General features: G+C 68.0%; 50 protein-coding genes (1 of these 50 cut by a window edge). 28 read left to right on the top strand and 22 right to left on the bottom strand.

What is annotated here, in order from left to right:
* The 3 genes in view from ACZ9YD_RS15095 to ACZ9YD_RS15085 are tightly spaced (at most 28 nt apart) and all read left to right on the top strand, a layout consistent with a single transcriptional unit that may run on beyond the window.
* A protein-coding gene (locus ACZ9YD_RS15095) for a cory-CC-star protein (protein ID WP_465076100.1) crosses the window boundary here: on the top strand, positions 1 to 96 show its end. It extends 186 nt beyond the left edge of the window; the window shows 96 of its 282 coding nt (coding positions 187–282); the start codon falls outside the window, past its left edge; its stop codon occupies positions 94 to 96.
* Entirely contained in the window at positions 87 to 1094 is a 1008-nt protein-coding gene (locus ACZ9YD_RS15090) for an ArsA family ATPase (RefSeq protein ID WP_465076099.1), read from the top strand. Before ACZ9YD_RS15095 ends, ACZ9YD_RS15090 begins: the two co-directional genes overlap by 10 nt.
* A 28-nt stretch (positions 1095 to 1122) precedes the next feature.
* Positions 1123 to 1758 (top strand): exopolysaccharide biosynthesis protein, encoded by a 636-nt coding sequence (locus ACZ9YD_RS15085; RefSeq protein WP_465076098.1) that lies wholly within the window; start codon positions 1123 to 1125, stop codon positions 1756 to 1758.
* Positions 1759 to 1774: 16 nt separating this feature from the next.
* Here the strand turns inward: ACZ9YD_RS15085 and ACZ9YD_RS15080 are convergent, their stop codons facing one another.
* The 7 genes from ACZ9YD_RS15080 to miaB form a co-directional block, all read right to left on the bottom strand.
* Positions 1775 to 2797 (bottom strand): magnesium and cobalt transport protein CorA, encoded by a 1023-nt coding sequence (locus ACZ9YD_RS15080; protein ID WP_465076097.1) that lies wholly within the window; start codon positions 2795 to 2797, stop codon positions 1775 to 1777.
* A 64-nt stretch (positions 2798 to 2861) separates the two neighbouring features.
* Complete coding sequence (locus ACZ9YD_RS15075) at positions 2862 to 4901, bottom strand: glycoside hydrolase family 97 protein (protein ID WP_465076096.1); 2040 nt, start codon at positions 4899 to 4901, stop codon at positions 2862 to 2864.
* A 306-nt stretch (positions 4902 to 5207) separates the two neighbouring features.
* On the bottom strand, positions 5208 to 6443 hold the full coding sequence (locus tag ACZ9YD_RS15070; protein ID WP_465076095.1) for a lipoprotein N-acyltransferase Lnb domain-containing protein: 1236 nt from the start codon (positions 6441 to 6443) through the stop codon (positions 5208 to 5210).
* Positions 6430 to 7299, bottom strand: a complete 870-nt coding sequence (locus ACZ9YD_RS15065) for an HlyC/CorC family transporter (protein WP_465076094.1) — start codon at positions 7297 to 7299, stop codon at positions 6430 to 6432. Before ACZ9YD_RS15065 ends, ACZ9YD_RS15070 begins: the two co-directional genes overlap by 14 nt.
* A 73-nt stretch (positions 7300 to 7372) precedes the next feature.
* Positions 7373 to 7861 (bottom strand): rRNA maturation RNase YbeY, encoded by a 489-nt coding sequence (gene ybeY / locus ACZ9YD_RS15060; protein ID WP_465076093.1) that lies wholly within the window; start codon positions 7859 to 7861, stop codon positions 7373 to 7375.
* The gene (locus ACZ9YD_RS15055; protein ID WP_465076092.1) at positions 7858 to 8844 is read right to left on the bottom strand and encodes a PhoH family protein; all 987 of its coding nucleotides are present in this window, start codon (positions 8842 to 8844) and stop codon (positions 7858 to 7860) included. Before ACZ9YD_RS15055 ends, ybeY begins: the two co-directional genes overlap by 4 nt.
* Before the next feature lie 168 nt (positions 8845 to 9012).
* On the bottom strand, positions 9013 to 10407 hold the full coding sequence (gene miaB / locus ACZ9YD_RS15050; protein ID WP_465076091.1) for a tRNA (N6-isopentenyl adenosine(37)-C2)-methylthiotransferase MiaB: 1395 nt from the start codon (positions 10405 to 10407) through the stop codon (positions 9013 to 9015).
* Positions 10408 to 10574: 167 nt separating this feature from the next.
* On the opposite strand from miaB, the gene ACZ9YD_RS15045 reads away from it, so the two are divergent.
* From ACZ9YD_RS15045 to ACZ9YD_RS15020, 6 genes are all read left to right on the top strand, one after another.
* Positions 10575 to 11543, top strand: a complete 969-nt coding sequence (locus ACZ9YD_RS15045) for a lytic transglycosylase domain-containing protein (RefSeq protein WP_465076090.1) — start codon at positions 10575 to 10577, stop codon at positions 11541 to 11543.
* Between the two features lie 158 nt (positions 11544 to 11701).
* On the top strand, positions 11702 to 12337 hold the full coding sequence (gene petA, locus ACZ9YD_RS15040; protein WP_465076246.1) for a ubiquinol-cytochrome c reductase iron-sulfur subunit: 636 nt from the start codon (positions 11702 to 11704) through the stop codon (positions 12335 to 12337).
* Positions 12337 to 13596: a cytochrome b gene (locus tag ACZ9YD_RS15035; protein WP_465076089.1), complete on the top strand. Its 1260-nt coding sequence runs from the start codon at positions 12337 to 12339 to the stop codon at positions 13594 to 13596. Before petA ends, ACZ9YD_RS15035 begins: the two co-directional genes overlap by 1 nt.
* Entirely contained in the window at positions 13589 to 14347 is a 759-nt protein-coding gene (locus ACZ9YD_RS15030; protein WP_465076088.1) for a cytochrome c1, read from the top strand. Before ACZ9YD_RS15035 ends, ACZ9YD_RS15030 begins: the two co-directional genes overlap by 8 nt.
* A gap of 182 nt (positions 14348 to 14529) precedes the next feature.
* Positions 14530 to 15150: a glutathione S-transferase N-terminal domain-containing protein gene (locus ACZ9YD_RS15025; protein ID WP_232137840.1), complete on the top strand. Its 621-nt coding sequence runs from the start codon at positions 14530 to 14532 to the stop codon at positions 15148 to 15150.
* A 67-nt stretch (positions 15151 to 15217) separates the two neighbouring features.
* Complete coding sequence (locus tag ACZ9YD_RS15020) at positions 15218 to 15706, top strand: ClpXP protease specificity-enhancing factor (protein WP_465076087.1); 489 nt, start codon at positions 15218 to 15220, stop codon at positions 15704 to 15706.
* Between the two features lie 89 nt (positions 15707 to 15795).
* Here the strand turns inward: ACZ9YD_RS15020 and ACZ9YD_RS15015 are convergent, their stop codons facing one another.
* The 3 genes from ACZ9YD_RS15015 to ACZ9YD_RS15005 form a co-directional block, all read right to left on the bottom strand.
* Positions 15796 to 16137 carry a DUF3301 domain-containing protein gene (locus tag ACZ9YD_RS15015; RefSeq protein WP_465076086.1) on the bottom strand — a complete coding sequence of 114 codons (342 nt, stop codon included), beginning with the start codon at positions 16135 to 16137 and terminating at the stop codon, positions 15796 to 15798.
* Between the two features lie 177 nt (positions 16138 to 16314).
* Entirely contained in the window at positions 16315 to 17187 is an 873-nt protein-coding gene (nadC, locus tag ACZ9YD_RS15010) for a carboxylating nicotinate-nucleotide diphosphorylase (protein ID WP_465076085.1), read from the bottom strand.
* The gene (locus ACZ9YD_RS15005; protein ID WP_232137836.1) at positions 17184 to 17453 is read right to left on the bottom strand and encodes a Trm112 family protein; all 270 of its coding nucleotides are present in this window, start codon (positions 17451 to 17453) and stop codon (positions 17184 to 17186) included. Before ACZ9YD_RS15005 ends, nadC begins: the two co-directional genes overlap by 4 nt.
* A 124-nt stretch (positions 17454 to 17577) precedes the next feature.
* On the opposite strand from ACZ9YD_RS15005, the gene purE reads away from it, so the two are divergent.
* Together purE and ACZ9YD_RS14995 are read left to right on the top strand one after the other, a co-directional pair.
* Positions 17578 to 18081: a 5-(carboxyamino)imidazole ribonucleotide mutase gene (purE, locus tag ACZ9YD_RS15000; RefSeq protein ID WP_465076084.1), complete on the top strand. Its 504-nt coding sequence runs from the start codon at positions 17578 to 17580 to the stop codon at positions 18079 to 18081.
* Positions 18078 to 19229 carry a 5-(carboxyamino)imidazole ribonucleotide synthase gene (locus ACZ9YD_RS14995; protein ID WP_465076083.1) on the top strand — a complete coding sequence of 384 codons (1152 nt, stop codon included), beginning with the start codon at positions 18078 to 18080 and terminating at the stop codon, positions 19227 to 19229. Before purE ends, ACZ9YD_RS14995 begins: the two co-directional genes overlap by 4 nt.
* A gap of 45 nt (positions 19230 to 19274) precedes the next feature.
* Here ACZ9YD_RS14995 and ACZ9YD_RS14990 read toward each other — a convergent pair whose 3' ends face one another.
* From ACZ9YD_RS14990 to ACZ9YD_RS14955, 8 genes are all read right to left on the bottom strand, one after another.
* Positions 19275 to 19694, bottom strand: coding sequence for a VOC family protein (locus tag ACZ9YD_RS14990; protein WP_465076082.1), 420 nt, complete (start codon positions 19692 to 19694; stop codon positions 19275 to 19277).
* Positions 19695 to 19929: 235 nt separating this feature from the next.
* Positions 19930 to 20721, bottom strand: coding sequence for a heme ABC transporter ATP-binding protein (locus ACZ9YD_RS14985; RefSeq protein WP_465076081.1), 792 nt, complete (start codon positions 20719 to 20721; stop codon positions 19930 to 19932).
* Entirely contained in the window at positions 20718 to 21770 is a 1053-nt protein-coding gene (locus ACZ9YD_RS14980; protein ID WP_465076080.1) for a FecCD family ABC transporter permease, read from the bottom strand. The genes ACZ9YD_RS14985 and ACZ9YD_RS14980 overlap by 4 nt, the downstream gene beginning before the upstream one ends.
* The gene (locus tag ACZ9YD_RS14975) at positions 21767 to 22816 is read right to left on the bottom strand and encodes an ABC transporter substrate-binding protein (RefSeq protein ID WP_465076079.1); all 1050 of its coding nucleotides are present in this window, start codon (positions 22814 to 22816) and stop codon (positions 21767 to 21769) included. Before ACZ9YD_RS14975 ends, ACZ9YD_RS14980 begins: the two co-directional genes overlap by 4 nt.
* Positions 22817 to 22890: 74 nt before the next feature.
* Positions 22891 to 24273, bottom strand: a complete 1383-nt coding sequence (locus tag ACZ9YD_RS14970) for a Vgb family protein (RefSeq protein ID WP_465076078.1) — start codon at positions 24271 to 24273, stop codon at positions 22891 to 22893.
* A 98-nt stretch (positions 24274 to 24371) separates the two neighbouring features.
* A complete protein-coding gene (locus ACZ9YD_RS14965; protein ID WP_465076077.1) occupies positions 24372 to 25691 on the bottom strand; it encodes a class I SAM-dependent methyltransferase in 1320 nt (439 codons plus the stop codon).
* Complete coding sequence (locus ACZ9YD_RS14960; protein WP_465076076.1) at positions 25688 to 26719, bottom strand: alpha/beta hydrolase; 1032 nt, start codon at positions 26717 to 26719, stop codon at positions 25688 to 25690. Before ACZ9YD_RS14960 ends, ACZ9YD_RS14965 begins: the two co-directional genes overlap by 4 nt.
* Before the next feature lie 124 nt (positions 26720 to 26843).
* On the bottom strand, positions 26844 to 29111 hold the full coding sequence (locus tag ACZ9YD_RS14955) for a TonB-dependent siderophore receptor (RefSeq protein ID WP_465076075.1): 2268 nt from the start codon (positions 29109 to 29111) through the stop codon (positions 26844 to 26846).
* A gap of 277 nt (positions 29112 to 29388) precedes the next feature.
* On the opposite strand from ACZ9YD_RS14955, the gene ACZ9YD_RS14950 reads away from it, so the two are divergent.
* From ACZ9YD_RS14950 to xylA, 12 genes are all read left to right on the top strand, one after another.
* Positions 29389 to 30597 (top strand): MFS transporter, encoded by a 1209-nt coding sequence (locus tag ACZ9YD_RS14950; protein WP_465076074.1) that lies wholly within the window; start codon positions 29389 to 29391, stop codon positions 30595 to 30597.
* Positions 30594 to 31760, top strand: a complete 1167-nt coding sequence (locus tag ACZ9YD_RS14945; protein ID WP_465076073.1) for an isochorismate synthase — start codon at positions 30594 to 30596, stop codon at positions 31758 to 31760. Before ACZ9YD_RS14950 ends, ACZ9YD_RS14945 begins: the two co-directional genes overlap by 4 nt.
* Before the next feature lie 25 nt (positions 31761 to 31785).
* Positions 31786 to 33435, top strand: coding sequence for a (2,3-dihydroxybenzoyl)adenylate synthase (locus ACZ9YD_RS14940; protein ID WP_465076072.1), 1650 nt, complete (start codon positions 31786 to 31788; stop codon positions 33433 to 33435).
* Entirely contained in the window at positions 33435 to 34070 is a 636-nt protein-coding gene (locus ACZ9YD_RS14935; RefSeq protein ID WP_465076071.1) for an isochorismatase family protein, read from the top strand. Before ACZ9YD_RS14940 ends, ACZ9YD_RS14935 begins: the two co-directional genes overlap by 1 nt.
* Positions 34071 to 34105: 35 nt before the next feature.
* Complete coding sequence (locus ACZ9YD_RS14930; protein WP_465076245.1) at positions 34106 to 34333, top strand: phosphopantetheine-binding protein; 228 nt, start codon at positions 34106 to 34108, stop codon at positions 34331 to 34333.
* Positions 34330 to 38250, top strand: coding sequence for an amino acid adenylation domain-containing protein (locus ACZ9YD_RS14925; protein ID WP_465076070.1), 3921 nt, complete (start codon positions 34330 to 34332; stop codon positions 38248 to 38250). Before ACZ9YD_RS14930 ends, ACZ9YD_RS14925 begins: the two co-directional genes overlap by 4 nt.
* A 46-nt stretch (positions 38251 to 38296) precedes the next feature.
* Entirely contained in the window at positions 38297 to 39193 is an 897-nt protein-coding gene (locus ACZ9YD_RS14920) for a 2,3-dihydro-2,3-dihydroxybenzoate dehydrogenase (RefSeq protein WP_465076069.1), read from the top strand.
* A 58-nt stretch (positions 39194 to 39251) separates the two neighbouring features.
* Complete coding sequence (locus tag ACZ9YD_RS14915) at positions 39252 to 39677, top strand: nucleotide triphosphate diphosphatase NUDT15 (protein WP_465076068.1); 426 nt, start codon at positions 39252 to 39254, stop codon at positions 39675 to 39677.
* A 36-nt stretch (positions 39678 to 39713) separates the two neighbouring features.
* Complete coding sequence (locus tag ACZ9YD_RS14910) at positions 39714 to 40112, top strand: hypothetical protein (protein WP_465076067.1); 399 nt, start codon at positions 39714 to 39716, stop codon at positions 40110 to 40112.
* 107 nt (positions 40113 to 40219) lie between these two features.
* Positions 40220 to 40579, top strand: coding sequence for a VOC family protein (locus ACZ9YD_RS14905; protein WP_465076066.1), 360 nt, complete (start codon positions 40220 to 40222; stop codon positions 40577 to 40579).
* 197 nt (positions 40580 to 40776) lie between these two features.
* Entirely contained in the window at positions 40777 to 42285 is a 1509-nt protein-coding gene (gene xylB, locus ACZ9YD_RS14900) for a xylulokinase (protein ID WP_465076065.1), read from the top strand.
* A gap of 96 nt (positions 42286 to 42381) precedes the next feature.
* Positions 42382 to 43716 carry a xylose isomerase gene (xylA, locus tag ACZ9YD_RS14895; protein WP_465076064.1) on the top strand — a complete coding sequence of 445 codons (1335 nt, stop codon included), beginning with the start codon at positions 42382 to 42384 and terminating at the stop codon, positions 43714 to 43716.
* 90 nt (positions 43717 to 43806) lie between these two features.
* Here the strand turns inward: xylA and ACZ9YD_RS14890 are convergent, their stop codons facing one another.
* Complete coding sequence (locus ACZ9YD_RS14890) at positions 43807 to 44868, bottom strand: LacI family DNA-binding transcriptional regulator (protein ID WP_465076063.1); 1062 nt, start codon at positions 44866 to 44868, stop codon at positions 43807 to 43809.
* A 98-nt stretch (positions 44869 to 44966) separates the two neighbouring features.
* Here ACZ9YD_RS14890 and ACZ9YD_RS14885 point away from each other — a divergent pair, with 98 nt between their 5' ends.
* The 5 genes from ACZ9YD_RS14885 to ACZ9YD_RS14865 all read left to right on the top strand — a co-directional run bounded on the left by ACZ9YD_RS14885 (position 44967) and on the right by ACZ9YD_RS14865 (position 53829).
* Positions 44967 to 47144 (top strand): alpha-glucuronidase family glycosyl hydrolase, encoded by a 2178-nt coding sequence (locus ACZ9YD_RS14885; RefSeq protein WP_465076244.1) that lies wholly within the window; start codon positions 44967 to 44969, stop codon positions 47142 to 47144.
* A 71-nt stretch (positions 47145 to 47215) separates the two neighbouring features.
* A complete protein-coding gene (locus ACZ9YD_RS14880) occupies positions 47216 to 49141 on the top strand; it encodes a sialate O-acetylesterase (RefSeq protein WP_465076243.1) in 1926 nt (641 codons plus the stop codon).
* A gap of 89 nt (positions 49142 to 49230) precedes the next feature.
* Positions 49231 to 50490 (top strand): D-mannonate dehydratase ManD, encoded by a 1260-nt coding sequence (gene manD, locus ACZ9YD_RS14875; RefSeq protein ID WP_465076062.1) that lies wholly within the window; start codon positions 49231 to 49233, stop codon positions 50488 to 50490.
* Positions 50491 to 50695: 205 nt separating this feature from the next.
* Positions 50696 to 52369 carry a glycoside hydrolase family 43 protein gene (locus ACZ9YD_RS14870; RefSeq protein WP_465076242.1) on the top strand — a complete coding sequence of 558 codons (1674 nt, stop codon included), beginning with the start codon at positions 50696 to 50698 and terminating at the stop codon, positions 52367 to 52369.
* Positions 52366 to 53829, top strand: coding sequence for a mannitol dehydrogenase family protein (locus ACZ9YD_RS14865; protein ID WP_465076061.1), 1464 nt, complete (start codon positions 52366 to 52368; stop codon positions 53827 to 53829). Before ACZ9YD_RS14870 ends, ACZ9YD_RS14865 begins: the two co-directional genes overlap by 4 nt.
* A 259-nt stretch (positions 53830 to 54088) precedes the next feature.
* Here ACZ9YD_RS14865 and ACZ9YD_RS14860 read toward each other — a convergent pair whose 3' ends face one another.
* The 3 genes from ACZ9YD_RS14860 to ACZ9YD_RS14850 form a co-directional block, all read right to left on the bottom strand.
* Entirely contained in the window at positions 54089 to 55285 is a 1197-nt protein-coding gene (locus tag ACZ9YD_RS14860) for an endo-1,4-beta-xylanase (RefSeq protein ID WP_465076060.1), read from the bottom strand.
* 70 nt (positions 55286 to 55355) lie between these two features.
* Positions 55356 to 56780 (bottom strand): glucuronate isomerase, encoded by a 1425-nt coding sequence (uxaC, locus tag ACZ9YD_RS14855; protein WP_465076059.1) that lies wholly within the window; start codon positions 56778 to 56780, stop codon positions 55356 to 55358.
* Positions 56781 to 56835: 55 nt separating this feature from the next.
* On the bottom strand, positions 56836 to 57256 hold a 421-nt coding region (locus ACZ9YD_RS14850; protein WP_465076058.1), incomplete at its 5' end, for a hypothetical protein.

Below are 57256 nucleotides of genomic sequence, written 5' to 3'. Positions count from 1 at the left end.
CTGGAACTGATGCCGGCGATGTACGAGAAGTTCCATGACTGGCATCGCCGCATGGGATTGGAGCGCTCGCCGCTGGACCATGTTTCATGCTGCTGAGCGTCGCAGCTGAGCGCCGGGTCGTATTTGTCGGCGGCAAGGGTGGGGTGGGCAAGACCTCGGTGGCCTCCGCGCTTGCCCTGTCGCAGGCGCGGGCAGGGCGTCGGGTGCTGCTGGTGTCCACCGATCCCGCGCACAACCTGGGACATCTGTGGCAATGCCGGGTCGGCGCGCAGCCGCAGGCGTTGCTGCAGGGTCTGGACGCGGTCGAGATCGATCCCGATGCGACCGTCGCCGCGCACCTCGAGCAGGTCGGCGGTGCCCTGCGGCGGCTGATGCCGCCGCACCTGGCGGGCGAGGTGGACAAGCATCTGTCGCTGTCGCAGGACGCGCCCGGCATGCACGAAGCCGCGTTGCTGGAACGCATCGCCGAACTGGTCCATGACGGTCTGTCGGACTACGACCTGCTGGTGTTCGACACCGCGCCATCGGGACACACCGCACGCCTGATGGCGCTGCCGGAAATGCTCGGTGCGTGGACCGAAGGCCTGCTGCAGCGCCAGTCCCGCAGCGAGCGTTTCGGCGCGGCCATCCGCAATCTTGGGCGTGACGAAGGCATCGGTGCGCGCGCACTCGGCGGACAGGCGCCGGTGGATGCGCCCGGGGAGCGGGACCAGGCAATCCGGAGCATGTTGCAGCGGCGCCGGCACCGGTTCGAACACCTGCGCAGCGTGCTTGCCGATCGCGCGCGGACCGCGTTCTTCATCGTGCTGGCGGCCGAGCGGTTGCCGGTACTGGAAACCATCGAGCTGCACGCGCAGCTCGCGCGCGCGGGCATCGATGTGGCCGGACTGGTCGTCAACAAGCGCTCGCCGGTCGAAGCGGGCGCGTTCCTGGCCGGTCGTCACGCGCAGGAAGCCGTGCATCTGCAGACGCTGCAGGACGCGCTGCCGGGATTGCCCAAAGAGGAGTTGCCGTTGTTGGGCAGTGACGTCGTGGGTATCGAAGCGCTGGATGCGTTCGGGAGTCGGCTTCAACCCGCACAAGCGGTGGCATGATCACCGGCCCGACCGCTGGTGATTTGATGTGACTCCACCCGACAACGCTTCACTGCGCGAGCAGATCCAGACTCTCATCGCGCGGTTGCCCGACGGTGACGTCCAGCTCGGCCCGCTGGTCGACGAGCTCGGTACCCAGGGCATGTTGCTGCTGGTGATCCTGCTGACCTTGGTGTTCCTGATTCCGGTGTCGATCCCGGGCGTCAGCACCGTGTTCGGCGCAGTGATCGTGTTGATCGGTTTCGCCCGCATGGCGGGGCGCGCACTTTGGCTGCCTGGCGCGGTGCGGCGTCGCAGGGTGCCTGCGGGTCGTCTGCGCAGCGCACTCGATACCGGTCTCAAATGGGTGCGTCGGCTGGAACGCATCACCCGACCGGGTCGCCTGTCGCGGCTGACCGATGGTCGTGCGATGGGGCTGATCAACGACAGCGCGCTGGTGCTCGGCGCAGTGCTGCTGATGGCGCCGTTCGGCTTCATTCCCTTCAGCAACACGATTCCCGGCGTCGCGCTGATGTGCCTGGCGATCGGCTTGTTGCAGCGCGACGGTCTGATGGTCCTACTGGGCCATGTCGCCAACCTGCTGGCGATGGTCTATTTCGCGATCCTGATCGGTGGCGGCGGTCTGGCGATCCGCGAACTGATCGTGCGGTTCTGGCCGGCCTGAGTGCACAGGCGCGCGGTTACAGCCAGCGCGCCTTCTTGAACATCCGGTAGAGCACGACCATCACCACGCCCACGCCGCCGACCAGCAGCGGATACGCGTAGCGCTCGTCGAGTTCGGGCATGTCGTGGAAGTTCATGCCGTACCAGCTGGTGATCAGCGTCGGCGCGGCGAGCAGGGCGGCCCAGGCACCGAGCTTTTTGACGATCTCGCCCTGGGTCAGCGTCACCAGCGCCTGGTTGACGCCCAGCGCGGTGCCGAGGATGTCGCGGATCGCGTCGATGGTCTCGTTGATGCGTACCGAGTGGTCGAGCACGTCGCGGATGTAGAGCTTGGCTTCGCTCGGAATCAGCGGGCTGCTGCTGCGCACCAGCTGCGAGAGCACGTCCTGCAGCGGCGTCACCGCGACGCGCATGTAGGTCAGCTCGCGCTTGAGCTGGTAGAGCCGGATCACGATGCCGCGATGGAACTGCTCGCTGATGATGTCCTGCTCGAGCGCATTGAGCGTCGACTTGAAGTCGTCGACGATCGGCAGGTAGTTGTCGACGATCGCATCCAGCACCGCGTACAGCGCCGCCGGCGCGCCCATCGCCATCAGTTCGGGTTCGCGTTCGATGCGCTGCCGCGCCGGTGCATACGACAGCGACGCGCCGTGGCGCACGGTCACCAGATAGCGCGCGCCGAGGAAGATGTGCGTCTCGCCATAGGCGATGCGCTCGTCGATGGCCTGCGCGGTGTTGGCCACGATGAACAGCGAATCGCCGTAGGCCTCGATCTTCGGCCGCTGGTGCGCCTTGCCGGCGTCCTCGATCGCGAGATCGTGCAGGCAGAACTCGGCCTGCAGCTGCGCCAGCACATCGGCTTCCGGCTCGAACAGTCCGATCCAGACGAAGCAGCCGTCGTCGACGGCGAGCACGTCGCTGATGTCGTCGAGCAGGATGTCACGCTTGCCCTCGGGGCTGTAGACAGCGCAGTTGACGACGCAGGCTGGATTGACGGCACTAGGCGCTGAGGCGGGCGCCGGATCGGTTGGGGTCTGCATCGCGCCATCGTCCGTCAGTGGGCGCGCGCGGACAAGCACCTATGCGTGCAAGCGCGCTGACAGGTCAATGCGCGACGAAGCGCACTGCCTGGCCACCGCCCGATGCCATCGCGATGGACAGCGTGTCACCAGCGCCCACTTCGCGCGATTCGATCGCGATCGCATGCCGGTCGGTGCGCCAGCCCGCGCCGTCGCCATCGCGGTAGATCTGCGCGGTGTAGCGGCGAGCCGGGTCGAGGAAATCCAGCGGCAACGCGACCGTGCGCGCGGTGTCGTCGGTCACTGCGCCCAGATACCAGTCGTCGCCACCACGTTCGCGGCGCGCGATGACCGCGAACTCGCCGACCGCGCCATCGAGCGCGCGCGTTTCCTCCCAGTCCACCGGGACATCGCGGACGAACTGGAAGGCTTCGGGCCGCGATTCGTAGTGTTCGAGCAGATCCGCCGCCATCTGCAACGGGCTGTAGATCACCACGTACAGCGCCAGCTGCTTGGCCAGCGTCGTCGCCATCGGCGTGCCGGTTTTGGTGTCCATGCCGAAGATGCCCGGGGTGAAGTCCATCGGCCCGGCGAGCAGGCGCGTGTACACCAGCGTCGCCTCGTGTTCCGGTGGATTGCCCGGCTGGCCCCAGGCGTTGTATTCCATGCCACGCGCGCCTTCGCGCGTGACCAGATTCGGATACGTGCGGCGCAGGCCGGTGTCCTTGACCGGTTCGTGCGGATTGACGCTGATGTGCTGCGCCGCCGCGGCCTCGACCACCTTCTGGTGGTGGCGCACCATCGCTTGGCCTTCGTGCCAGGCGTAATGCAGCGCGCCGTCCTCACCGAGCACCTTCGCCTGGCCCGCGTCGGCGACGTACCCGGTCTTGACCGCCTGCACGCCGAGGCGTCCGTAGAGCGCCATTGCATCGTCGAGCTGTGATTCGTAATGCGCGGCGTGACCGGAGGTTTCGTGGTGGCCGATCAGGGTCACGCCCTTGTCTCGCGCATGGCGGGTTACCGCTTCGATGTCGAAATCGGGGTAGGGCCGGGTGAAGCTGAAGGTCTCACCATTGCCGAACCAGTCGCCGTCCCAGCCGACGTTCCAGCCCTCGACCAGCACGCCACCGAAGCCGTTCTCCGCCGCGAAATCGATGTGCCGGATCGCGTGCGCGGTGGTTGCGCCGTGCTTGGGCCCGGATGCCCAGGTCTTGCGGTCGAGATGCATCTCCCACCAGATGCCGACGTACTTCATCGGCCGCACCCACGACACGTCGCCGAGTGCATTGGGCGCGTTGAGGTTGAGGATCAGGCCCGATTCGACCAGACCGCCCGCGCGATCACTGATCTGGATCGTGCGCCACGGCGTGGCGAACGGGGTCGTGACCTCCACCTTCGCCGCGCCGATGCCCGGCGTCAGCGCCGCGCGGAAGCGGCGACCGTCGATGCGCGCCAGATTCATGCCCGAGTAGTCGACCAGCGCGGCTTCGTGGATCGACAGGTGCAGGCCGTCATCCATGCGCAGCGTGATCGGCGTCTGCGCCTGGCCGACCTGCTCGACCGGCGTGCGGTGGTAGATGTATTCCTCGCGATTCCATTCGAACGCGGGTATCCACCACGCGGTCGCGGCATTGGCGATGTCGAACTCGGTCAGCTCCTCGGCGATCGACAGGCGGTCGAGCCCGGGCTGCTTCGGAATGTCGTAGCGGAAGCCGATACCGTCGTCGAACACGCGGAACACGACGTCGAAACGACGCTTCGGCCCCGCGGTTTCAGCCAGCGTGACCCGCAGCGCGTTGTGGTGGTCGCGCATCTGCCGGCGCTCGCCCCAGGGCTGCTCCCAGCGTTCGTCGTGCGTTTGCGTGTGCTGATCGACGATCGCCAGATTGCGCTCGAACTTGCGCGTGTCGGTGAACATCAGGCCCAGACGCGACGGTGCGATGACCGGGCGGCCGTTGCGACTGACGGCGTAGCTGGCGCGGCCCTCGTTGTCGGTCGTGACCTCGACGGTGATGCGCGCATCCGGCGACGCGACACGCGCGCTTGTGCGCGATTCCGCAGCGCCTGCGGCGAGGGTGGCGAGCGGCAACAGCGCGGCCAGTAATCCGGCAAGACGGTTCGACATCGTGCGGCGCCCTCCCAGACGCGGTCAGTCATGCGTGCGTCCGGATTCTTGCACGCGGATTCCGCGTGGTTCGGGTGCATACGTATGCAAAGCGTTTGTGCCTACGACACCATTGCGAATGGCGCAGTGATCGAACTCACGTCACCGACGCGCAGCCCCGTCGTTCCGGCGAACGCCGGAATCCAGCGACTTCGTTCGAGCCGTCGCTATCGGGTCTGAAGTCACTGGATCACCAGCGCTACGCGCTGACGAGAGGCGTTTCGGGCCGACCGGACATCCGTCTGTTGAGAGACGCCGGGACGACGATCAAGAACGCAGGGTCTTCAGCTGCTTCGTCGGCCGCCGCAAGACCCAGAACAAGCCCACATGCACCGGCATCAACACCGACAGCCACGCCGCATTGCGCTGCGGCAGCACCGGCAGCCAGTGCAGGAAGAGCGCAACGATGCCGCACACCACCACAATGGATAGCATCCAGCCGAACAGTGCGCCAGGTGCGCGCCCGCGCGCGATGCGCCAGCCGCCGGCAAGCAACAGCAGGCACAGCGGGTTGAACAGCAGCAGGTTGTGGTTGCGCCAGGCGAAGACGTGCTCGCTCCCCAGCCACAGGAACAGCATCACGCCGCCGAGCAGGGCACTCAGCGTCCAGAACGGCAGGGCAATCGCCGCCACCGCACGCGGTGCGAATCGGCCGGCCACCAGGATCGCAGCGCCCAGCGCGAGACCGGCCGCCAGCCAAGGCCACAGCAGGCGTGCGCGCTCGGCGGGTTCCGGCGCCTGGGTATGCGGCACGATGATCTGTTCGCCCGACACCAGCGGGCGACCATCGACGTTGCGCGCGCTGCGCAGCGCATCGGCCAGTCGCATCGGCACGAAGGCGTCTTCCCACAAGGCATTCGGTCGATCGGCGGACGGCCCCAGGCCGATGTCGAAGCCGAGCCACATCCACAGCGCTGGCGACGCCAGTCGCACCGCGTCGCCGCGATAGGTATTGCCGCGCGAGCGGCCCTGCAGCTGACCACGCAAGGCACCATCGAGTGCAGTATCGATCGCATCCCGCACGCGCGTGGAGCAGTTGTCGGTGAAGTAGTCGTAGCGGTAGTGCGCGTTTTCGGGCTTCGCGTTTTCGGCCAGTGCGCCGGCAAGTTCCCGCGCCTGTGCCGGATCGAGATCCAGCCACTGGATCGACACGCCGCGACCGACATCGCGGTAGTAGGCGAGATCGTCGGCGAGCGGCAAGGCGGCCAGCATGTAACGCATGTCGCCGCGGATGAAGCGCGGCACAAAATCCGGCTCGTTCGGATCGAAGAACCCGAAGTTGTACGACAGCGGTTCCGGCAGGGCCGGATCGTCGACGACGAGGGCGTTGTGGCCGAAGCGTTCGAAGAACACGTCGCCCGGTTGCATCGTCGCCACACCGATGCGCGGCACCCCACCGTCCTGCGCGACTGCCAGCAGCGGCCAGAGGGCCAGGCACAGCAGCAGGACCCACGCGCGTGCAAACACGCGCGTCGGCCCGCGCAGCGGATCAGACGTCGGCATGCACGCTGACGTGCAGCGCGTGCAGGCGCCGCGAGTCGGCATCGGTCACCCGGAACACGAAGCGGCCGAGCGTCAGTTCCTCGCCAACCTCGGGCAGGTGCCCGATCGCGCCGGTGATCAGGCCGCCGATGGTGTCGTATTCGGCATCGTCGAAATCGGCACCGAACCGTTCGTTGAAGTCGGAGATCGGCGTCAGCGCGCTGACGGCGAACTGACCATCGGCCTGGGCCGAGATCAACGCATTGGGGTCTTCGGCATCATCGTGTTCGTCGTCGATCTCGCCGACGATTTCCTCGAGCACGTCTTCAATCGTCACCAGGCCGCCCACGCCGCCGTACTCGTCGATAACGATGGCCATATGGTTGCGCGACAGACGGAACTCGCGCAGCAGCACGTTGAGCTTCTTGGATTCGGGAATCAGCACCGCCGGACGCAGCAACTCGTGGATCGAGCCGGGTCCGTTGTCGGCGACCACGCCGCGCAGCAGATCCTTGGCCAGCAGGATGCCGAGGATCTCGTCCTTGTCGTCGCCATGCACCGGGAATCGCGAGTGACCGGAGTCGACCACCTGCTTCATCAGTTCGAGGAACGGTGCATCCGCCGGCAACGCGACCATCTGCGCGCGCGGCACCATCACGTCGCCGACCGTCTTGCTGGAGATGCCCAACGCACCTTCGAACATGCGCAGCGTGTCGGCATCGATCAGGCCGTCTGCGTGGGTATCGCGGAGCAGTTCCACGAGGTCCTCGCGGTTGCTCGGCTCGCCGGAGATCGCCGAGCTCAGGCGCTCAAGCCAGCCGCGGCGGCGCTCCTGGGGTTCGGAAGCGGGGGAAGGTCGACTGTCGTCCTCGGACATGGCGTGGTGCTTGTTCGCAAATCGCCCGGAAGGGCATTGGCGGCAGTCTATCAGGCCACCGTGGAGGCGCCTGTCAGCGCGTCTCGCCTGCGTAGGGATCATCGATCCCCAGGCCCGCGAGGATCTCGCGCTCCAGCTGCTCCATCGCTACGGCGTCCTTGTCGTCCTCGTGGTCCCAGCCAAGCAGGTGCAGCACGCCGTGGACGGTGAGGTGCGCGTAGTGCGCGTTCAAGGATTTGGCCTGTTCGGTGGCCTCGCGCGCGACCACCGGTGCGCACAGCACCAGATCGCCAAGCAGCGGCAGGTGCACGCCCTCGGGCAGGCCTTCCGGCAGGTCCGCCGGGAAGCTCAGCACGTTGGTCGCGTAGTCCTTGCCGCGGTAATGACGGTTGAGCGCGCGGCCCTCGTCCTCGTCGACAATCCGGATCGCCAGATCCGCCTCGCGGATGCGACCGGCCAACGCGGCTGCCGACCACTTGCGGAAGCTCGTCGCGGCCGGCAGACCTTTGCGCGGCAAGGCGTAGCCGATCGCGACGTCGAGGCGGGTGGGGCCTTTGGTCATGCGCGCGCTGCCGGAGCAGGGACCGTATCGGACGCATCGCGGCGCTCGTAGGCGGTGACGATGCGGGCGACCAGGGGATGGCGCACCACGTCGCGCGCTTCGAAGAACGTGAAGCTCACGCCTTCGACCTCGTGCAGCACTTCGATCGCATCGCGCAGTCCGGACTTCACGTGCTTGGGGAGATCGATCTGGGTGAGATCGCCGGTTACGACCGCGGTCGAGCCGAAGCCGAGACGGGTCAGGAACATCTTCATCTGTTCGATCGTGGTGTTCTGCGCCTCGTCGAGGATCACGAACGCATCATTGAGCGTGCGGCCGCGCATATAGGCCAGCGGCGCGATCTCGATGACGTTGCGTTCCAGCAGCTTGGCCACTTTTTCCACGCCGAGCATTTCGTACAGCGCGTCGTAGAGCGGGCGCAGGTAGGGATCGACCTTCTGGGTCAGATCACCGGGCAAAAAGCCGAGCTTCTCGCCGGCCTCGACCGCGGGCCGCACCAGGATCAGGCGCTGGACCTTGGCCTCGTTGAGCGCTTCGACCGCCATCGCGACCGCGAGGAAGGTCTTGCCGGTACCGGCTGGGCCGACACCGAAATTGATGTCGTGGCCAGTGATCTTGTGCAGGTACTTGGCCTGGTTCGCACCGCGGCCGCGGATCGTGCCGCGCTTGACCCGCACCGACACTTCCTGCGGCGTGTAGTCCTCTTCCACGTTCGCCGGACTCAGCCGCAGGTTGATCGCGTGGCTGTCGAGCACCTCGCCCTCGCTTTCGGCATACAGCGCCTTGAGCAGCTTCTCGGTCCGGTCGAGCATCGCCTCGTCGCGTCCGGTGATGCGGAAGATATTGCCGCGGTTGGCGATTTCCACGCCCAGCCGCAATTCGATCTGGCGCAGGTGGCCATCGAAGGGACCGGCAAGATTGGACAGGCGCTCGGAGTCCGCAGGCTCGAGCAGGAAGGTGCGTTCGGGGAGGGCGTTGGTCATGGCGCGGATTCTAGCGACGGTGTTGGAAAGCCGATGTGGAATTCGTCAGCGGAACGCTTCAGAGCCCGCCGCCGGACTCCGGAGCGGGTTGGGGCGGGTCCGCGGATTTCAGCCGACCCCAGTCCTGACGGCGGCACGCGACTGATCACAGCCGGTATCGCGGGCTGATCAAACGGCGTCGCGCACCACAATCCGCCCACGCAGCGAATTGCTCAGCGCCGCGGTGATCTCGACATCGACGAACTGGCCGATCAACCGCGCCGGGGCCGGGAAGTTCACCGAGCGCATGTTCTCGGTCTTGCCGGTGAGTTCGGCCGGATCCTTGCGCGACGGGCCTTCGACCAGCACGGTCTGCACGCTGCCGACCATGCGTTCGGAGATGCCGGCCGCGTACGCATTGATGTGCGCCTGCAGGCGCGACAGGCGCGCGTGCTTTTCCTCCTGCGTCACCGAATCCTCGAGATCCGAGGCCGGCGTGCCGGGACGGCGAGAGTAGATGAAGGAGAACGACTGGTCGAAGCCGACGTCCTCGATCAGCTTCATGGTCTTTTCGAAATCGGCGTCGGTCTCGCCAGGGAAACCGACGATGAAATCCGAGCTGATCGAGATGTCGGGACGCACCGCGCGGAGCTTGCGGATCTTCTGTTTGAACTCGAGCGCGGTGTAGCCGCGTTTCATTGCCGACAGGATCCGGTCGCTGCCGGCCTGCACCGGCAGATGCAGGTAGTTCGCCAGCTGCGGCACGTCGCGGTAGGCCTCGACCAGCGAGTCGGAGAACTCCAGCGGATGCGAGGTGGTGAAGCGGATGCGGTCGACGCCATCGATCTCGGCAATGGTGCGGATCAGCAGACCGAGGTCTGCGACCTCGCCGTCGCCCATCGGTCCGCGATAGGCGTTGACGTTCTGGCCCAGCAGATTGATCTCGCGGACGCCCTGGCCGGCGAGTTGTACGACCTCGACCAGCACGTCCTCGAACGGCCGGCTGACTTCCTCGCCGCGCGTGTAGGGCACTACGCAGAACGAGCAGTACTTCGAGCAGCCCTCCATGATCGACACGAACGCGCTCGGCCCTTCGGCGCGCGGCTCGGGCAGGCGGTCGAACTTCTCGATCTCGGGAAAGCTGATGTCGACCTGCGGCAGGCCGGTCTCGCGCTTGGCGCGGATCAGCTCGGGCAGGCGATGCAGGGTCTGCGGGCCGAACACCAGATCCACGTAGGGCGCGCGCTTGACGATCGCCTCGCCTTCCTGCGATGCGACGCAGCCGCCGACGCCGATCAGCACCGGCTTGCCGTCCTTCTTGAGCGCCTTCCAGCGGCCGAGCTGGCTGAACACCTTCTCCTGCGCCTTCTCGCGGATCGAGCAGGTGTTGACGAGGACGACATCGGCCTCCTCGACATTGTCTGTCAGCTCCAGGCCGTCGCTGGCGGCGAGCACGTCGGCCATCTTGGCCGAGTCGTACTCGTTCATCTGGCACCCGTGGGTCTGGATGAAAAGTTTTCCACGCGGCGGAATGGCAGGCGCGGCGGCGAGCGTGTCGCCGGCGTAGGAAGCGGTGTCGGTCATGGCGTTTCCGGGGCGCGGCGTTGAGTCCGGGCCGGATGGCTGTAAAGGGGCGGGCAGTGTACCGGGAAGCGCCCGGCAGGCGTCCGGACGGGCGCGCCGCATCAACAGCGCGGACTTTCACAATCAAGCACTTGGCAACCGTCGCCGAACATCGGACACTCCGCCTCGTGAAACGGGGATGGGGACTCATCGCGACACTCGGTCTGCTGGCGGCCTTTCCGGTTGCCGGCAGTACCTTGTATCGCTGCGATTCCGGCGACGGCATCCCGCAGTACGTCAGCAAGCGTGTCAGCGGCGCCAGCTGCCGGGCCGTCAGCAGCGCGCCCAGTGCGCCGCGGTCCAGCGGCGCACGGGCATCGCGCCCGGCCCCCGCACCGGCCACGCCATCCACTGCACCTTCGAACGTCGACAGCGGTGCGCCTGCCACTTTCATGGGCGGTTCGCCTGCATCTGCACCGGTGTCCGCCACCGCGTCGATGAGGCCGGTCGCGGCCACCACCGCAACGCCGACGCCGATGACGGCACCCAGGGCGCAGCAGGGCAGCCAACAGCGTCGATTGCAGCAGGGGCAGGTCTATTCGTATGTGAAGGACGGCGTGCGCCACTACAGCAGCAGCCGGCCGGCCGGTGGCGCGCAGGTCGCCGCGGTCCGCACGATCCGGTACAGCTTTTTCGAGACCTGCTATGCCTGCGGCGCCGCGCCAGGGGTGAATTTCGGCAGCGTGCGTCTCAACGAGAACGCCTACCGCGACGAGGTCGCGCGCGCGGCGCGCGAGTTCGGCGTCGACGAGGCAATCGTGCGCGCCATCATGCATGCCGAGTCCGCGTTCAATCCCAACGCGCTGTCGCGCGCCGGCGCGCAGGGTCTGATGCAGCTGATGCCCGCTACAGCGGCCCGCTTCGGCGTCGTCAATGCCTTCGACCCCGAACAGAACATCCGCGGCGGCGTCGAGTACCTCGCCTGGCTGCTGAAGCGCTTCAACGGCGATCTGACCCTCGCCGCCGCGGGTTACAACGCCGGCGAAGGCGCCGTGCAGCGCCACGGCGGGGTGCCGCCGTACGCCGAGACCCAGCGTTATGTGGTCCGCGTCGGCACGCTGGCCGACCGCTATCGCGGCCAACTTGCCAGCCGCTGAGCCGGTGAATGCCCACGGCATTCGCAAATCGATTGTCGGTCGATTCAGGGTTCCGCTACACTCGGGCCTCTCTATATATGCGGCCATCCGTCCGACTTGGGCGAAACGGTCCGTGGCAGCCAGTACGCAACAGCTACCGAAAGAGGGCGGGGTACCGGATGGTCGATGAAGCGGTGAGAGGACCTGTTGGGGATGGTCCAGTCAATGAGGGGCGGCGCCGGTTTCTGACCGCGAGCACGCTCGTCGTGGGAGCGGTGGGCGCGGGTGTGACCGCGATTCCGTTCATCAAGTCATGGAATCCCAGCGCACGGGCCAAGCTCGCCGGTGCACCGGTGACCGTGGACATCAGTGCGCTGCAGGAAGGCCAGCGCCTGGTCGCCGAGTGGCGCGGGCAGCCGATCTGGATCGTCAAGCGTTCCAAGGCGATCCTCGAGGCGCTGCCGACGCTCGACGGCATGCTCAAGGATCCCGAATCCGGGAATCCGGACCAGCAGCCGGCGTATGTGCTGGAGGCCAATCCCGAGCTGCGGTCGATCAAGGCGGACATCTCCGTGCTGGTCGGCCTGTGCACGCATCTGGGGTGCTCGCCGGAGATGGTCGCCGAAATCCGGCCCGAGCCGTTCGACGCCAACTGGAAGGGCGGTTATTTCTGCCCCTGCCACAAGTCGAAGTTCGACATGGCCGGCCGCGTGTATGACGGCGTGCCCGCGCCGACGAACCTGCTCGTGCCGCCGCACTATTACGCCGACGACAACACGCTCGTCATCGGCGTCGATCCGCAGGGAGCCGCCTGATGGCCAACGTCCTCGTCCGCGGCGCCAACGGCGTCTTCAACTGGGTCACCGAGCGGGCACCGGCTCTGATGCCGATGTACCGCAAGCACATGACCGAGTACTACGCGCCGAAGAACTTCAACATCTGGTACATCTTCGGCGTGCTGTCACTGGTGGTGCTGGTCAACCAGATCCTGACCGGCATCTTCCTGACGATGCACTACAAGCCGAGCGCGACGGAAGCCTTCGCCTCGGTCGAATACATCATGCGCGACGTGGAGTGGGGCTGGCTGATCCGCTACATGCACTCCACCGGTGCGTCGCTGTTCTTCATCGTGGTCTACATCCACATGTTCCGCGGCCTGATGTACGGCAGTTACAAGAAGCCGCGCGAGCTGGTGTGGATCCTGGGCATGCTGATCTATCTGGTGCTGATGGCCGAAGCCTTCCTCGGCTACGTGCTGCCATGGGGCCAGATGTCGTTCTGGGGCGCGAAGGTCATCATTTCGCTGTTCGGCGCGATTCCGGTGATCGGCAGTGGCCTGACCGAGTGGATCATGGGCGACTACCTGCCCAGCGACGCCACGCTCAACCGCTTCTTCGCCCTGCACGTCATCGCGCTGCCGCTGGTGCTGCTGCTACTGGTGGTACTGCATCTGGGCGCGCTGCATGAAGTGGGCTCGAACAACCCGGATGGCGTCGAGATCAAGTACGGCCCGAAGGGCAACCGCTGGTCGCCGACCGCACCGTCCGACGGCATTCCGTTCCACCCGTACTACTCGGTGAAGGACGGTTTCTACGTCTGTTTCTTCCTGATCATCGCGGCCTTCATCATCTTCTTCGCGCCCGCGTTCGGCGGCTGGTTCCTCGAGCACGACAACTTCACCGAGGCCAACCGCCTGGTGACGCCCGAGCACATCAAGCCGGTCTGGTACTACACGCCTTACTACGCGATGTTGCGCGTGGTGCCGCACAAGCTCAGCGGCGTGCTGGTGATGTTCGGCGCGATCGCGATCCTGTTCCTGGTGCCGTGGCTGGACCGCTGCAAGGTGCGTTCGCACCGCTACCGTGGCCCGATCACCAAGATCATGCTCGCCATGCTGGTCGTGTGCTTCATCTGGCTGGGCAAGATCGGCGCCGGTCCCGGTACCGATCCGGTCGAGACGATCATCGGTCGCGTGCTGACCTTCCTCTACTTCGCGTTCTTCATCACGATGCCGGTCTGGACCAAGCTCGACCGGACCAAGGCAGTTCCGGACCGGGTGACGATGCATGACTGACCACGCCTTCGCCCGCAAGTTCTTCGCGCGCATCGCCACCGCCGCTGCGGGCCTGTTGCTGTCGTTCGGCGCGCTCGCTGCCGCTGGCGGACCGGTCGAGCAGGCCGGTACCGACATCGGCGACCGGGCCTCGCTGCAGCGCGGCGCACAGCTGTACATGAACTACTGCGCCGGCTGCCACTCGCTGAAGTTCATGCGCTACTCGCGTATGGCCGAGGATCTGGGGCTGACCGAGGACGAGGTGATGAACAACCTCAACCTTACCGGCGCCGCCTACGGCGAACACATCGAGTCGTCGATGCCCGCCGAGCACGCGGCGCAGTGGTTCGGCCAGGCGCCTCCGGATCTCAGCCTGATCACCCGCGTGCGCGGCAGCGACTGGGTCTACACCTATCTCAAGTCGTTCTACCTCGACGAATCGCGTCCGCTGGGCTGGAACAACATGCTGTTCCCGAACGCCTCGATGCCCAATCCGCTGTGGGAAATGCAGGGCCTGCAGCGTCCGGTGCACGGCGAGGTGGACGACACCGGCGAACCGGTGGTCGCGCATCTGGAGCTGGGCACGCCCGGCAGCCAGGACGCGCGCCAGTTCGACCAGACCGTCCGCGACATCACCACGTTCCTCGAATACGTCGGCGAGCCGGCTGCGCTCAAGCGCCAGCAGCTCGGCGTCTGGGTGCTGCTGTTCCTGACCCTGCTGACGTTCCTGGCGTGGTTGCTGAAGCAGGAATACTGGCGCGACGTCCACTGATCGATCCCGTCCCCGGCGCGTGCCGGGGACAGTTTCCGCGTGCCGACCGGCCCATTGCCGTCCGGCTCACGTAAATGCGAGACTCGGGAAACCGCGACAACCGTCTGCGAGCAGCAGTCGGCGTCACCGGGCTGGCGGACTCCAGCCTCCGGACAGGCCGGGCGACGGCCGTGAGTGCATCCATGCGAAACGTGCTGACGCTGTTTTCTTCTGTCGACGATGTGCTCTGTCATCGAGCGCGCCTGGTGCTGGCCGCCAAGGGCGTGAACTACGACATGGTCCCGGTGGATGCGCAGAATCCGCCCGAGGATCTGATCGACCTCAACCCCTACCACTCGGTGCCGACGCTGGTCGAACGCGAGCTGGTGCTCTACGCCGCGAGCGTGGTCAGCGAGTATCTCGACGAGCGCTACCCGCATCCGCCGCTGATGCCGGTCGATCCGCTGTCGCGCGCGCGCCTGCGCCTGGCGATGCTGCGCATCGAGCACGATTGGGTGCCGCAGGTGCAGGCCATCCAGATGGGCAACAAGGCGCAGGCCGAAAGCGGCCGCAAGCGCTTGAAGGAGCTGGTGACCTCGGCCGTGCCCCTGTTCAAGGCCAGCAAGTTCTTTCTCAATGCGGAAATGAGCCTTGCGGATTGCGCGGTCGCGCCGATCGTCTGGCGCCTGCAGGCGCTCGACATCCCGCTGCCCAAGGATGGCGCCAAGGCGATCGAAGACTACGGCAACCGGATCTTCCGCAGCCCCGGCTTCGTCCGCAGCCTCACGCCGCAAGAGCGGCAGTTGCGCGCGCTGCCTGATTGAACGCCGGCTGCCCGGCTGTTCAGCCGTGCACATCTGAACGACGGCGCGAGCCGCTAAACTGTCGCGCATGACGGACAGCACGCCCCCGATGACCAGCCATCGCCCGTACCTGCTGCGGGCGCTCTACGAATGGATCGCCGACAACGGCATGACGCCGCACATCCTTGTCGATGCGCGGCAGCCCGGCGTGCGCGTGCCGGCGCATGCGGTCAAGGATGGGCGCATCGTCCTCAACGTCGCCGACCGCGCCGTCGGCCGGCTGGAAATGGACAACGACAGCGTGCGGTTCTCCGCGCGGTTCGGCGGTGTCAGCCAATCGGTGATGGTGCCGGTGGGCGCGGTGCTTGCGATCTATGCGCGAGAGACCGGGCAGGGCATGGCGCTGCCGGAAGAGATCGTCGGCTCGGGCGAGCCGCGCGACGATGCCGAGGACAGCGCACCTTCGCTGCATTCGCTCGAAGACGATGGCAACGGCGGCGGCGAACGTCCCGATGATCCGCCCGATGGCGATACGCCGCCGGAGCCGCGTCGCGGCCATCTGCGGGTCGTCAAGTAGGCGGCGAGGGCCGTCAAGACGTCAGGATGTGATTGCGTCAGAACGTAAGAGCGTCAAACGCTTCATGGCGATGACCGTGCGCTTCGATCTCAGTTGGTCCAGTGGATCGGCACGGGCTGCGGGCGGGTCGGGCCACTGAAGGCGACGAGCTGCTCGCCCCGCAATACCAGGTGTCCGATGTGGCGCTGCACGCCATCCTCCGAATACTCGAAACGGAAACTGCGCTCGACACGCAGACGTCCGTCGTCGCCGCGGCGCAGGCGCATCGAGTGCGCGTGTACGGCCTGGTCGAGCCATTGCACCCCGGCACGCTCGCAGGCATCACGCCCGAGCTGACCGGCGCGCTCGGCAGCCGCACGCGCACCGCTCCACCACAGGAATGCGGCGAACGCGGCCAGCATCGCGAAGATCATTGTCGGAAAGTCGGGCATGCGCGAACTGTGGCGGCGGCGGATGCCGGATACAAGTGTGGATGTGGCAATGCCGTGTTGCGGCCTGCGATCCGTGCGTCTGGAGGGTCGCCGTTCGGCATGCGCGTAAGAAGGTCAGTGACGTGAGGGCGTCAGTCAAGCGGCATCACGCGAGCGGATTGCGACGCGCGAGCGCGATTAGCCCGGTGGCGGGCCGAGTTTCAACGACAGATCGATCGCGCGGACATGCTTGGTGAGTCCGCCGATCGACACGAAGTCCACGCCGTCTTCGGCGATCGCGCGCAGGCCATCCAGGTCGACGCTGCCCGAGACTTCCAGCGGAATGCGTGCGTCGTACGGCGCGGCGTGTGCGATCCGCACGGCTTCTCGGCGCGTGGGCGCATCGAAGTCGTCGATCAGCACGCGGGTGCAGCCGGCATCGAGCGCGGCGCGCAGTTCGTCCAGCGTTTCCACTTCGATCACCAGTGGCAGTCCGGGCGATTGCGCCCGCGCCGCCTCGACCGCTGCAGCGATGCCGCCGGCCGCGCGCACGTGATTTTCCTTGAGCATCACCGTGTCGTAGAGACCGATGCGATGGTTGTGGCCACCGCCGACACGCACCGCGTACTTCTGCGCCAGCCGCAGGCCGGGCAGGGTTTTGCGGGTATCGAGGATGCGCGTGCCGGTGCCGGCCACCGCGGCGACGTGGTGCGCGGTGACGGTCGCCGTCGCGCTCAGCGTCTGCATGAAATTGAGCGAGGTGCGTTCCGCGCTGACCAGCGTGCGGGCGCGTCCTGTCAGCGTCGCGAGCACAGTGCCGGCGGTGACGCGATCACCCTCGGCCACGCGCCAGTCGATGCGGACGTGTGGATCGAGGGCGCGATGGCAGGCGTCGAACCAGGGACGTCCGCAGACCACGGCGTCTTCCTTGCACAGCAGGTAGGCGACGTCGTCGTGATCGGGCAGCAGCGCCGCGGTGACGTCGCCGCTGCCGATGTCTTCGGCGAGCGCAGCTGTGACGTTGGCCGCGACCGCCGCGTGCGGAATCGCGAAGCGGTCGGTTCCGCTCATGCTTTCGGGAAATCGGGGATCTGTGCGGTGCCGATGGCTTCCTCGACCAGCAGCACCGGAATGCCGTCGTCGACGCGGTAGACGCGCTTGCGATCGTGGGTGATCAGCGCCTCGCGCACCGGACCGGCCTGCGCGGCGCCGTCTTCGCGTCGCGCCGAGCCCGCGGCAATGGCCGCATTGAGCGCGTCGAGGCCTGCAGCGTCGAGCAGCGCGAGCGGCTGGCGGCTGGCGGGACAGACGAGAATATCGAGCAGCTTGCGGTCCATGGGCGGTCTTTTACGGGCGACGGGAGCGGACCGGAAGGGTAGCATTCGGTAATGCGCGGCCGTGGCATGCAAGCACGATGACGCCGGGCCGGATAAAATGCGTCTTTGTGGCCGGGGACCCCCAATGACCGCCAGTTCCGTACCGCCGAAGGTCGGCATCGTGATGGGATCGCGATCCGACTGGGACACGATGCAGCACGCCGCGCAGAAGCTCGAGCAGCTCGGCGTCCCGCATGAAGTCCGCGTGGTGTCCGCGCACCGCACGCCCGACGTGCTGTTCGAATACGCCGCCAGCGCGCAGTCGCGCGGCCTGCGTGCGATCATCGCCGGCGCCGGTGGCGCGGCGCATTTGCCGGGCATGCTGGCCTCGAAGACCGCGGTGCCCGTGCTCGGCGTGCCGGTGCAGTCGAAGGCGCTCAACGGCATGGACTCGCTGCTGTCGATCGTGCAGATGCCGGCCGGCATTCCGGTGGCGACGTTCGCGATCGGCAATGCCGGCGCCGCCAATGCGGCGCTGTTCGCCGCGGCGATGCTGGCGTTCGACGACGCCGCGGTCGCGGCTGCACTCGCAGAGTTCCGACAGCGTCAGACCGACGACGTCGCCGGCAACGACGACCCGCGTCGATGAGCGCGACGACGGTCGGCATCCTCGGCGGTGGCCAGCTCGCCCGCATGCTCGCGCTGTCGGGCGCGCCGCTGGGTCTGCGCTTCCTGGTGATGGACACCGCCGACGACGCCTGCGCGGGGCAGTTCGCCCCGCTGCTGGTCGGCGACTATCGCGATGAAGCAGCGCTGGCCGAGTTCGCCGCCAAGGTGGACGTCGCGACCTTCGATTTCGAGAACGTGCCGGCCGAGAGCGCGCACTGGCTCGCCGAACGCGTGCCGGTGTTTCCCAATCCCGGCGCGCTGGCGCTGACCCAGGACCGGCTCGCCGAGAAGACGCTGTTCCGCGAACTCGACATTCCGGTGCCGGATTTCGCCGACGTGGCGACGCGCGCGCAGCTCGACGAGGCGGTCGCGCGTATCGGTACGCCGTGCATCCTCAAGACGCGGCGGCTGGGCTACGACGGCAAGGGCCAGTTCCGGATCAAATCGCCGGCCGATGTCGATGCCGCGTGGGACGCGCTCGGTGCGCAGGCCGACACGGTCGGATTGATTCTCGAAGGCTTCGTTGCGTTCCAGCGCGAACTCAGCGTGGTCGCCGTGCGCGGTCGCGATGGCGAGTTCCGCGCCTGGCCGCTGACCGAGAACTGGCATGTCGACGGCGTGCTGTCGGCGAGCCTGGCACCCGCGCGTGTCGATGCGTCGCTGCACACGACGGCCCTGTCGCATGCGCGCGCGATCGCCGAGCGCCTCGGCTATGTCGGCGTGTTCGCGCTCGAGCTGTTCTGCCGCGATGGCGAACTGCTCGCCAACGAACTCGCGCCACGCGTGCACAACTCGGGGCACTGGACGATCGAAGGCAGTGAGACCTCGCAGTTCCAGAACCATCTGCGTGCGGTACTCGGTCTGCCGCTCGGCGATACCGCCGTGCGCGGCGTGGTCAGCATGCTCAACTGGATCGGCGAGATGCCCGATGCCGCGCCGGTGCTGTCGGCGGCCGGTGGACACTGGCACGACTACGGCAAGCAGGCACGTGACGGTCGCAAGGTCGGCCACGCGACGTTGCGCGCCGACGAGGCCGAGGCACTCGCACAGCGGCTGGCGGATGTCGGCGAAGCACTGGGCCGGCAGGCACAGGTCGCGCCGGTCGTGGCGCGTCTGCGCGAAGGCTGATCGCTGCATCGGAGCGCGCAAGCGCGCTCCCGAGAGATCAGACGCTCACTCGGCCCACGGGTCGTAGCTGCCGAACCACCACAGGTGTCCTTCCGGATCGCGGCAGGAATAGCCGCGGCCGCCGTAGGGCTGGTCGGCGATGTCCTGCACGATCTCCGCGCCCGCGGCTTTGGCGCGTGCGTAGTGCGCGTCGGGATCGGTGACGACGACGCAGGGACTCTGGGTGGTACGGCCACCGATGTCGCGCGGCTGGGTGATCAGATCGCCCCATTCGCTGCTCCGCTGCGTCGAGCCGAGCATCAGCATGCCGCTGCCGTACACCAGCTGCGCGTGTTGGACGGTGTCACCGTCTGCGTAGACCGACTGGGCCTCGAAGCCGAAGGCGTCGCGCAGCCAGTCGATCATGCGCGGGGCGTCGTCGTAGCGCAGGCAGGGGATGATGGTGGAACCGGCGGGAGGGGGCATCGCGGGTCTCCGGCTTTTGCGCGATTGGCGGCGGTGGCTCGATGATGCGCTGGTGGCTTCGTGGCGCCAAGTGGAGCGGGTTCTGGTGCGGCGCGAAGAAGTACACCCTCACCCCAACCCCTCTCCCAGAGGGAGAGGGGCCTTGAACTTCGCGGGCGCCGGGTGTCGCTGATGACTGATGCGTTATCGAGTCGGCGTGTGTCGAACAGCGTGCGAGCAGGCGGGTTCGCTTGAATCAGCTCGGCGAGCGCGGATCGTCGCTGACCACCAGCGGCACGCCGCGGGTGGGGTGTTCGAGCACGACGACCGGCTGCGCGTAGACGCGTTCGATCGTCGCCTGGGTCAGCACTTCGCGCGGGCTGCCGTCGGCGGCGATGCGGCCCTGGTGCAGCATCGCGATGCGGTCGGCGTAGCCGGCAGCGAGGTTGAGATCGTGCAGGACGACGATCACGCAGGCGCCGTCGTCGGCCAGGCCGCGGGCGATGCGCAGCACGGCTTCCTGGTGCTGCAGGTCGAGCGCGGCGGTGGGTTCGTCGAGGAACACGACGGGAGTCGTCTGCGCGAGCACGCGGGCGAACGCGGTGCGCGAGGCCTCGCCGCCGGACAGCGTCTGTACGTCGCGGCCTTCGAAATGCCTAACGTCGGCCGATACCAGAGCAGCATCGACAATGCGCGCGTCGGCTTCGGGATCCGCCGCATGCGGCAGGCGTCCCATTGCGACGACTTCGCGCACGCTGAAGCCGAAGCGCACTGCGTGGTCCTGCGGCAGCACGCTGCGCTCGCGGGCGAGCGGTCGGGCTTTCCAGTCGCGCAGCTCGGCGCCCGACAGACGGACGCGCCCCGTGGCAGGCACGAGATCGCCGCTTGCGACCGCGAGCAGGGTCGACTTGCCGGCACCGTTCGGCCCGACCAGTGCGGTGAGCGTGCCGCGTGCGAAGCGCAGGTCGACCGCGTCGAGAATCGCGCGGCCATCGATGCGCACGGTCACACCGTCGAGCGCGAGCACGTCGTGCGCGTCGTGACTCATGCGGCGCCCTTGCGGCGCAGCACCAGCCACAGGAAGAACGGCGCACCGAGTGCGGCCGAGAACAGACCGAGCGGAATCTCCGACGGCGGATCGAGGCTGCGCGCGGCCGTGTCGGCAACGACGATCAGCAGGCCGCCGGCAACGGCCGACAGCGGCACCAGCCAGCGATGGCCGGGGCCTGCGAGCAGACGCACGAAATGCGGTACGACGAGGCCGACGAAACCGACCACGCCGGCGAACGCGACCGCCGAGCCGACCAGCAGCGCGCAGACCGCGATCAGCATCAGCCGCGCGCGTTTGACGTCCAGACCGATGTGCTGGGCCTGGCGTTCGCCGAGCGCGAGCATGTCGAGCGGCGTGGCGAGCGCGCGCAGTGCGACCGCGCCGAGTGCGAAGGCGGGCAGGGCCGCCAGCATCGAGTTCCAGTTCGCCATCGCCAGCGAGCCCATCTGCCAGAACACCAGCGACTGCAGTTCGTCAGCATCGGCGATGTAGGTGAAGAAGCCGATGGCTGCGGAACACGCGGCCGCGATCGCGATGCCGACCAGCAGCAGCGTCGCGGTGCCGGTGCCACGATCGGGACGTGCCAATACGTAGATCAGAGTCGTCGTCGCGGCGCCGCCGAGAAAGGCCGCCACCGGAATCGTCCATGCACCGAATGCGGTCAGCCCCAGCACGATCGCCGACACCGCGCCTAGCGCGGCGCCATGGGTCACGCCGACGATGCCGGGATCGGCCAGCGGATTGCCGAACAGGCCCTGCAGCCCTGCGCCGGCCATCGCCAGCGACGCGCCGACGATCACCGCCAGCAGCGCACGCGGCACGCGCAGGTTCCAGACCACCGAAATGTCGCGTTGCGTGAGCGCACCGGCATCGACGAGGCCCAGCTTGTGCGCAATCACGTGGACCACGTCGCCCGGCGGGATGCGCAGCGGGCCGATGCCGAACGACAGCACGATCACGATCACCAGCAGGGCCAGCATGCCGAAGAACAGCAGCCCGCCAGGCGGTCGCCGGACCAGGCCGGTGCGTCGTGCCGCTCCGGTCATGCGCCGGGCGCGGCGTCGAGCTCGGCGGCCAGCGTGGTCAGCGCCTGCGCGAGTGCGACCGCGCCGGTGCCACCGCCGATGCTGCTCACCTTGAGCTGCGTATCCGGCATCACCCAGACGCGGTTGGCGAGTCCTGCCGGTGTCTGCTTCAGCGTCGGATACGCCTTCCACAGACCGGCCTCGCCGCCGAACACGCGCAGGTCGTCTTCGCTGACGAGGATCACCTCGGGTTCGACCGCGACGATGCCTTCGTTGCTGAGCTGCGAATAGTTGGCGACCTTGGCTTCGTCGCCAACGTTGATGCCACCGGCGAGGCGGATCAGCACCGCGGCCGCGGTGTCGGCACCGCCGACGGTCGGCGAGCCGCCGCCACCGGTTGCGGAAATATGGATCACGCGCGGCTTGCGCGTATGGGTTGCGGCGATGCGCGCGGCTTCGTCGAGCTGCTGCTGCACCTGTGCGGCGAGCTGCTCGCCTTCGTCGGCGTGGCCGAACACGGTGGCGAGCTTGCGCACCTTGTCGGGAATCGGTTGCAGTTCGTCGACGATCACCAGCGCCTGGCCGGCATCGCGCAGCGGCTGGGCGAGCTTGCCGTGGCGGCGCAGGCTGTTGCCGACGAACAGGGTGCCGTCGAGGCTCAGGATCCCTTCGACGCCCGTGGTGCGGTTGAACAGGAAATGGTGTTGCGCATCGCGGCCGGTCTCGGTGACGGCATTGGTCGGTGCGGCGAACACCTGGTCGGACAGACCCAGTGAATCCATGACCATCACGATGTCGTCGTTGCCGACGATCGTGCGGCTGGTGTCGGTGACGGTGACTTCGACGTCGTCGTCGGACCGCACCGTCACCGGCAGGTCCTGCTGCGAACGCTCGACGCGCGGAATGTCGGTACCGGCGATCCGCAGCCAGCCTTCCGACAACGCATCCGGCGTGGCGCGTGCATCGGTCGTCGATATGGCCTCGGGCGGCGTGGACGACGGCGCGCAGGCGGCGAGCGCACAGGCGAGGGCGAGGAGCAGCGGAGCGCGGAGGCGGCGTTCGGACATCAGCAATCCATTCCAGAAAAAAAGCGGTCGGACCGAAGTCCGGCCGCCGAGTGGCCCATTTTACCGTGGTTTCTTCACTCGCCCTTGGGCGCGATCCGGCGGATCTGGTCACCGTCCTGATCTTCGGCGCCGCGGGACTTGTTGACCGCGTACACCGTGCCGTCTCCGGTCGGCAGCACGTGGTTGGGAAACGTGCCGCCATCGAGGTTGGCGACGATGTTGCCGTTCGCGTCCACCGCCGTGATCGTGCCGGCACCGCGGCTGGCGACGTAGGCAAGCTTGCTGTGCGGATCGAAGGCGACGTAGACAGCGCCCGCGCCGACATAGACGTCGTGCAGCACTTCACCGGTGTCGGCGTTGGCGATCACCAGGTTGTCGCTGCCCTGCGCTGCGACGTAGAGACGACGGCCTTCAGGATCGATCGCGACACCGATGCCGCCATTGACGGACGGGAAGCGGAACATCTTGTCGACCGCACCGGTCGCACCATCGAGTACGACGACCTCACCGGTCGACAGACCCACCGAATAGAGCTTGCCGGCTGCGCGGTCGAGCGTCAGTGCCATCGGACCGAACTCCTCGCCGCGCACTTCGGACGCGACGGTCAGGTCCTGCACCAGCTCCAGCGTCGTTGCGTCGAAGGCCACCATCTTGCCGCCGCCGAAGCCGCTGGCCCAGACACGGTTGTCCTTGGTATCCACGACCAGGTCGCGGCCGTGCGGAAGGACACCCTTGTCGAACTGCTTGACCAGCGACAGGTCGGACTGCTTGTACACAGCGACGGTATCGTCGCGGGTATTGGTGACCCAGACATTGCCGTTGGCGTCGTCGACGGCCACACCGTAGACCGCGTACACGCGACCGTTGGTTTCGCCCTCGACCTGGGCCGGCGTGACACGCGCAGTGACTTCGAGCGTGACGGGATCGAGCTTGAGCAGCTCGGACTGGCTGACCGGCGGACGACCGACGGCGGCCGTCACGAACAGTGCATTCGACGCCTCGCTGTGGGCGACCTGGTACAGACCCTGCACCAGCTTGTTGGTGATCACGTCGTAGCGCTCGGCGCCCGACAGCGGCAGTTCCTTCGAGATCTTCAGATCGAACACGACGGCGGCATCCGAGTTGGCGGCGCGCACGACGACCGGATGACGACCGGTCACGGCGTCGGCCGGGATCTGCACATTGCCCTTGAAGCGGCCTTCGGCATCGGCGGTGTAGGGCTGGGCGTTGAGCACGGTTTCGCCACGCAGCAACGTGACCGACTGGCCCGGCTGGAAGCCGGTGCCGTTGAGCTCGACCGTGTCGCCGGCCTTGATCACCGGGCTGCCGGCGCGCACGGCGCCCTTGAAGTCGATGGCCGGCTGGCCGAAGCCCTGTGCACCCACGGCGCCGACGGCGGCGCACAGGGCGATGGACAGGGCGGCGAGCCGCAGACGACGCGAGGACAACTTTTGCATGACGAACTCCTGGAGCGTGGATTGGACCGGCGTTCCGTATCGCCGGAAGGACATTGCGTGGTGAGCGGGCACAACGTGTGCTGGGTGGGCGATGGCAGTCATCGCGGCACCTGGCGTAGGGCGGCGGACCCGATCGCCGGCAACAGCGCCAACGCGGGAACGCCCGGAAGCGGAGAGAGTTGACGCGACAGCGCATCGGCTGACGTGTCGCGGCTCGACGGCAGGCAGGCATGCACGAAGCCGGCCCACGTCAGCGCCTGCAGCGCCTGGTTGAGCAGGCCCGGCGCGGCGTCATACGGCACGCGAACGCGCAGTTCGGCGAACGACAGCGGTCCCTGCGCGAGTGCATCGAGCGCCGGTGCGAACAGATCGCGCGCGCCGGTCACCGGGCCGATGCGGGTGTCGAAACGCAGATCGCCGGTGAGCGCGGTCGGTGCGCCGGGTAGGGCGGCGAACACCAGCGCATCGAGTGCGTCGAGATGCGCGGTGTCGTCGAGCCGGCGCGCGTCGCGCTGGAACAGATCGCGACGCAGGCTCTGGTTGCGCGCGAGATCGCGTGCGGTCTCGGCGAGCGGGCCGGGCGGCAGCGTACGCAGCCGCGCCTGCAGCTGGCCGGGAATCGACAGTGCATCGATGTTCTCGATCGGCGTCGCGCTGCCGAGAAAACCGCAATCCACGCCCGCGAAGGCGCGGATCACATCGGCGACGTGTTGCGGCTGCCAGTGCGCACCGAGGAATTCGTGGGCGATGTAGCCGGCAGGTTCGCGCTCCATCGCATCGAGCTGGCGCGTGGCACCCGGATGCTCGGCGAAGAACCCCGCGCCGCTATCGGCGAGATCGCGCAGCAATGACAACGCCGCGCTCACGCGCGCCGGTGCATCGCCTTCGAGATGGCGGCCGGCTTCGTGCAGCAGACGCTGCGCGCCCTGCAGCTGCGAGGCGCCCGGATGACTCATGTAAGCGAGTTCGAGCAGGCCGCCGGGCGCGAGACGTCGTTCGACGAACGCGAGGAATGATGCGCGCACCGCGTCCGACACCCAGGCCCAGAGACCGTGCGAGACGATGAAATCGAAGGACTCGCCGTCGTGCGTGGCGTAGTCGCGCAGATCCGCGTGGACGCATTCGAGATTCGCCAGCCCCGCACGTTCGGCGATGTCGCGCGTCCGCGCGATCTGCGCAGCATCGGCATCGACTGCGGTGAAACTGCCCGCCGGATTGCAGGCTGCGGCGACCAGTGCGGTCAGGCCTGCGCCGCTGCCGAGCTCGCACCAGCGGTAGGGCCGGGCGAGGTCGGGTGCGCGGAAGCCGAGCGCGGTGGCGGTGGCGTGCAACCACGCGGGCATCTGTTCGCGATGGAAATGCATCGGGTATGCGGCATCCGCCGCGTAGCCGTCGATGTCCGTCGCGCGTGCGTTCACCGGTTCGGATCCACGCCGTCGGCGTGACTCGGCGTGTCGCTGTGATCGGCGATGCCGGTGATCGCGTGCAGCGCCCACATCAGCGAGGCGCGGAACATCGGGCCGTGGGTCAGCGCGGGGAACTGGCGGTATTCGACCTGCAGGCCGTCGACTTCGGACAGGCGCTGCGCGAGCTTTTCCGCCGAATCCGGCGGCGCGGCTTCGATGCGGCGCAGATGCACCTGCACGCGTGGGTCGTTGAGATCGCGGTGCGCGACCTGGCGCTCGCCTTCGCCCAGACCGATCAGCACGCGCGCCGGGCGGCCTGCATTGTTGGCGACGAAGCGCTGCTCGGGCGCGCCGAGCAGGGCGCCATCGCCCCACCACAGCGACGGACTGCCGGCGGCGTAGGTGTCGAACGCGCCAGTGCGCGTGTACAGCACATGCAATGCGAAGAGGCCGGCCAACGAGTGGCCCCACAGCGTCTGCTGCGTCGGATCGGTGGCCACGCGGCGCTCGACTTCTGGCCGGACCTGCCGTTCGATGACTTCAAGCAGCGCATCCGCGCCACCGCCGCCGACGATCGTGCCGCCGTCGCGCACCGGGCGCTCACCCGCAAACGGCGTGTAGTCGCGCGTGCGCGCTTCGGAATCGATGCGCAGGTCGTTGGCGTAACCCACGAACACCAGTGCATGCGGCACCGGCTGCGCGGCGAGTTCAGCGAGCAGCGCGTCGTCGAATTCGATCAGTGCTGCGTTGCCGTCGAGCATCCAGAACGCCGGCCAGCCGCCCGCGGGCGCGGCGCCCTTCGGCGCGGCGACGTGCACGCGCCAAGTGCGCTGGCCGTCGGCGCTGCTGACGTCGAAGCGCTGGAAGGCGTAGTGCTGCGAGGCGTGGTTGGCGACGGTATCGGTGATCGACTTCGTCGGATCGCGCTGCTGTGCGGACGCGACCTGCGGCACGGCCTGCAGCGCGAACAGCAGGCCGGCGGCCGCGGCGAGCGTGGCCAGGCGCAGCGGACGTGCAGCGGTGGATCGGCGGTTGGGCATGCGGGACATCGTGAGGTGCGGGGGTCCGATCTTCGTGCGACGGGCGCGATGCGTCCAGAACGTCGCGGAATGAGGGCCGGACCTTGAGCGGTCCGGCCGGGTACGGCGCGGAGGCCGCGCGACATCAGAAGCCGATGTTCATGCTCACGTAGTACGAGCGGCCCGGCTCGTTGTAGGTGGCTGCGCCCGCGTACTGGCTGTTGGACTCGCGGAACAGACGCTTGTCGAGCAGGTTGTTGACGCCGCCGCCGAGGCTGACCGTCGGCGTGATGCGGTAGCGCGCGCCGATGCCCCAGATGTTGTACGGCTCGCGCACCTGACGCACCGACACGCAATCCGCGCCGGCTTCGTCGCAGCGGTCGTCGTTGTTCATGTCGCGCGTCGCCGGTTCCTGGCGGCCGTAGAACGTGCCGGTCAGCAGCAGCGAGAGCGCTTCGGTGGCCTGCCAGTCGAGCGAGGTGTTGACGGTGTATTCCGGAATCACCGACAGCGGCTGTCCGGTCACCTTGTTCTCGTTCTCGATCATGTAGGTGACGTTGTTGTTCCACTTCAGCACGCGGCCGCGCTCGCCCATCAGCGGGATATTGATGTTGCCTTCCAGGCCCGAGACCACGGCTTCGGGCGCGTTCTCCCACTGGAAGAGGCGCGCGGGGCGCACGGTCGGCGTTCCAGGCGTCTGCCCGATCGGCGTGAAGCCCGACACCACCTTGTCCTTGTAGTCGTTGTGGAAGTAGGTCAGCGAGGCGTGGTGGCCGGAGACCGGCGCCCACTCGATGCCGATTTCCTTGTTGATGCTGGTCTCGGCGTCGAGATCGGCGTTGCCGAGGATGTAGCAGCCCGAGCCGAAGCTCGGGAAGTTGTCCGGGCAGCCGAAGCCCATCGTGTAATAGAGATAGTTCGGGTTCGACTGGTAGAGATTCGGCGCCTTGAACGCGCGCGCCACGCCGCCCTTGAGCTTGAGGTCTTCGCTCAGCGCGAACTGCACGTTGAGGCTGGGGCTGGCGTTGTTGCCGAACTGGCTGTGGTGGTCGAAGCGCACGCCCGGGGTCAGGATCCAGCGCTCGCCGGCGTAGATGTTGTCCTCGACGAACACCGCCGATGTCTGCGCATCGGCCTTGCCGCCACCGCGGATGGGGTCGAGGCCGGGAATGCCACCGCCGTTGCCGCCCGACTGCGACATCGAATACGGATCTTCCAGCTCGCTGTCGCGATGCTCGAAGCCGACTGTCCAGATGTGTTCGGTCGCGCCGATGGTCGTCGGCAGGTTCACTTCGCCGTCGATCGCGTAGTTGCGCAGGCGCGAGGTCGACGACGCGGTCGCGCTGCCGATCGTGCCTTCCGGGCCACCGGCCAGGCCTTCGTTGAGGCGCGTGTTGTTGGTGCCTTCGAAGGCGACGGTCACGCGCGAGGACGCATCGCCCCAGCGGCCGCGATGGGTCACCGCGCCGCTGTTGCGGTACATGCGGTTGGTCTCGGCGCCCTGTTCGGCGAGCTCGGTCGTCAGCGGCGTGCCGTCGAGGCTGACCGCGCGGTCGCCGGCGTAGATGTTGCCCTGGCGGCTGGTGCCGGCCTCGAACTCGACGACGTGCGCTTCGTTGATGTCCCAGCGCAGCAGGGCGTTGACGTCCTTGTTGCGCACGCCTTCGCGACCCGCGGGCGGGGTGACGCCGACGTCGGTCAGGAAGTCGGCGTTGAGGTCGAGCGAATCGGCCTCTGTCTTGTTGAGGTTGCCGTAGAGGCGGAAAGACAGCGCATCGGTCAGCGGTCCGCTCAGGGTCACGCCGGCGCGCTGGCTGCCGCCTTCCACGCTGTGCTGCGGCACTTGGCCGAACAGGCTCAGCGAGCCGCTCAGATCGCCGGTCGGGCGCTTGGTGATGATGTTGACCACGCCGCCCGAGGCGCCGGAGCCGTAGCGCGCCGCCGCCGGACCGCGCAGCACTTCGATGCGCTCGACCGCTTCGGCCGGCACCCAGTTGGTGTCACCGCGCGTGTTGCGCTCGCCGCTGCGGCCCATGCGGATCGAATCGCGCGAGCCCACCGGCTTGCCGTCGACGAGGATCAGGGTGTTCTCCGGGCCCATGCCGCGCAGGTCGATCTGGCGGTTGTTGCCGTACTGGCCCGACGAGCTGTTACCGGTGAGGTTCACGCCCGGCATCGTGCGGATCAGTTCCGACAGATCGTTCGCCGGCGGGCGACGCTCGATGTCCTCGACCGTGATGACCGAGGTGCCCAGCGCCTGGCGAGCGATGGCTTCGGCGGTGACGCGGACGGTGTCGAGTTCGACGGCGTCGCGGTCGGTGTCATCGGACACGCTCTGCGCGAGGGCAGGCGCGGACAGCAACAAGGCGATCGAGGCGGACAGGGCAGTGCGGTGCAGTGGGGCGGACGACATGCGGAAACTCCGGCGCTGGTAACTCGCCATGGCGGCGGCAGGCGGTGACGTGGGAAGGGCGTCGCTGGGCGACGTTCGCGAATAGTAAAATGAATGCGAATTATTCTCAATAACTTCATTGCGGCGGAACGAAGCGTCTCGCGGCGCCTCACGTGGTTGTTCGCAAATGCGATCTGTTATCATTTGGGTCCTGTACTGCGCTCGAGGCCGTCAACCGACGGACACCCGGCGCACTGCATGCCGGGCCGCCGCTGGCGCCCGCGAACCCGAGATCCCGATGCACACTGCGACGACCGCGCCCCGCACCGCGTCCGCCTTGCCGGCGCTGGTGTTCACTGCCCTCGTGGGCACGATGGCAATGATGGCCTTCGTCGCGGTGGTCGGCCCGGTCGTGCGTCTGCTGGGACTGGCCGAATGGCACGCCGGTCTGTCGGTCACCGCCGCGGGCGTGCTGTGGATGCTGTCGGCGCGACGTTGGGGCCGGCTCAGTGATTGCATCGGCCGTCGACGCGTGCTGCTGATCGGTCTGACCGGCTACGCGGTGGTCTACATCGCGATGGCGGTGTTCGTGGACGTGGCGCTGCGGTCGCCGCCGGCGGTCCTGGTCTCGGTGGCGATGCTGGTGGGCACGCGCGCGTTGATCGGCCTGTTCTATGCGGCCATTCCGCCGACCGCCGGCGCGCTGGTCGCCGATGAAGTCGCGCCCGGTCTGCGCGGCAGTGCGATGGCCAAGCTCGGCACCGCGAACGCGCTCGGCATGGTGCTGGGTCCGGCCGCGGCCGGCTGGATCGCCTTCCACGGCATCGCACTGGCGCTGTACATCGCCGCGGCGCTGCCGCTGCTGGCGCTCGTCGTGCTGTGGTGGCGGCTGCCCGACACGCCGCCTTCGGACAGCCTGCACCAGAAGCCGAAGACGGGCATGGCACTGGCCGATCCACGGCTGCGCCTGCCGGTGTTCACCGTATTCGCGGCAATGGTGTCGGTGACGATCGCCCAGGTCGTCGTCGGCTTCTTCGCGATCGACCGGTTGCAGCTGTCGCCGGCCGATGGCGCGCGCGTCGCCGGTCTCGCGCTGACGGCGGTCGGCATCGGCCTGATCTTCGCCCAGTCGCTGGTGATGCGTTTCAAGTCGATGCCGCCGGCGCGCTGGATCGCATTCGGCGCGCTGGTCTCGGGCATCGGTTTCGCGTCTTCGGCGCTGGTGGGCGTGCAATGGCAGCTGCTGGCGGCCTATGGATTCGCCGCGTTCGGCATGGGCTTCGTGTTTCCGTCGTTCCAGGCGCTGGCGGCCGACTCGGTCGAGTCGCACGAGCAGGGCGCGGCCGCCGGCACGGTCGCGGCGGTGCAGGGCATGGGCATAGTGGCCGGCCCGCTGCTCGGCACACTGCTGTATCGCTGGTCGCCGTCGGCGCCGTATCTGTTCGTCGGCGTGGTGCTGGCAGTGCTGTCGCTGGTCGCCACGCTGCACGCGAGGCGTCCCGCATGAGCGCGACCCGCGCCCTTGAAGCGCGCGATCTGACCGGCGATGTCGCCAGCCTGTTCCGCCTGCACGCGCCGGACCAGCGTCTGGCGACCGACGGCATCCGCAGCCGTCTGCCGGCTGGCCCCGCAGCGACGCTCGGCGAACGCGTCGCCAGGTTCTTCGCCACGCCGCGCAGTGGACCGGATCTTCTGGTCGGCGCGTTGCCGTTCGATCCGCACCAGGACGACGCGCTGTATCAGCCCGAGCGCTTCTCCACGCCCGGCAACGGCAGCTCGCCGTCGACGCTCGGCCCGCTGTTCGCCGCGGCGGAACTGCCGCCTGCTGCCGATTACGCCGACGCGGTCGCGCGCTGCGTCGCCGTGTTACGCGACGCGCCCGCCGGCGAGGACGCGCTGCGCAAGGTTGTGCTCGCGCGCGGCCTGCGCGTGGAAGGTGCGGCGCCGATCGATCCGCACGTGCTCGCGGTCAAGCTCGGCAGCGATGCCAGCGTGACCACCTATGTCGTGCCGCTGCCGGTCGCGCCGGGCGAAGCGCCCGCGTGGCTGGTCGGTGCGACGCCGGAGCTTCTGGTGTCGCGTCGTGGCCGCGCGGTCGTCTCGCATCCGCTGGCCGGTTCGGCGCGTCGCGTCGGCAACGAGGCCGAAGACCGCCGCCGTACCGATGCGCTGCTGGCATCGGACAAGGATCTGCACGAACACCGCTTTGTGGTCGAAGCGATCCTCGACGGCCTCGCTCCGTTGTGCAGCCAGTTGCAGGCGCCGCCGCGACCGTCGCTGCACGCGACCGCGACGATGTGGCATCTCGCGACGCGCATCACCGGCACGTTGAAGCGCGACGACATCTCGTCGGCGACGCTCGCCGGCGTGCTGCATCCCACGCCCGCGGTCTGCGGCACGCCGCGTCTGCCGGCGCTGCAGGCGATCCGCGATCTCGAACCCTTCGACCGCGGCTTCTATGCCGGCGCGGTCGGCTGGACCGATGCGTCGGGCGACGGCGACTGGTACGTGGCGATCCGCTGCGCGCGCGTGCAGGGGCATGCGATGCATCTGTTCGCCGGGGCCGGTATCGTGGCCGATTCGCAGCCCGCGCTCGAGGTCGACGAGACCGCGGCGAAGTTCATGGCCCTGCGCAACGCGCTCGGCATTGACGACGCCCGCGCGGCCTGAAGACACACCAGGACACCTGTTCCGCATGACCGATGCATCCCGACACACTGTGCCGCTGCGGCAGACGTGGCCCGACGATTTCGTCGCGCGCTACCGCGCTGCCGGCCACTGGCGCGGCGAGACCTTTCCCGGCCTCCTGCGCGAGCGCGCGACGCGCTTCGCCGATGCGATCGCCGTTGTCGGCGGCGACACGCGCTGGACCTTTGTGCAGCTGTGGGCCGAGGCCGAGCGCATCGCCGCGGGTCTGCTCGCAAGCGGCCTGGCGCCTGGCGACCGCGTCGTCGTGCAACTGGGCAACATTCCCGAATTCATCGCCGTGGTCTGCGCGCTGTTCCGCGCGCAGCTGGTGCCGGTCTACGCATTGCCCGCGCACCGGCTGACCGAGGTCGCGCACTTCGCACGCAAGTCGGAGGCCAGCGCCTACGTCTGCGCGGAACGCTACGAAGCCTTCGACTACCGCACGCTCGCGCGCGAACTGCAGGCCGATGTGCCCGCGGTGCGACAGGTGCTCGTCGTCGGTGATGCGGCGGAATTCGTTTCGATCGAGTCGCTCGACGGTGCGCGCGATGCACTGCCCGGCGATCCCGATCCGCAGTCGGTCGCGTTCCTGCAGATTTCCGGCGGCAGCACCGGCCTGTCGAAGCTGATTCCGCGCACGCACGACGACTACATCTACAGCTTCCGCGCCAGCAACGATCTGTGCGGCATCGATGGGGACAGCGTCTACATGGTCGCGCTACCCGCCGCGCACAATTTCCCGATGAGTTCGCCCGGCTTCTTCGGCGCGCTGTATGCCGGCGCGCGCGTGGTGCTGAGCCCTGGTCCGGGTCCCGATGCCGCGTTCCCGCTGATCGCCCGCGAGCGCGTGACCTGCGTCGGCCTCGTGCCGCCGCTCGCCCTGCTATGGGCCGATGCTGCGAGAAAGACCTCGCACGATCTGTCGAGCCTGCAGGTGCTGCAGGTCGGCGGCGCCAAGCTGGTGCCGGAAGCCGCCCGCCGCGTGGTCGCGGGTCTCGGTTGCACGCTGCAGCAGGTGTTCGGCATGGCCGAGGGCCTGGTGAACTACACGCGCCTCGACGATGCCGGCGATCTCGTGCTGACCACACAGGGCCGACCGATCAGCGCCGACGACGAAGTGCTGGTGGTCGACGATCACGGTGCGCCGGTCGCCGATGGCGAAGTCGGCCATCTGCTGACGCGCGGCCCGTACACGATCCGCGGCTACCACAACGACGACGCGGCGAATGCGCGGTCGTTCACCGACGACGGCTTCTACCGCACCGGTGACATGGTGCAGCGCCTGCCGAGCGGACATCTGATCGTGCAGGGCCGCGCGACCGACCACATCAACCGCGCCGGCGAAAAGATCTCGGCCGAGGAGATCGAAGACCATCTGCTCGCACATCCGCAGGTGTTCGATGCGGCGGTGGTGTCGATTCCCGACGAATTCCTCGGCGAGCGCAGCTGTGCGTTCGTGATTCCCGGTGAAGAGAAACCGCGCCCGGCCGAGCTCAAGGCCTGGGTGCGCGGTCGCGGGCTCGCGGCGTTCAAGGTGCCGGACCAGATCGTGTTCGTGGATGCGTTCGGCACAACGGCGGTGGGGAAGATCAGCCGCCGCGAACTGCGCGCGCAGTTGCGTGCGCGTTTTCTCGACGACCAGAAGGACGCCGGCTGATGGGCCTGCCGAAGATCACGCCGTATCCGCTACCCACCGCCGCCGAACTTCCGGCGGCACGCGGCCAGTGGACGCCCGAAACCTCCCGCGCCGCGTTGCTCGTCCACGACATGCAGCGCTACTTCCTCGCCGCATTCGCGCAGGACAACGCGCCGCTGGCGCCTGCCGTGCAGAACCTCGCGCGCCTGCTCGCGCATTGCCGCAGCGCGGGCATCCCTGTGTTCTACACCGCGCAGCGCGGCCATCAGGACCGGCGCGATCGCGGCCTGCAGGCCGATCTCTGGGGCCCGGGCATGCAGGCGAGCGCCGAGCACGAGACCATCATCGATGCGCTGGCGCCGATCGACAGCGACCATGTGCTGGTCAAGCACCGCTACAGCGCCTTCCAGCGCAGCAACCTCGACACGCTGATGCGCGCGCGCGGTCGCGACCAGTTGCTGATCACCGGCGTCTACGCGCACATCGGCGTGCTGTCGACGGCGACCGACGCCTTCCAGCGCGACATCGAGACCTTCGTCGTCGCCGACGCGGTCGCCGACTTTTCGCGCGCCGACCACGACCTCGCGCTGCACTGGATCGCGCGCACCTGCGGCGTGCCGCTGACTACCAACCGACTTTTGGAGATGCTGCAGTGACTGTGGACCGCACCGGCCCGTTGACCCTCGAGCGCATGCGCGCCGATGTCGCCAGGCTTGTTGGCGAAGCGCCCGAAGAAGTGCGCGACGACGACAATCTGATGGACCTCGGCCTCGATTCGATGCGCGTGCTGGGCCTGGTGATGGCCTGGGGCGAGCACGGGATCGCGCTGGAGTTCTCGCATCTCGCCGAGCACACCACGCTCGCTGGCTGGTGGCAGGTGGTGCAGGGCCTGCAGCGCGACACGCCCGCCGCCGGATGACCGCGACAGCGTCTCGCGTCGAAGCCGACGCCGCCGCGTCGGGCACGGGCTGGCCGCTGACCGAAGCGCAGGCCGGCCTCTGGTATGCGCAGCGTCTGGCGCCGGACAACCCGGCGTTCAACACCGCGCACGCCTTGTGGATCGACGGCGCGCTGGATGTCGACGCCTTCGTGCGCGCGGCGAGCCAGGCTGTCGACGAGGCGCCGGCGCTGGCCTTGCGCATGCGCGAGACGGGCAACGGTCCGATCCAGTGGATCGACGCGGGTCACGTGCCGCATCTGGACGTCGTCGACCTGTCCGCCGAGTCCGCGCCGGATGCCGCCGCGCGTGCGGCGATGACGCGCGATCGGCTGTCGCCGGTCGATCCTGCGCGCGATCGACTCGCGCTGCAGCGGCTGTACCTGCTGGGTGGCGACCGCTACGTCTGGTACCTGCGCGTGCATCACCTCGCGACCGACGGCTACGGCATGGCGCTGCTGACCGAGCGCACCTGTGCGCTGTATGCCGACGCATCTGTAGGCACAGCGTTCGCGCCGCTAGACGGCGTGCTGGCCGAAGACGCGAGCTATCGCGCGTCGGAGAAGCGCGCGACCGATGCGGAGTACTGGCAGGAGACGCTGGCCGGCATGCCGGCGGCGTCCGGACTCGGCGGCGGCTTTGCCCATGCCGCGCCCGATTGCCTGCGTCACGTCGAAGCGCTCGACGCGGACTTCCGCGACGGCCTCGCCCGCGCGGCGACTGCGCTCGGCCAGCCCTGGCCGGACGTGCTGACCGCACTCACCGCCGCTTACTGCCAGCGCTTCGGCGGGCAGGGCGAAGCCGTCGTCGGCGTGCCCTTCATGGGTCGTCTCGGCAGTGCGTCCGCGCGCGTGCAGGCGATGGTCATGAACGTGTTGCCGCTGCGGGTGCCCGCTCTGGTGGATGCGAGCGTCGCGGATTTCATGCAGACGATGATCCGCGCGCTGCTGCGTGGCCGCCGGCATGGTCGCTATCGCGGCGAACAGTTGCGGCGCGATCTCGGCCTGATCGGCGGGCAGCGTCGTCTGCATGGTCCGCTGATCAACGTGCAGCCATTCTATCGGCCGACACTGCTCGCCGGCACGCGCGCGTCGATGGAAATCCTCGGCACCGGCCCGGTCGATGACATCACCTTGGGCTTCCGCGGCGATGGCGTGCAGGCGCTCGATCTTGAGATCGAGGCCAATCCCGATCTCTACGCGCTGTGCGATGTCGCGTCTCACGCAACGCGTCTGCGCACCTTCCTCGCCGCGGCGTTCGAACTTGCAGCGCAACCGGATGCGCGGCTCGACGACGTGCCGCTGGCGACACCGGCCGAAGCCGCGCGCACGCTGTTCGATTTCAATGCCACCGCGCATCCGGTGCCCGACACGACCCTGGTCGCGTTGATCGGAGCGTCGATGGCGTCCACGCCTGACGCGCCGGCACTGGTGTTCGAAGGCGAGACGCTGACCTACCGCGCACTCGAGACGCGCAGCCGCGCACTCGCGCAGGCGCTGCACGCACGTGGCGCAGGCGCGGACACTGTCGTCGCGGTCGCATTGCCGCGCTCGATCGAACTCGTCGTCGCACTGGTCGCCGTGCTGCGCGCCGGTGCGGCCTATCTGCCGATGGATCTTGCACATCCGATCGAGCGACGCGCGCGCGTCCTGCGGTCCGCACAGCCGGTCGCACTGCTCGCGCAGGTCGACGACGGGATCGACTGGCCGGACGACGCGCCGGGCTTCGCGCCTTCCGACTGGCCGCAGCGTGCGGACGACAGCGCGCTGCCGTCTGTCGACCCGTGGCATGCGGCCTACGTCATCTACACCTCCGGCTCGACTGGTGAGCCCAAGGGCGTCGTCGTCGAGCATCGCGCGATCGTCAATCGCCTCGAATGGATGCGCACGCATTACGGCATCGATGCGAGTGATCGCATCCTGCAGAAGACACCGGCGACATTCGATGTCTCGGTCTGGGAATTCTTCCTGCCGCTGCTGGCCGGCGCCACGCTGGTGGTCGCACCGCCGGACGCACACCGCGATCCGGTTGCGATCGCGAAGCTGATCTGCGAGGCCGGCATCACCACACTGCATTTCGTGCCGTCGATGCTCGCCGCGTTCCTCAGCGCGCCGGAAGCGCGCGGACTCTCGACGCGGCGCGTCTTCGTCAGCGGCGAAGCGCTGGATGCCGATCTGCGCGACCGCTTCCATGCGACGGTCGAGTCGGATTTGCACAACCTTTACGGGCCGACCGAAGCCGCGGTCGACGTCAGTTTCTGGCCCGCCAGTGCGGATGACACTTCGCGCCCGGTCCCGATCGGCTTCCCAGTCTGGAACACGCGGCTGTACGTGCTCGATGCGCGCATGCGCGCGCTTCCGCCCGGCGTCGTCGGCGATCTGTATCTCGGCGGCGTGCAGCTCGCGCGCGGCTATCTGGGCCGCGACGATCTGACCGCCGAGCGCTTCCTCGACGATCCGCATCTGCCCGGCGAACGCATCTACCGCACCGGCGACCTCGCGCGTTGGCGCAGTGACGGCGCAGTCGAGTTCCTCGGCCGCAGCGACCACCAGGTCAAGCTGCGCGGTCTGCGTATCGAGCTGGGCGAGATCGAAGCAGCGATCGTCGCCAGTGGACTCGCGTCGCAAGCGGCCGTCATCGTGCGCGAGGATCGCGCCGGTGACCGGCGTCTGGTCGGCTATCTGCAGCCCACGGACGATTTCGACGCTGCGTCGCTGCGCACGTTCGTCGCCGCACAGTTGCCGGATTACATGGTGCCGTCGGCCTTCGTCGCGCTCGCCGACTGGCCGGTCACCGCGAACGGCAAGCTCGACCGCGACGCCTTGCCGGCACCGGCGTTCGAGGCGGGCGTCTTCGTCGCGCCCCGCACGCCGACCGAATCCGCGCTCGCCGCGTTGTTCGCCGAAGCCCTCGGTGTCGAACGCGTCGGTGCGGACGCAGACTTCTTCGCGCTCGGTGGCGACTCACTGCTCGCGGTGCATCTGCTGCTCGCGATCCAGCAGACCTTCAACCGCGATCCGGGACTTGGTGTCCTGTTTGCGACGCCGACGGTCGAAGGCCTTGCCGCTGCGCTCGATGCGGGCGAGGGCGACGACCCCGACCACGGTCTGGCGCCGGTGATCGCCCTCGCGCAGGGCGAACCCGCGCGTACGCCGCTGTTCGTCGTGCATCCGGCGGGCGGCATCGCTTGGTGTTATCGCGACCTCGCGCGCGCACTCGCGCCTGCGCGCAGCGTGTACGGCCTGCAGTCGCCGGCGCTCGACCTCGCGCAGGCGCTGCCCGGCAGCATCGACGCGCTGGCGGCCGATTACGCGGAACGCGTGGTCGCCTTGCAGCCGGACGGTCCGGTGCATCTGCTCGGCTGGTCCGTCGGCGGCATCCTCGCCCAGGCGATGGCCGTACGCCTGCGCGCGCTTGGCCGCGAGATCGGCGTGCTGGCACTGCTCGATGCGTATCCTGCCGAGGTGTGGCGCGCCGAACCCGAGCCGGATGCCATCGCCGCACTGCGCGCGTTGCTGGCGATTGCCGGCTACGACCCGGATGCATATCCCGAGCTGCGCACGCGCGAGGCCATCGTCGACTTCCTGCGTCGCGGCGACAGCGCGCTGGGCAACCTGCCGGGCGCGGTGCTCGACGGCGTCGTGCGTGCGGTCACCGATACCAATCGCCTGGTGCGGCTGCATCACCACCATCGTTTCGACGGCACGCTGCTGCACGTCCGTGCAGGCAACGACCACGCCGATCGCCCGCAACTGCAGTCCTCGCTGTGGGCCGCGCATGCCGCGCACATCGACTCGATCGAGCTACCGTTCTTGCATGCCGAACTGACCGGCCGCGACGCCACCGCACACATCGCGCCGATGGTCGATGCGCGGCTGGCGGCCTTCGACGCGCGCTGATTGGCCCATCATCCAATCGACAGAAGAACTACCGGGAACCACGCGCATGCAACTCACAGGCTTCGACGGAAAGATCGCCCTCGTCACCGGCGCGGCTGGTGGTATCGGCGCTGCGGTGGTGAGGTTGCTGCGCGAGAGCGGCGCGACGGTGGTGGCGACGGATCGAGAAGCGCCGGTTGTGGGGGTTGCTTCCGAAGGCATTGCCTTGGCTGATGTGGCCCTCACCCCAACCCCTCTCCCGGAGGGAGAGGGACTCGAATCTCGAGGTCGTCCGCTCTTGAGCCCCTCTCCCCCGGGGAGAGGGGTTGGGGTGAGGGCAGGTTTCGCGAATCTCCATTCCCACGCCCTCGATATCACTGACGCGACCGCAGTCGACGCACTCGTCGCCACGATCGAAGCCGATCTCGGCCCCATCGATCTCGCCATCAACGTCGCCGGCATCCTTTCGACCGCCTCGGTCCTCGACCTCACCACCGACGAGTGGCGTCGCACGTTCGCCGTCAACACCGACGGCGTCTTTCACGTGTCGCAGGCCGTGGCCCGTGTCATGGCCCCGCGCCGCCGCGGCGCGATGGTGACGGTCAGCTCCAACGCCGCCGGCATCCCGCGCCAGAACATGGCCGCCTACGCCGCGTCCAAGGCGGCGACGACGATGTTCGTGCGCTGTCTCGGTCTCGAACTCGCGCCGCTCGGCATCCGCTGCAACATCGTCGCGCCCGGTTCAACGCGCACGCCGATGCAGACCGGCATGTGGACCGACGCTGGGGGCGAGGCGCGCACCATCGCCGGCACGCTGGAGACATTCAAGAGCGGCATTCCGCTGGCCAAGCTCGCCGAACCCGAGGACATCGCGAACGCGGTGATGTTCCTGCTGTCCGACCAGGCCGGCCACATCGCGATGAGCGATCTCTATGTCGACGGCGGCGCCACGCTGCGCGCCTGATGGACTCGCATCGGCGCATTGCAGAGAGACTGGTTTCTACACACGGCGGGACACGGGAATGACGACGCAAGTGCAGTCCGGCGCAGTCCTGGTGGGCGTCGGCGTGATCATCATCCGCGACGGCAAGGTGCTGCTCGGCGAACGTGCCGGCGCGCATGGCGCCGGTACCTGGGCCTTGCCGGGCGGCCATCTGGAATTCGGCGAAACGGTCGCGGACTGCGCGCGGCGCGAAGTGCTGGAAGAAACCGGCCTCGCGATCCACGACATCTCGCCTGCGCCATACACCAGCGATGTCTTTGCCGCTGAAGGCCGGCATTACGTGACCCTGTTCGTCACCGCGCAGACGACTGGTGAGCCAATGGTGCTCGAACCCGCGAAATGCCTGGGCTGGCAATGGTTTCACTGGGAGCAGCTGCCAAAGCCCCTGTTCGCGCCATTGCAGACGTTGCGCGATTCCGGTTTCCTGCCCACCAGCGGGATCTAGATGACCGGTCCCTCAGGGGTGTCGAAGAGCTCTCTGATGTCGCTCCGGCTCGTCCACAAGGCGATCGGCGTGTTCGTTCTGCTGCCGACGACGCTTGTCGCGATGTTCTGGACACTGCTGGGCGTCCCGGCCCTGTTCGATGCCTTCGACAATCACGGCGCTGCCGGCGCATCCGTCGGCTTGAGCCTGGCGCTGGTTGCGGGATGGTTCGGGCTCGTGACGCTCTGGCGCCTTTACCGGAATCTTGGCGCGGCGCAATTTTGCGAGCGTCAGACGAATTATTGGATCGGACTGGGCGCAGGCGTCGAGGCCTCCCTCTATCTCCTCATGACCATGCCTGGGCAATGGCTCGCCGCCTGGCCCTTGGTCGCCGCCTCCTATTTCGCCTTGCGATTGCGAGCGTGCGCGATGACTGCCCGCGCGCGACCCGTCTAGCGTTTTCACGCGCTGTCCCAACCCTTTTTGTAGACGCGCTGGGTCGTGACTCGACACTGCGACGCGAGTCATCGGGCATCATCCGGATTCATTTCCGGAGCCTCGCCATGCCCGCCCACGAAAAGCTCAACTACGTCGAACTTCCCGCCCGCGATCTCGATGCGACGAAGCGGTTCTTCGCGCAGGCATTCGGCTGGACCTTCGAGGACTACGGTCCCGACTACATCGCGTTCTCGAACGAAGGCCTCGACGGCGGTTTCTATCGCGCGGATCTGCAGGCGCGCAGCGAGGCGGGCAGCGCGCTGCTGGTGTTCTACAGCGCACGCATCGAAGAGACGCTGGCGAAGGTCGAGGCCGCGGGCGGCACGATCCTCAAGCCGGTGTTCGAGTTTCCAGGTGGTCGCCGTTTCCACTTCGCCGAGCCGAGCGGCAACGAGTTCGCGGTGTGGTCGGATCCGCTTGGTTGAACAGCGCCGACGCGCGACATCGAGTGCTCGACGGCGGTCTTTCCGCAGCGCAGCACGCCTTATTTCGAACTGCTGCTAAAGTGCATCCATCGTCGATTCTCACCGATCGCCACCATGCCGCAAGCCGATCCAACGCGTTTTCTTTTTTTTGGCCCGAAGAATGTTAGCGCTAACTTTATCGTGCACGGAGCGCGGTCGTGACCGTCGTCGCCGGCGTCGACGCCGGGACGCAAAGCGTCAAGCTGGTGGTCTACGACGCCGATGCGCGTCGGGTGATTGCCCACGCCAGTGCGCCGCTCGATCTGATCAGTGGTGACGACGGCAGCCGCGAACAGCAGCCGGGCGCCTGGGTCGACGCGATGCGCGACTGTTTCAATGCGGTGGACGTGGGCATCCGCCACCGGATCGAGGCGCTGGGGGTGTCCGGCCAGCAGCACGGGTTCGTCCCGGTCGATGCGGAGGGCGACGTGCTGGGCCCGGCCAAGCTGTGGTGCGATACCAGTACCAGCGCCGAGTGCGGCGAGATCATGGACGCGGTCGGCGGCGCAGCGCGCTGCATCGAGGTGGCGGGCAATCCGATTCTTGCCGGCTATACCGCCTCCAAACTGCCGTGGACGCGCCGGCACCGGCCCGAGGTCTACGCGAAGCTCGCGACGATCCTGTTGCCGCACGACTATCTGAATTTTGTCCTGACCGGCGAGCGCTATTGCGAACACGGCGACGCGTCGGGCACCGGCTGGCTCGATGTGCGCACGCGCACGTGGTCCAGCGCGATGCTCGAAGCCACCGACGGCGCGCGTGACTTAATCGACTGCCTGCCGCCGCTGGTCGAGTCCGACGCGCTGTTCCCGGTATCGGCCGCGATCGCGAGCGAACTGGGGCTGTCGGCCGGCACGCGTATCGCCGCGGGCGGCGGCGACAACATGATGGCCGCGATCGGCACCGGCTGCGTGGCCGAGGGCCGGTTGACGATGAGCCTCGGCACGTCCGGCACGCTGTTCGCTTACGCCGACCGGCCGATCGTGGATGCCGACGGGGCCTGGGCGGCGTTCTGTTCGTCCAGCGGCGGCTGGCTGCCGCTGATCTGCACGATGAACTGCACCGTGGTCACCGAACAGGTCGCGAAGATGTTCGGTTTCAGCACTCGCGACGGGGATGCGCGCATCGCGGCGACGCCGCCCGGCGCCGATGGACTGACCTTCCTACCCTTCCTCAACGGCGAACGCACGCCCGACCTGCCGCTGGGCAAGGGTGTCCTGGCCGGCCTGGCGGCCCACAACATGCGCGAGGCGCATGTCTATCGCGCGGCGATGGAAGGGGCAACCTACAGCCTGCGCTACGGCTACGACGCTTTCGTCGGCGCGGGCATGCGTTTCGACCGCATCGCCCTGACCGGCGGCGGCGCCAACAGCGCGGCCTGGCGGCAGATGGTGGCCGACGTGTTCGACTGTCCGGTCGACGTACCCGCGCAGGTCGAAAGTGCAGCCTTCGGCGCTGCGCTGCAGGCCCTGTGGTCGCTGCAACGTGCGCAGGGCGATGCGACCTCGCTGGCCGATCTCGCCGCTGCGCACGTCGCCGTCGATCCGGCATTGGCCTGCACGCCCGATCCGGAGCGCGTACGTGCCTACCAGCCTGCGTACCAGCGTTTCCTGCGACACCTGGATGCGGTGCGTCCGCTCTACGCCGCGCCGCGTCCGCCCACGTAGTCGCGGCGGCGCAGGCCGCGCTGCCGATATCGAACCGCGACACGCCCGAACGCGTCGCTCGCGACGACCTTTCCACGCACTGCACGAGAACCCCATATGAGCGCACAGCATTTCATCGGTGGCCGCGAATACTTCGGCGGCATCGGTACGATCCCCTTTGAAGGCCGCGAGTCCGACAATCCGCTGGCCTTCAAGGTCTACGAGGCCGATCGCCGGATCGGCGGCAAGACGATGGCCGAGCACCTGCGCTTCGCGGTCTGCTACTGGCATACGTTCTGCAATTCCGGCCAGGATCCCTTCGGTCCGGGCACGCGCCGTTTCCCCTGGGACGGCGGTGAACCGCTGGCGGCGGCCGAAGCCAAGCTCGACGCCGCGTTCGAGTTCTTCACCAAGCTCGGCGTGCCGTACTGGTGCTTCCACGATGTCGACCTGGCGCCGGACGCCGACGACATCGGCGCCTACGAGAAGAACCTCAAGCACATGGTGGCGCTGGCCAAGGAGCGCCAGCAGGCGACCGGCATGAAGCTGCTGTGGGGCACGGCGAACCTGTTCTCGCATCCGCGCTACATGAACGGTGCATCGACCAATCCGGACTTCGCGGTGGTCGCGCGTGCGGCGGTGCAGGTCAAGGCCGCGCTCGACGCGACCGTCGAACTGGGCGGCGAGCACTATGTGTTCTGGGGTGGCCGCGAGGGCTACGCCAGCCTGCACAACACCGACATGAAGCGCGAGCTGCAGCACTTCGGCCGCTTCCTGACGATGGCGCGCGACTACGGCCGCAGCATCGGACTCAAGGGCAACTTCCTCATCGAGCCCAAGCCGATGGAGCCGATGAAGCACCAGTACGATTTCGACAGCGCGACCGTCACCGGCTTCCTCCGCGAGCACGGCCTGGACCAGGACTTTAAGCTCAACATCGAGGCCAACCACGCCACGCTGTCGGGCCACACGTTCGAACACGACCTGCAGGTGGCCAGCGATCACGGCCTGCTCGGCAGCATTGACGCCAACCGCGGCAATGCCCAGAACGGCTGGGACACCGACCAGTTCCCGACCGATCTCTACGACACCGTCGGCGCGATGCTGGTGGTGCTGCGCCAGGGCGGGCTTGAGGGCGGCCTGAACTTCGACGCCAAGCCGCGCCGCGAATCGAGCGACATGGCCGATCTTTTCATTGCCCACATCGGCGGCATGGATGCGTTCGCACGTGGCCTCGAAGTCGCCCACGGCCTGCTTCACGATTCGCCTTGGGAGCAGTGGCGCAAGGACCGGTATGCAAGCTTCGACGTGGGCGATGGCCAGGCGTTCGAGAGCGGCACCCTGTCGCTGGAACAGTTGCACGCGATCGCATCGAAGGCCGGGGAGCCGCAGCAGCGCAGCGGCCGCCAGGAAGCCTACGAGAACCTGCTCAACCAGTACCTGCTGCGCTGAGGCCACGGGAACATGGGGGCCGGGGCAGCCATCGCACACACTGGAAAGAGTTCCGGATGCGCGGCGGCTCAGGTCCCGCGCAGGCGCCGTCTATTTCTGACGGCGCGGTTCGGCCACCGAGTCGCGCTTGATCAGCCGGTGCGCGATGACATGGTCGGTCAGCACGCGGGTGGTGCTGTCATTACGGCGGATGCCCCGCACCAGTACGTCGATCGCCGCATTGGCCATCTCGGCGATCGGCTGGTTGATGGTGGTCAGCTCCGGCCAGACCGTGGTCGCGGCCGAGCTGTCGTCGAAGCCGACGACCGACAGATCGCGTGGCACGTCGAGGCCGCGGCGGTGGGCGACGGAGATCGCGGCGGCTGCCATGTCGTCGTTGCTGGCGAAGATCGCGCTCGGCGGCTTGCGCAGTCCCAGCAGCTTTTCCGTCGCGGTGAGCCCGGAGCGGTAGGTGTAATCGCCCTGCTGGACCAGCGCTGCCTCGAGGGCGATGCCGGCCTCGTCGAGCGCGGCCTTGAAGCCTTCGAAGCGGCGCGCGGTCGCACTGAGATAGGTGCCGCCCTTGATGCAGGCGATCCGTGTGTGACCCTGTTCGATCAGATGTTCGGTGATCTCCTTGGCCGCGCGGAACTCGTCGACGCGTACGCAGGAGATATCGTCGCTGAAGTGGCCCGATGCGATCGCGACGACAGGCACGCCGGCGCGCACGAATTCGGTCACCGCCGCCCGCGATTCGCACAGCGGCGGTGGCAGGATCACGCCGTCGACACGCTTGGCCAGCGCCCGCGCGGCCTTGCGCTCGGCATCGGCGTCCAGTTCGTCCCAGTAGTCGATGACCAGCTGGATCGCGGTGCCCGAGGCCACGCGCAGCAGGCCGACCAGCAGCTCGCGCAGATAGGCGCCGCTGGGATTGGTGTAGACCAGCGCGATGCGCGTGTGCTGGGCCGCGGCCAGCGAACTGGCGGCGAGGTTGGGCGTGTAGTTCAGCTTGCGCACGGCGCGCATGACCCGTTCGCGAGTGGATTCGCGAACCTTGCCCTGGCCGTTGACCACACGCGAGATCGTCATTGGCGACACGCCAGCGAGGGCGGCCACTTCGGCAATCGTGACGCCGCGCGTCTTTCTGCGGACCGATTTTTTCGTCTTCTCCAACGCTCGCTCCTTCACTCGCCAGGCGAGGGGGTCGGCCCGCTACGCGCGGGCACACACGCATGAAAGCCGTTTTTGTACGGGGAATCCATATGCCGAAGATGTTACCGCTAACCCATTGCAGCGGCGATACGCGCCGTTACCGCCAGTTGCTGGCCTCGACGTTGTGCGCGCTGGCCCTGCTGTGCGCGTCCGTCGCGCAAGCCGAAGACGGCTACGACTTGTGGTTGCGCTACGTGCCCCAGGAGTCAACCACCCGCATCGCGCAGCTGGTGACCCCGGCGGACTCCGAGATACAGACGGCGACGCATGACGAACTGCGTCGTGGTCTGGCGGGCGTGCAGGGCGCGGTGCCGGCTGAGGGCGCATCGGTCACGCGCGCAGGCGCGCTGCTGGTTGGCACGCCGGCGTCCGCGCCGCAGATCGCCGCATTGCGGCTGGATCTCGACGGACTGGGCGAGGCGGGCTATCGCGTGCGCAGCGCCGTCGTCGACGGCCACGCAACCACCGTCGTCGCAGCGAACACCGATATCGGCGCGCTCTACGGTGCGTTCCACGTGCTGCGCCTGCTGCAGACCGGCCAGCCGCTCGAGGGGCTGGACGTACGCGAGTCGCCGCAACTCGCGGTGCGCGTGCTCAACCATTGGGACAATCTCGACCGCTACGTCGAACGCGGCTATTCCGGGCAGTCGATCTGGGACTGGCACCGTCTGCCCGGCTGGCTCGATCCGCGCTACACCGATTACGCGCGCGCCAACGCCTCGATCGGCATCAATGGCACGGTGCTCAACAACGTCAACGCCAATGCCGAGGTGCTGACGCCGATGTATCTCGAAAAGGTCGCCGCGATCGCCGGCGTGCTGCGACCCTATGGCATGAAGGTCTATCTGAGCGCGCGCTTCAGCGCGCCGATGGAGATCGGCGGCCTCGCGACGGCCGATCCGCTCGATGCCGACGTGCAGCGCTGGTGGCGGACGAAGGCCGACGAGGTCTACGCGCTGATTCCTGATTTCGGTGGCTTTCTGGTCAAGGCCAATTCGGAAGGCCAGCCCGGCCCGCAGGACTACGGTCGCTCCCACGCCGACGGCGCCAACATGCTGGCCGACGCGGTCGCACCGCATGGCGGCATCGTGATGTGGCGCGCTTTCGTCTATTCCGACGAGGAACCGGTCGACCGCGCGAAGCAGGCCTTCAACGAATTCGTGCCGCTCGACGGCACGTTCCGCGACAACGTGCTGGTGCAGGTCAAGAACGGCGCGATCGACTTCCAGCCGCGCGAACCCTTCCATCCGCTGTTCGGCGCAATGCCGAAGACGCCGCTGATGATGGAATTCCAGATCACCAAGGAATACCTCGGCTTCGCCACGCACCTGGCCTACATGGGCCCGTTGTATGAGGAAGTGCTGGATGCCGACACCCAGGTGCAGGGACCGGGCTCGACGGTCGCGCGCGTGCTCGACGGCTCGCTCGACGGACATGCACTGACCGGCATCGCGGGCGTTGCCAACGTCGGCAGCGACCGCAACTGGAGCGGCTCGCATTTCGACCAGGCCAACTGGTACGCCTACGGGCGCCTGGCCTGGAATCCCGGCTTGTCGTCGCGCGACATCGCGATCGAGTGGACGCGGATGACGTTCTCCAACGATCCGGCGGTGGTCGAGCCCATCGTCGGCATGATGATGGCTTCGCGCGAGGCGGTGGTGGACTACATGACGCCGCTCGGCCTGCATCACGTGATGGGACGTGGCCATCATTACGGCCCCGGCCCCTGGGTCGACGGCGGCCCGCGCGCGGACTGGACCTCGGTGTATTTCCACCGCGCGGATGCGAACGGCATCGGCTTCGACCGCACGCGGACGGGCAGCAATGCGGTGTCGCAATACGCGCCCCCCGTGGCCGCGGCGTTCGAGGATGTCGCGCAGACACCCGAGAACCTGCTGCTGTGGTTCCACCACGTGTCCTGGGATCATCCGATGCAGAGCGGACGTCCGTTGTGGGACGAGCTGGTGCAGCGCTACGACCGCGGCGTTGGCACGGTGCGCGAGATGCGCGCGACCTGGGCCGGTCTCGATGGCCGCATCGATCCCGCGCGCCATGCGCAGGTCGCCGCGTTCCTCGCCATCCAGCAGGACGAGGCGCAGTGGTGGCGCGATGCCAGCGTCGCCTATTTCCAGTCGATCTCCGGCCGTCCCTTGCCGGCGGGCAGCGCCGCGCCGCCGCATCCGCTGGCGGACTACGAGGCGTTGGCATTTCCGCACGCGCCGGGTGATACGCAGTGACGCGCGCCGGCCCAGAGGTCGTACCCGTTCCAGCCGCGCGTGTCCGCCGCGGTCTGGCTGCACTGCTGCTGATGCTGGCGCCGGTCGCGCCTGCGATCGCCGACGACGCCGGCACCGCGTTGCTGCATCCGCTGTTCCAAAACCATGCCGTGCTGCAACGCGACCAGCCCATCCGGGTCTGGGGCGAGGCCGCGCCGGGCGAGACCGTCGAAGTGGCGCTGGGGCGTCACCAGCGCCGCGCGCGCGTCGATGCGGACGGCCGCTGGCAAGTCGAGTTGCCGGCAATGCAGGCCGGTGGTCCGTATCGCCTGCGTGCGCGCGCCGGTGCGGTCTCGCGCACGGTCGACGACGTGCTGGTGGGCGATGTCTGGCTGTGTTCGGGCCAGTCGAACATGGAACTGCAGGTCTGGCGCTCGCTGGATGCGCGCGCCGAGATCGCCGGCGCGGCCAGCGACACCATCCGCTTGCTGACCGTGCCGCAGGCCGGCAACGTGGTGCCGCAGACGCGGTTCGGCGCCGACACCCGCTGGCAGACCGTGACCCCCGAGTCGATCCGCGATTTTTCCGCGGCCTGTTACTACTTCGCGCGTGAGCTGCAGCAGACGGTCGACGTGCCGATGGGGCTGGTCAATGCGGCCTGGGGCGGTTCGCGCATCCAGGCCTGGACCAGCGCCGATGCGCTGCGCGCAGGCGGCGGCTACGACGCGGAACTCGACGTGCTGGCGCTGTCTGCCACCGATCCCGGCGCGGCCGTCGCGCGCTGGGGCGAGGTGTGGAGCCGCTGGTGGCAGCAGCGGCCGGGCATCGCCGCCAATGATCGCCCGTGGGACGGCAACGCGGACGGCGCTGCCTGGCGCGAGGCGCCGCGCGATCTCGGCGCCTGGGAACGTTGGGGCGTGCCGGAACTGGCCGCATTCGACGGCATGCTCTGGTATCGCACGCAGGTCGCGCTGACCGAGGCCCAGGCTGCGCAGGACGCGACCCTCGTGCTCGGTCCGGCCGACGAGATGGACACGACCTGGGTCAACGGCCGGGCGGTCGGCAGCACCTACGGCGCCGGTACCCCGCGTCGCTACGCGCTGCCGCGCGGCCTGCTGCGCGCCGGTGACAACCGCATCGTCGTCAACGTGCTCGATACCTATCGCGAGGGCGGACTGGCCGGTCCGGCGTCCGCACATGCTCTGCAGCTGGCCGACGGCAGCACGGTGCCGCTTGATGGTGGCTGGCGGTACCGCATCGTGCCGCCCGCGGTCGGTTCACCGCCGCGTGCGCCGTGGCAGTCCGCCGCCGGCCTGTCGACGCTGTTCAACGGCATGATTGCGCCGCTGTCGGGCATGCATCTGCGCGGCATGCTCTGGTACCAGGGCGAATCGAACACCGGCGAGGCCGACGCCTATGCCGGCTTGCTGCGCGGCCTGCGCGACGACTGGCGCGGTCGCTTCGGCGATCCCGACCTGCCGTTCCTCGTCGTCCAGCTGGCCAACTACGGCACGCCGGCCAGCAGCGCCGGCGACAGTGACTGGGCCGCCCTGCGCGAGGCGCAGCGCGTTGTCGCCGCCGAACCGCACAGCGCGCTGGCGGTGACGATCGACATCGGCGAACGCCACGACATCCACCCGCCGAACAAGCAGACGCTGGGGCAACGTCTCGCGCGCGCCGCGCGCCATGCCGTGTACGGCGAACGCATCGCGCCGTCGGGTCCGGTGCCGCGTCGGGCCTGGCGCGACGGCGAGACGGTCATCGTCGCGTTCGCCGATGTCGAGGGCCGCCTGGTGGCGCACGGCGCCGCGGGACCGGTCGGATTCGAACTGTGCGGGGCAGAAGCAGGCAGTTGCCGGTTCGTCGACGCAAGAATCGATGGCGCCCGCGTGCGTCTGCACGTCGGCGACATGCCTGCACCGGTGCGCGTGCGGCACGCCTGGGCCGATGCGCCGCTGGTGAACCTGTTCGACGCAGCGGACCTGCCGGCGGGACCGTTCGAGATCGAGATCCAGTAAACGCCTGACCTGCGCGATGCGGCAGCGCGCCGCCGCGTGCGCCGGGTCCGTCCAAATCCTTTCCCTGTCCGATCGCTCCGGAAGCCCATATGTCGACATCCCGTTCCCCCGATCCAGACCCCCACAGCTCGAACCGCGATCGCGAGATCGTCGAAGCGCGGGTGATCGTGACCTGTCCCGGCCGCAACTTCGTCACGCTGAAGATCTTCACCCGCTCGGGCGTCACCGGGCTCGGCGACGCCACGCTCAACGGCCGCGAACTCGCCGTCGCCGCGTATCTGCAGGACCACGTGGTGCCGAACCTGATCGGGCGCGATGCCGGTCGCATCGAAGACCTGTGGCAGTTCCTCTACCGCGGCGCGTACTGGCGACGCGGCCCGGTGACGATGACCGCGATCGCCGCGGTGGACGTCGCGTTGTGGGACATCCTCGGCAAGATGGCCGGCCTGCCGCTGTACCAGTTGCTCGGCGGCCGCTCGCGAGAAGGCGCGCTGGTCTACGCACACGCCAACGGCCGCGACATCGCCGAAGCCAGCGATGCGGTGGGCACCTACATCGACAAGGGCTTTCTCGCGGTGCGCGCGCAGTGCGGCGTGCCCGGCGTCAAGAAGGCCTACGGTATCTCCTCGGGCGGCAAGCCCTACGAACCGGCCGAAAGCGAACTGCCGGCCGAAACCGAATGGAACACGCCGCGGTATCTGGAGACGGTGCCGGCATTGTTCGAGCGCGTGCGCGCCGATCACGGTGGCCACGTTCAACTGCTGCACGACGTGCATCACCGCCTGACCCCGATCGAAGCCGCGCGCCTGGGTCGCGAACTCGAGCCTTATCGCCTGTTCTGGATGGAAGACGCCACGCCGGCCGAGAACCAGCGATCGTTCGAGATCATCCGCCAGCACACGGTGACGCCGCTGGCGGTGGGCGAGGTGTTCAATTCGATCTGGGACTGCAAGCACCTGATCGAGCACCAGCTGATCGATTACATCCGCACGACGATCGTGCACGGCGGCGGCATCACCCACATTCGCCGGCTCGCGGATTTCGCCGGCCTGCACCAGGTGCGTACCGGCTTCCACGGCGCGACGGATCTGTCGCCGGTGACGATGGGCGCGGCGCTGCACTTCGACACCTGGGTCCCGAATTTCGGCATCCAGGAGTACATGTTCCACAGCGACGAGACCAATGCGGTGTTTCCGCACGATTACGTGTTCCGCGACGGCCGGCTGCATGTCGGCGACACGTCGGGCCACGGTGTGGAGATCGACGAAGCCCTGGCGGCGAAATATCCCTACAACCCGAAACAGCTGCCGATCGCCCGTCTCGAAGACGGCGCGATGTGGGACTGGTAGCGACATGGAGGAGACCGGAATGAAGCGATCGACAACGGGTGCGGCCTGGGCGGTGTGGACCGGTGGCGCGGGGTTCGATGACTCCGCGGAGATTGTCTGCAACAAACGGGTCGGGTCTCACCGCACGCTCGACTGTCGAACGCCACGCGTACCACGCGCGCGTGCGAACGCGTTCCTGGCGACTGCGCTCGCGGCACTGTCGGCGATGGCGGGCGGCGATGCGTTCGCGCAGACGACCGTCTCCACCGCCGCCGTCGAAGCGCACGCCGCCACCGCACCCGTGCTGTTCGACTGGTTCGAATACACCGGCCGCGACCGCGCGTTCGAGACGCCGCTGCCCGACGGCCACTTCCGCAACCCCATCCTCGCCGGCTTCCATTCCGACCCGAGCATCGTCGCCGCGCGCGGCAAGTTCTACATGGTGCATTCCACGTTTACCTACTTCCCGGGCATCCCGGTGTTCGAGAGCGAGGACCTGGTGCACTGGACCCAGGTCGGCAGCGCGATCCATCGCCCGGGGCAGCTCGACTTCGACGGCCTCGGCCTGTCGCGCGGCGTGTTCGCGCCGACCATTGAGTACCGCGACGGCACGTTCTACGTGGTCAACACCTCGGTCGATGCCGGCGGCAACTTCATCGTCACCGCGACCGATCCGGCAGGGCCGTGGTCGGATCCGGTGTGGCTGCCGGGCATCGGCGGCATCGATCCCTCGCTGTTCTTCGACGACGACGGCCACGCCTACATCCTCAACAACGACCTGCCCGAGGTGCCGGTGCGCTACGACGGCCACCGCGCGATCTGGTTGCAGGCGATCGACATGGACACGCTAAAGCCCTTCGGCCCGCGCAAGGTGCTGATCGACGGCGGCGTGAAGCCGGAAGACAACCCGATCTGGATCGAGGGCCCGCACCTCTACAAGGTCGACGGCTGGTATGTGCTGTCGAACGCAGAGGGCGGCACAGGCCCGCAGCATTCTCAGGTGGTACTGCGCAGCCGCGATGTCTGGGGGCCGTACGTGCCCTACGAACACAATCCGATCCTGACCCAGCGCGACCTGCCGGCCGATCGCGACCTGCCGATCACCAACGCCGGCCACGTGGACATGGTCGAAGGACCGGACGGGAGCTGGTGGGCGGTGTTCCTCGCCAGTCGCAACTACGACGTGCGCCAGTACAACACCGGCCGCGAAACCTTCCTGCTGCCGGTGACCTGGGAAGACGGCTGGCCGACGATCCTGCCGTTGGGCGAGACCATCCCTTACATGCTGCCGGCACCGTCGTGGATGACGCGCAGCGCCGACCAGGCGCCGATGTCGGGCAACTTCACATGGCGCGACGGGTTCGACGCACCGCAACTCAAGCGCGAGTGGATGTTCGTGCGCGTGCCCAAACGCGACTGGGTCGATCTGGCCTCGCACCCGGGCAAGCTGGCGATCCATCCGCTGCGCGCGGGCCTCGACACGCTGGGCAATCCATCCTTCATCGGCCGCCGCCAGCAGCACCTGGTGTTCGAGGCGAGCACCGCGCTCACGCCGCCGGCGCAAGGCGTCGCGGCGGGCCTGGCGGCATTCCAGAGTGGCAACCACTGGTATGTCGTCGGTGCGCGTCGCGCTGCGGACGATGCGCTGCAGCTGTTCGTGGAACGCGCCAAGGGCGAGGGCGCGCCGACCGAGGTGCTGGCCACGCGCACGGTGCCAGCTGTTGATGCGCTGCGCCTTCGGATCTCGGGCGACGAGGGCGAGATCGCGTTCGCGTTCGCGGCCGACGATGGCGACTGGCAGCCGCTGCTCGAGGGCGCGGACGCGACCATGCTCAGCACCGACGATGCCGGCGGCTTCGTCGGCGTGACCCTGGGCCCGTACGCGCGCGACGAGCGGTGAGCGTGCGGTACCTGTCGGACGACACGCTCGTCGCGCTGCCGCCCGGGATCGCGCGGCCGACGTATGACCGTGCCCGTACGCGCATCGGGATCGTCCACCTGGGTGTGGGCGCGTTCCACCGTGCGCATCAGGCGGTCTACATCGACGATCTGCTGCGTGAGGCACCCGACTGGGCGATCTGCGGCGTGTCGCTGCGCAGCACCGACGTGCGCGACGCGCTGCGTCCACAGGACGGGCTGTACACGCTGGCGCTGCGCGATGGAGGCGCGTCGCTGCGGATCATCGGTGCGCTGCGCGAGGTGCTGTGCGCGGCCGACGAACGCGATGCGGTGCTTGCACGTCTGGCCCACCCGGATGTGCGCCTGGTGATGTTGACGGTGACCGAGAAGGGCTACTGCCTGTCGGCCGACGGCGTCGATCTCGCGCATCCGGACATCGCCCGCGATCTTCAGACGCCCGAGGCGCCGTCGAGCGCGATCGGCGTCGTGGTCGCCGGGCTCGCCTTGCGGCGGGCGAACGGTCTGTCCGCGTACACGGTGCTGAGCTGCGACAACCTCGCAGACAACGGCGGGCGCCTGCGACGCGCAGTGCTCCAGTACGCGCGCCAGTTCGATGCCGGGCTCGCGGATTGGATCGACGTCCACGCGACGTTCCCGCGTTCGATGGTCGACAGCATCACCCCGGCGACCGACGCCGCGCTGCGCGCCGACGTCGACGCCGCGCTCGGCGTGCGCGATGCCTGGCCGGTACAGCGCGAGCCGTACACGCAATGGGTGGTCGAGGACGCGTTCTGCAACGGACGCCCGCCTCTGGAACGCGCCGGCGTCATTCTCAGCGGCGACATCGCCGGCTGGGACCGCGCCAAGCTGCGTCTGCTCAACGGTCCGCACAGCGCGCTGGCCTATCTGGGTCTGTTGCTGGCGCTGGAGACCGTCAGCGACGCGATGCGTCACCCGGCACTATCCGCGTTCGTGGAGCGCCTGATGCGCGACGACATCGCGCCGACGCTCGATGCGATGGACGGCTTCGATGCGCAGGCCTATATCGGCGCGATCCTGGACCGGTTCCGCAATCCGGCGATCCGCCACCGGCTGGGTCAGATCGCCTGGGACGGCTCGCAGAAACTGCCGGTACGCCTGCTCGGCACGATTGCCGATGCGTTGGCGGCGACGCGTCCGATCGACCGGCTGTGCCTGCCGATCGCCGGGTGGATGCACGTCGTCCGGCGTCAGTCGCAGGCGGGCGTCGCGTTGAACGATCCGATGGCGGAGCTGCTCGCGGAGATCGGCGCCGCGATGACCGGGGATGCGGCGCACGATGTGCGTGCGTTGCTGGCGATCGAGCCGATATTCGGTGCAGTGGCCGGCGACGTGCGGGTTGTCGATGCGCTGGTGCGTGCGTACGCGGCGCTCGGTGCGGGCTCACCGGACGCGGTCGCGCGGGCGCTCGCCACGGCGTGAGGTGTGCGCTTCGTGCGTCTGTGGACCGGGTCGCTCCGCCGATGAACGCGTGACGGCCGGTGTCAGGACGCTGCCCCGGGCTGAAAGGCTTGTTTCCGTCATTCCCGCCTTCGCGGGAATGACGGACATGTTCAGAGGATCCCATTCAGAGGATCCCAATGCGTGCGGCGCAGCGCATGCGCGCGAACGAGCGATGCGCCAAGAGCTGCGAGCACGGGTCTGCAGCGCTGCGGTGCAGATCGCGTTCGCTGACGTCCCGTCAACGCGAGCCCGATTCCACCGGGACGGCCAGCACCGCATCCAGCGCGGGCTTGGGCTGATGGTCGCGATCGAACAGCAAGGTGTAGTTGGTCCGCCCCGGCACGGGGTAGTCGTTCTTCCACGACATGCCGTCCTCGACCCCCCAGACACTGACCCGATCGATGACATCGCGCTTGCGATGGAACAGGCGGAACAGCTCGGCATAGCGCTTGGTGAGCTGCTGCTGCACATCGCCCGGCAGCCCGTCGCGGTACGGGTCGAGATAGCGCTTGAACTCCGGCAGCTGGAACTGCGGATGCGCCATGCCGGTGCCGATGATCTGGCCTTCGCGGGTCAACGGCAGCACGTCGATATCCAGCTCGGTGATCATCACCTTGACCCCGAGCGCGGCGTAGGCGTCGATCGACGCCTCGATCTCCCCGATCGACGGATAATTGAGGCCCCAGTGGCCCTGCATGCCGATGCCGTCGATGCGGATGCCGGCCGCCTGCAGCATCTTGACCATGCGCACGATGCCGGCGCGCTTCTCCGGTCGCCAGGCGTTGAAGTCGTTGTAGTACAGCGCGGTGTCGGGTGCGTAACGGCTGGCGGCCTCGAATGCGTGCCGGACCACGGCATCGCCGTCGCCTTCGAACGCGCGCGTCCACACCGTGTCGCGGTAGGCGCCGTCCTCGCCGAGGATCTCGTTGACGACGTCCCAGGCATCGACGCGGCCGGCGTAGCGTCCCGCCACCACTTCGATATAGGCGCGCATCCGCTCGGCCATCGCGTCGGGCGTTGCAGGCGTGCCGTCGTCGCGTTCGAAGAACCAGGGCGGCGTCTGGTTGTGCCACACCAGGGTGTGGCCGATCAGATACATGCCGTGGCGCTCGCCGTAGGCGACGAAGGCATCCGCGGCGTCGAAGTCCCAGACGCCGGGTTGCGGATGCAGCTCTTCGGCCTTCATGACGTTCTCGGCCGTGAGCGCATTGAAGTGGCGCGTGACCAGCGCCTCCGCACGCGGATCGCGTCCGGCGACGATGTCGTCGTTGACCGCGGTGCCGAACATGAAAGCGTCGCGGTAGGCGTCCTTGAGCGTGGTCGCCGATGTGGGCGCGACTGCAGGCGTTGCGCGCGCGACCTCGGCGCCCGATGCGGGGGCAAGGCCGAAGAGCAGCAGCGGCAGCAGGAGGGCAGGGCGGATGCGTCCAGTCATCTGGGATCTCCTGTGACTTCGGGAAGGCGTCAGGCCGGTCTGGCCAGGATGTTGCGCGCGGCGCACGGCGTCACAGCCGATAGGCCTGCTTCGGCAGGCGGTAGGCGAGATCGACGACGACTTCGGCGGCGTCGTCCTCGTCGATGCGGTGCTCGGCGACGAGCTTGGCGAGGAACGCACAGTCCACCCGGCGGGCGACATCGTGACGCGCGGGGATGGACAGGAACGCGCGCGTGTCGTCGTTGAAGCCGACGGTGTTGTAGAAACCGGCGCTGGCGAGCGTCTGCTCGCGGAAGCGCCACATGCCTTCGGGCGCATCGTGGAACCACCAGGCCGGTCCGAGGAGCAGGCAAGGATAGTGACCGGCCAGCGGCGCGAGTTCGCGCGCGTAGGTGCTCTCGTCGAGCGTGAACACGATCAGGGTGAAACCGGGCACATTGCCCACCCGGTCGAGCAGCGGCTTGAGCGCGTGCACGTAGTCGGTGCGCAGTGGGATGTCGGCACCCTTGTCGCGGCCGTAGCGCGCGAACAGATGCCGGTTGTGGTTGCGGAAGCAGCCCGGATGGATCTGCATCACCAGGCCGTCGTCGAGACTCATCTTGGCCATCTCGGTCAGCATCTGCGCGCGGAACAGTTCGGCCTGCGCCGGTGTCGCCGCGCCGCGCACGACGGTGTCGAACAGTCTGCGCGCCTCGGCCTCGGACAGGTCCGCGGTCGCGCAGCTCGGATGGCCGTGATCGGTCGACGTCGCGCCATGCGCGGCGAAGAACGCGCGGCGCTGGCGATGCGCGCGCAGATAGCCGCTCCACGCGTGGACGTCCTCGCCGCTGATCTCGCCGAAGCGGCGCAGCGCGTCCGGAAACTGTTCGTGTTCGGGATCGATGACCGGATCCGGCCGATAGGCCGTGACCACGCGGCCCGACCACCTGCTGGACTGGATCGCTGCGTGATGGGTCAAGGGATCGAGCGGCGATTCGGTGGTCGCGATGACCTCGATGTTGAAGCGCTCGAACAGCGCGCGCGGCCGGAAGTCCGGCGTCTGCAGCGCGGCGGTGATCGTGTCGTAGTAGTCGTCCGCGGTGACGGCCGAGAGGCGCTGGCGCAGGCCGAACACGTCATGGAACACGTGGTCGAGCCACATGGAAGACGGCGTGCCGCGGAACAGCGTGTAGCGCTCGGCGAACAGTCTCCACGCGTCGCGCGGATCGACGTCGGCGCGCGAGCCATCCGTGCGCGGGATGCCCAGCGCGTCCAGGTCCACGCCCTGACTGTAGAGCATGCGGAACACGTAGTGATCCGGCACCAGCAGCAGTTCGGTCGCATCGGCGAACGGCGCGTTGCCGGCAAACCAGGCCGGATCGGTATGGCCATGCGGACTGACGATCGGCAGCCCGGCCACCTCGGCATGCAGGCGCCGCGCGATGGCGCGTTGGGTCGGGTCCGACGGGAACAGGCGGTCGGCGTGCAGGGTGAGGGGGCGAGGGGCGTGCGTCATGACGAGGCTCGGGTGGAATGTGTCGATGTGCGCTAGCGCGTACGCCGTGAGTTGATTACTGGAGCTGGGCGTCTGATGCGACGTCGTTGCTCACTTTGCCGAGGCGTTCTACATGCGCTTCGGAATGCCGCTCGCATCGAGAAGCAGCAGCTGGGCAATGCTTCACTTTGCAGCGCCGCGGCGTTCCGCCCGAGCGCAAGCTGTTGCTGTTGCTCTTGCTCTTGATCTTGATCTGTTCGAGCCGTAAAGCGAGCCGAGCATCGCAGGGCCGCGAGGCCGGGGAGCAGCCCATGTCTGAGCGCAGCGAGTTTGGGCTGCGTGCCTCGTGGACCGAGAAGCGCAGGGCACCGGCGCGGCGTAGCCGTGTCGGATCGCGTCCGGCGAAGAAGGTTTTGCTTACTTTTGCCAAGACAAAAGTAAGCCGCGCGACAGCGCGGAAGCCCTGTACTTGATCTTCGCCTTGCGAGCACTTCGTC

The sequence above is a fragment of the Luteimonas sp. AC640a genome, from assembly GCF_979256585.1.
Note: the sequence above shows the minus strand (reverse complement) of the source record. Positions and strands in the feature narration are given on the sequence as shown.

Coding starts and splice junctions, on each gene's coding strand:
- ACZ9YD_RS15090 (WP_465076099.1), top strand. CDS start 87: ATGCTGCTGAGCGTCGCAGCTGAGCGCCGGGTCGTATTTGTCGGCGGC.
- ACZ9YD_RS15080 (WP_465076097.1), bottom strand. CDS start 2,797: ATGCAGACCCCAACCGATCCGGCGCCCGCCTCAGCGCCTAGTGCCGTC.
- ACZ9YD_RS15075 (WP_465076096.1), bottom strand. CDS start 4,901: ATGTCGAACCGTCTTGCCGGATTACTGGCCGCGCTGTTGCCGCTCGCC.
- ACZ9YD_RS15070 (WP_465076095.1), bottom strand. CDS start 6,443: ATGCCGACGTCTGATCCGCTGCGCGGGCCGACGCGCGTGTTTGCACGC.
- ACZ9YD_RS15065 (WP_465076094.1), bottom strand. CDS start 7,299: ATGTCCGAGGACGACAGTCGACCTTCCCCCGCTTCCGAACCCCAGGAG.
- ybeY (WP_465076093.1), bottom strand. CDS start 7,861: ATGACCAAAGGCCCCACCCGCCTCGACGTCGCGATCGGCTACGCCTTG.
- ACZ9YD_RS15055 (WP_465076092.1), bottom strand. CDS start 8,844: ATGACCAACGCCCTCCCCGAACGCACCTTCCTGCTCGAGCCTGCGGAC.
- miaB (WP_465076091.1), bottom strand. CDS start 10,407: ATGACCGACACCGCTTCCTACGCCGGCGACACGCTCGCCGCCGCGCCT.
- petA (WP_465076246.1), top strand. CDS start 11,702: ATGGTCGATGAAGCGGTGAGAGGACCTGTTGGGGATGGTCCAGTCAAT.
- ACZ9YD_RS15035 (WP_465076089.1), top strand. CDS start 12,337: ATGGCCAACGTCCTCGTCCGCGGCGCCAACGGCGTCTTCAACTGGGTC.
- ACZ9YD_RS15030 (WP_465076088.1), top strand. CDS start 13,589: ATGACTGACCACGCCTTCGCCCGCAAGTTCTTCGCGCGCATCGCCACC.
- ACZ9YD_RS15025 (WP_232137840.1), top strand. CDS start 14,530: ATGCGAAACGTGCTGACGCTGTTTTCTTCTGTCGACGATGTGCTCTGT.
- ACZ9YD_RS15020 (WP_465076087.1), top strand. CDS start 15,218: ATGACGGACAGCACGCCCCCGATGACCAGCCATCGCCCGTACCTGCTG.
- ACZ9YD_RS15015 (WP_465076086.1), bottom strand. CDS start 16,137: ATGCCCGACTTTCCGACAATGATCTTCGCGATGCTGGCCGCGTTCGCC.
- nadC (WP_465076085.1), bottom strand. CDS start 17,187: ATGAGCGGAACCGACCGCTTCGCGATTCCGCACGCGGCGGTCGCGGCC.
- ACZ9YD_RS15005 (WP_232137836.1), bottom strand. CDS start 17,453: ATGGACCGCAAGCTGCTCGATATTCTCGTCTGTCCCGCCAGCCGCCAG.
- purE (WP_465076084.1), top strand. CDS start 17,578: ATGACCGCCAGTTCCGTACCGCCGAAGGTCGGCATCGTGATGGGATCG.
- ACZ9YD_RS14995 (WP_465076083.1), top strand. CDS start 18,078: ATGAGCGCGACGACGGTCGGCATCCTCGGCGGTGGCCAGCTCGCCCGC.
- ACZ9YD_RS14990 (WP_465076082.1), bottom strand. CDS start 19,694: ATGCCCCCTCCCGCCGGTTCCACCATCATCCCCTGCCTGCGCTACGAC.
- ACZ9YD_RS14985 (WP_465076081.1), bottom strand. CDS start 20,721: ATGAGTCACGACGCGCACGACGTGCTCGCGCTCGACGGTGTGACCGTG.
- ACZ9YD_RS14980 (WP_465076080.1), bottom strand. CDS start 21,770: ATGACCGGAGCGGCACGACGCACCGGCCTGGTCCGGCGACCGCCTGGC.
- ACZ9YD_RS14975 (WP_465076079.1), bottom strand. CDS start 22,816: ATGTCCGAACGCCGCCTCCGCGCTCCGCTGCTCCTCGCCCTCGCCTGT.
- ACZ9YD_RS14970 (WP_465076078.1), bottom strand. CDS start 24,273: ATGCAAAAGTTGTCCTCGCGTCGTCTGCGGCTCGCCGCCCTGTCCATC.
- ACZ9YD_RS14960 (WP_465076076.1), bottom strand. CDS start 26,719: ATGCCCAACCGCCGATCCACCGCTGCACGTCCGCTGCGCCTGGCCACG.
- ACZ9YD_RS14955 (WP_465076075.1), bottom strand. CDS start 29,111: ATGTCGTCCGCCCCACTGCACCGCACTGCCCTGTCCGCCTCGATCGCC.
- ACZ9YD_RS14950 (WP_465076074.1), top strand. CDS start 29,389: ATGCACACTGCGACGACCGCGCCCCGCACCGCGTCCGCCTTGCCGGCG.
- ACZ9YD_RS14945 (WP_465076073.1), top strand. CDS start 30,594: ATGAGCGCGACCCGCGCCCTTGAAGCGCGCGATCTGACCGGCGATGTC.
- ACZ9YD_RS14940 (WP_465076072.1), top strand. CDS start 31,786: ATGACCGATGCATCCCGACACACTGTGCCGCTGCGGCAGACGTGGCCC.
- ACZ9YD_RS14935 (WP_465076071.1), top strand. CDS start 33,435: ATGGGCCTGCCGAAGATCACGCCGTATCCGCTACCCACCGCCGCCGAA.
- ACZ9YD_RS14930 (WP_465076245.1), top strand. CDS start 34,106: ATGCGCGCCGATGTCGCCAGGCTTGTTGGCGAAGCGCCCGAAGAAGTG.
- ACZ9YD_RS14925 (WP_465076070.1), top strand. CDS start 34,330: ATGACCGCGACAGCGTCTCGCGTCGAAGCCGACGCCGCCGCGTCGGGC.
- ACZ9YD_RS14920 (WP_465076069.1), top strand. CDS start 38,297: ATGCAACTCACAGGCTTCGACGGAAAGATCGCCCTCGTCACCGGCGCG.
- ACZ9YD_RS14915 (WP_465076068.1), top strand. CDS start 39,252: ATGACGACGCAAGTGCAGTCCGGCGCAGTCCTGGTGGGCGTCGGCGTG.
- ACZ9YD_RS14910 (WP_465076067.1), top strand. CDS start 39,714: ATGTCGCTCCGGCTCGTCCACAAGGCGATCGGCGTGTTCGTTCTGCTG.
- ACZ9YD_RS14905 (WP_465076066.1), top strand. CDS start 40,220: ATGCCCGCCCACGAAAAGCTCAACTACGTCGAACTTCCCGCCCGCGAT.
- xylA (WP_465076064.1), top strand. CDS start 42,382: ATGAGCGCACAGCATTTCATCGGTGGCCGCGAATACTTCGGCGGCATC.
- ACZ9YD_RS14885 (WP_465076244.1), top strand. CDS start 44,967: ATGTTACCGCTAACCCATTGCAGCGGCGATACGCGCCGTTACCGCCAG.
- ACZ9YD_RS14880 (WP_465076243.1), top strand. CDS start 47,216: ATGCTGGCGCCGGTCGCGCCTGCGATCGCCGACGACGCCGGCACCGCG.
- manD (WP_465076062.1), top strand. CDS start 49,231: ATGTCGACATCCCGTTCCCCCGATCCAGACCCCCACAGCTCGAACCGC.
- ACZ9YD_RS14870 (WP_465076242.1), top strand. CDS start 50,696: ATGGCGGGCGGCGATGCGTTCGCGCAGACGACCGTCTCCACCGCCGCC.
- ACZ9YD_RS14860 (WP_465076060.1), bottom strand. CDS start 55,285: ATGACTGGACGCATCCGCCCTGCCCTCCTGCTGCCGCTGCTGCTCTTC.
- uxaC (WP_465076059.1), bottom strand. CDS start 56,780: ATGACGCACGCCCCTCGCCCCCTCACCCTGCACGCCGACCGCCTGTTC.